Annotated in this window: 57 protein-coding genes, 2 tRNA genes, 2 rRNA genes and 1 other annotated feature (2 of these 62 running past the window's edge); of the genes, 45 read left to right on the forward strand and 16 right to left on the reverse strand. The window is 46.3% G+C overall.

All coding sequences use genetic code 11. From position 1 onward, the window contains the following. The 9 genes from MKX80_RS03270 to tsaD form a co-directional block, all read left to right on the forward strand. Window positions 1-14, forward strand: a 23S ribosomal RNA gene (locus MKX80_RS03270) (it extends 2916 nt beyond the left edge of the window). A gap of 196 nt (window positions 15-210) precedes the next feature. Then, window positions 211-326 (forward strand): 5S ribosomal RNA (gene rrf / locus MKX80_RS03275). 12 nt (window positions 327-338) lie between these two features. Continuing rightward, a tRNA-Met gene (locus tag MKX80_RS03280) sits at window positions 339-415 on the forward strand. Between the two features lie 31 nt (window positions 416-446). Then, window positions 447-523: transfer RNA gene (locus MKX80_RS03285), tRNA-Asp, on the forward strand. Window positions 524-760: 237 nt separating this feature from the next. Next, entirely contained in the window at window positions 761-1744 is a 984-nt protein-coding gene (thiL, locus tag MKX80_RS03290) for a thiamine-phosphate kinase (protein WP_268299991.1), read from the forward strand. An 8-nt stretch (window positions 1745-1752) separates the two neighbouring features. Then, window positions 1753-2229, forward strand: coding sequence for a tRNA (adenosine(37)-N6)-threonylcarbamoyltransferase complex ATPase subunit type 1 TsaE (gene tsaE / locus MKX80_RS03295; protein WP_154996379.1), 477 nt, complete (start codon window positions 1753-1755; stop codon window positions 2227-2229). Then, a complete protein-coding gene (gene tsaB, locus MKX80_RS03300) occupies window positions 2210-2899 on the forward strand; it encodes a tRNA (adenosine(37)-N6)-threonylcarbamoyltransferase complex dimerization subunit type 1 TsaB (protein ID WP_154996377.1) in 690 nt (229 codons plus the stop codon). The genes tsaE and tsaB overlap by 20 nt, the downstream gene beginning before the upstream one ends. Before the next feature lie 12 nt (window positions 2900-2911). Then, entirely contained in the window at window positions 2912-3370 is a 459-nt protein-coding gene (gene rimI / locus MKX80_RS03305) for a ribosomal protein S18-alanine N-acetyltransferase (protein ID WP_003179229.1), read from the forward strand. Continuing rightward, window positions 3360-4385 (forward strand): tRNA (adenosine(37)-N6)-threonylcarbamoyltransferase complex transferase subunit TsaD, encoded by a 1026-nt coding sequence (gene tsaD, locus MKX80_RS03310; protein WP_154996375.1) that lies wholly within the window; start codon window positions 3360-3362, stop codon window positions 4383-4385. Before rimI ends, tsaD begins: the two co-directional genes overlap by 11 nt. A 240-nt stretch (window positions 4386-4625) precedes the next feature. On the opposite strand, the gene MKX80_RS03315 is transcribed toward tsaD, so the two are convergent. After that, window positions 4626-6551: an ABC-F family ATP-binding cassette domain-containing protein gene (locus MKX80_RS03315; protein ID WP_234112670.1), complete on the reverse strand. Its 1926-nt coding sequence runs from the start codon at window positions 6549-6551 to the stop codon at window positions 4626-4628. Between the two features lie 146 nt (window positions 6552-6697). Here MKX80_RS03315 and moaC point away from each other — a divergent pair, with 146 nt between their 5' ends. The 4 genes from moaC to tatC are packed head-to-tail and all read left to right on the forward strand — an operon-like array spanning window position 6698 to window position 8847. Then, on the forward strand, window positions 6698-7204 hold the full coding sequence (gene moaC, locus MKX80_RS03320; RefSeq protein WP_268333079.1) for a cyclic pyranopterin monophosphate synthase MoaC: 507 nt from the start codon (window positions 6698-6700) through the stop codon (window positions 7202-7204). Between the two features lie 3 nt (window positions 7205-7207). Beyond that, the gene (locus MKX80_RS03325; protein WP_154996369.1) at window positions 7208-7852 is read left to right on the forward strand and encodes a redox-sensing transcriptional repressor Rex; all 645 of its coding nucleotides are present in this window, start codon (window positions 7208-7210) and stop codon (window positions 7850-7852) included. A 38-nt stretch (window positions 7853-7890) separates the two neighbouring features. Next, window positions 7891-8064, forward strand: a complete 174-nt coding sequence (locus MKX80_RS03330; protein ID WP_020450330.1) for a twin-arginine translocase TatA/TatE family subunit — start codon at window positions 7891-7893, stop codon at window positions 8062-8064. Between the two features lie 6 nt (window positions 8065-8070). Then, complete coding sequence (gene tatC / locus MKX80_RS03335) at window positions 8071-8847, forward strand: twin-arginine translocase subunit TatC (RefSeq protein WP_268333078.1); 777 nt, start codon at window positions 8071-8073, stop codon at window positions 8845-8847. 45 nt (window positions 8848-8892) lie between these two features. Here the strand turns inward: tatC and MKX80_RS03340 are convergent, their stop codons facing one another. Both MKX80_RS03340 and MKX80_RS03345 read right to left on the reverse strand, forming a co-directional pair. Then, on the reverse strand, window positions 8893-9084 hold the full coding sequence (locus tag MKX80_RS03340; RefSeq protein ID WP_234113148.1) for a YdiK family protein: 192 nt from the start codon (window positions 9082-9084) through the stop codon (window positions 8893-8895). Further along, window positions 9084-9818 carry a CPBP family intramembrane glutamic endopeptidase gene (locus MKX80_RS03345; protein WP_154996363.1) on the reverse strand — a complete coding sequence of 245 codons (735 nt, stop codon included), beginning with the start codon at window positions 9816-9818 and terminating at the stop codon, window positions 9084-9086. The genes MKX80_RS03340 and MKX80_RS03345 overlap by 1 nt, the downstream gene beginning before the upstream one ends. Window positions 9819-10043: 225 nt before the next feature. Here MKX80_RS03345 and groES point away from each other — a divergent pair, with 225 nt between their 5' ends. From groES to MKX80_RS03370, 5 genes are all read left to right on the forward strand, one after another. After that, window positions 10044-10328: a co-chaperone GroES gene (gene groES / locus MKX80_RS03350; RefSeq protein ID WP_003179248.1), complete on the forward strand. Its 285-nt coding sequence runs from the start codon at window positions 10044-10046 to the stop codon at window positions 10326-10328. A 44-nt stretch (window positions 10329-10372) separates the two neighbouring features. Further along, window positions 10373-12007: a chaperonin GroEL gene (groL, locus tag MKX80_RS03355; RefSeq protein WP_020450334.1), complete on the forward strand. Its 1635-nt coding sequence runs from the start codon at window positions 10373-10375 to the stop codon at window positions 12005-12007. Between the two features lie 513 nt (window positions 12008-12520). Beyond that, window positions 12521-12730, forward strand: coding sequence for a hypothetical protein (locus MKX80_RS03360; RefSeq protein WP_268342583.1), 210 nt, complete (start codon window positions 12521-12523; stop codon window positions 12728-12730). A gap of 123 nt (window positions 12731-12853) precedes the next feature. Further along, window positions 12854-13771 carry a VanW family protein gene (locus MKX80_RS03365; protein ID WP_154996359.1) on the forward strand — a complete coding sequence of 306 codons (918 nt, stop codon included), beginning with the start codon at window positions 12854-12856 and terminating at the stop codon, window positions 13769-13771. A gap of 138 nt (window positions 13772-13909) precedes the next feature. Further along, complete coding sequence (locus MKX80_RS03370; RefSeq protein WP_268293245.1) at window positions 13910-14359, forward strand: YfmQ family protein; 450 nt, start codon at window positions 13910-13912, stop codon at window positions 14357-14359. Window positions 14360-14385: 26 nt separating this feature from the next. Here MKX80_RS03370 and MKX80_RS03375 read toward each other — a convergent pair whose 3' ends face one another. After that, window positions 14386-14655 carry a hypothetical protein gene (locus MKX80_RS03375; RefSeq protein ID WP_154996355.1) on the reverse strand — a complete coding sequence of 90 codons (270 nt, stop codon included), beginning with the start codon at window positions 14653-14655 and terminating at the stop codon, window positions 14386-14388. Window positions 14656-14760: 105 nt separating this feature from the next. Between MKX80_RS03375 and MKX80_RS03380 the strand changes: the two genes are divergently transcribed. Continuing rightward, the gene (locus MKX80_RS03380) at window positions 14761-15222 is read left to right on the forward strand and encodes a GNAT family N-acetyltransferase (protein ID WP_182069176.1); all 462 of its coding nucleotides are present in this window, start codon (window positions 14761-14763) and stop codon (window positions 15220-15222) included. Between the two features lie 65 nt (window positions 15223-15287). On the opposite strand, the gene MKX80_RS03385 is transcribed toward MKX80_RS03380, so the two are convergent. Both MKX80_RS03385 and MKX80_RS03390 read right to left on the reverse strand, forming a co-directional pair. Further along, window positions 15288-15968: an SOS response-associated peptidase gene (locus MKX80_RS03385; protein WP_182069174.1), complete on the reverse strand. Its 681-nt coding sequence runs from the start codon at window positions 15966-15968 to the stop codon at window positions 15288-15290. Window positions 15969-16007: 39 nt separating this feature from the next. Then, window positions 16008-16238, reverse strand: a complete 231-nt coding sequence (locus MKX80_RS03390; protein WP_020450373.1) for a hypothetical protein — start codon at window positions 16236-16238, stop codon at window positions 16008-16010. A 160-nt stretch (window positions 16239-16398) separates the two neighbouring features. Between MKX80_RS03390 and MKX80_RS03395 the strand changes: the two genes are divergently transcribed. Together MKX80_RS03395 and ppsA are read left to right on the forward strand one after the other, a co-directional pair. Next, window positions 16399-17013, forward strand: coding sequence for a TetR/AcrR family transcriptional regulator (locus MKX80_RS03395; protein WP_268342584.1), 615 nt, complete (start codon window positions 16399-16401; stop codon window positions 17011-17013). A 16-nt stretch (window positions 17014-17029) separates the two neighbouring features. Continuing rightward, a complete protein-coding gene (ppsA, locus tag MKX80_RS03400; protein WP_268342585.1) occupies window positions 17030-19651 on the forward strand; it encodes a phosphoenolpyruvate synthase in 2622 nt (873 codons plus the stop codon). A gap of 23 nt (window positions 19652-19674) precedes the next feature. Here ppsA and MKX80_RS03405 read toward each other — a convergent pair whose 3' ends face one another. From MKX80_RS03405 to MKX80_RS03415, 3 genes are all read right to left on the reverse strand, one after another. After that, window positions 19675-19959 carry a DNA-binding protein gene (locus MKX80_RS03405; protein WP_216931114.1) on the reverse strand — a complete coding sequence of 95 codons (285 nt, stop codon included), beginning with the start codon at window positions 19957-19959 and terminating at the stop codon, window positions 19675-19677. 66 nt (window positions 19960-20025) lie between these two features. Continuing rightward, window positions 20026-20388 carry a DUF488 family protein gene (locus MKX80_RS03410; RefSeq protein WP_154996343.1) on the reverse strand — a complete coding sequence of 121 codons (363 nt, stop codon included), beginning with the start codon at window positions 20386-20388 and terminating at the stop codon, window positions 20026-20028. Window positions 20389-20471: 83 nt separating this feature from the next. Beyond that, window positions 20472-21236: an SDR family NAD(P)-dependent oxidoreductase gene (locus tag MKX80_RS03415; RefSeq protein ID WP_154996341.1), complete on the reverse strand. Its 765-nt coding sequence runs from the start codon at window positions 21234-21236 to the stop codon at window positions 20472-20474. 152 nt (window positions 21237-21388) lie between these two features. On the opposite strand from MKX80_RS03415, the gene MKX80_RS03420 reads away from it, so the two are divergent. Further along, window positions 21389-22861, forward strand: a complete 1473-nt coding sequence (locus MKX80_RS03420) for a carboxylesterase/lipase family protein (protein WP_268342587.1) — start codon at window positions 21389-21391, stop codon at window positions 22859-22861. Window positions 22862-22881: 20 nt separating this feature from the next. Here the strand turns inward: MKX80_RS03420 and MKX80_RS03425 are convergent, their stop codons facing one another. Next, window positions 22882-24159 (reverse strand): MFS transporter, encoded by a 1278-nt coding sequence (locus MKX80_RS03425; RefSeq protein WP_268333074.1) that lies wholly within the window; start codon window positions 24157-24159, stop codon window positions 22882-22884. A gap of 371 nt (window positions 24160-24530) precedes the next feature. On the opposite strand from MKX80_RS03425, the gene MKX80_RS03430 reads away from it, so the two are divergent. The 5 genes from MKX80_RS03430 to MKX80_RS03450 all read left to right on the forward strand — a co-directional run bounded on the left by MKX80_RS03430 (window position 24531) and on the right by MKX80_RS03450 (window position 29365). After that, entirely contained in the window at window positions 24531-25211 is a 681-nt protein-coding gene (locus tag MKX80_RS03430) for a PspA/IM30 family protein (RefSeq protein WP_154996335.1), read from the forward strand. Window positions 25212-25246: 35 nt separating this feature from the next. Next, window positions 25247-26272 (forward strand): TFIIB-type zinc ribbon-containing protein, encoded by a 1026-nt coding sequence (locus tag MKX80_RS03435; RefSeq protein ID WP_154996333.1) that lies wholly within the window; start codon window positions 25247-25249, stop codon window positions 26270-26272. Further along, on the forward strand, window positions 26272-27039 hold the full coding sequence (locus MKX80_RS03440; RefSeq protein ID WP_234112677.1) for a TPM domain-containing protein: 768 nt from the start codon (window positions 26272-26274) through the stop codon (window positions 27037-27039). The genes MKX80_RS03435 and MKX80_RS03440 overlap by 1 nt, the downstream gene beginning before the upstream one ends. A 21-nt stretch (window positions 27040-27060) precedes the next feature. Next, window positions 27061-28035 (forward strand): SPFH domain-containing protein, encoded by a 975-nt coding sequence (locus MKX80_RS03445; protein ID WP_234112678.1) that lies wholly within the window; start codon window positions 27061-27063, stop codon window positions 28033-28035. Window positions 28036-28309: 274 nt separating this feature from the next. Further along, on the forward strand, window positions 28310-29365 hold the full coding sequence (locus MKX80_RS03450) for an LLM class flavin-dependent oxidoreductase (RefSeq protein ID WP_154996327.1): 1056 nt from the start codon (window positions 28310-28312) through the stop codon (window positions 29363-29365). Between the two features lie 31 nt (window positions 29366-29396). On the opposite strand, the gene MKX80_RS03455 is transcribed toward MKX80_RS03450, so the two are convergent. Beyond that, window positions 29397-30224, reverse strand: a complete 828-nt coding sequence (locus tag MKX80_RS03455; RefSeq protein ID WP_154996326.1) for a TrmB family transcriptional regulator — start codon at window positions 30222-30224, stop codon at window positions 29397-29399. A 147-nt stretch (window positions 30225-30371) separates the two neighbouring features. Between MKX80_RS03455 and MKX80_RS03460 the strand changes: the two genes are divergently transcribed. The 4 genes from MKX80_RS03460 to ftsW all read left to right on the forward strand — a co-directional run bounded on the left by MKX80_RS03460 (window position 30372) and on the right by ftsW (window position 34160). Beyond that, the gene (locus MKX80_RS03460) at window positions 30372-31004 is read left to right on the forward strand and encodes a homoserine/threonine efflux transporter (protein ID WP_154996324.1); all 633 of its coding nucleotides are present in this window, start codon (window positions 30372-30374) and stop codon (window positions 31002-31004) included. A gap of 193 nt (window positions 31005-31197) precedes the next feature. After that, window positions 31198-31842, forward strand: a complete 645-nt coding sequence (locus tag MKX80_RS03465) for a helix-turn-helix domain-containing protein (protein ID WP_154996322.1) — start codon at window positions 31198-31200, stop codon at window positions 31840-31842. A 15-nt stretch (window positions 31843-31857) separates the two neighbouring features. Further along, a complete protein-coding gene (gene rodA, locus MKX80_RS03470) occupies window positions 31858-33015 on the forward strand; it encodes a rod shape-determining protein RodA (RefSeq protein WP_234112681.1) in 1158 nt (385 codons plus the stop codon). Further along, the gene (ftsW, locus tag MKX80_RS03475) at window positions 33012-34160 is read left to right on the forward strand and encodes a putative lipid II flippase FtsW (protein ID WP_268315600.1); all 1149 of its coding nucleotides are present in this window, start codon (window positions 33012-33014) and stop codon (window positions 34158-34160) included. Before rodA ends, ftsW begins: the two co-directional genes overlap by 4 nt. Window positions 34161-34918: 758 nt before the next feature. Here ftsW and MKX80_RS03480 read toward each other — a convergent pair. Then, entirely contained in the window at window positions 34919-35344 is a 426-nt protein-coding gene (locus MKX80_RS03480; protein WP_154996316.1) for a VOC family protein, read from the reverse strand. Window positions 35345-35438: 94 nt separating this feature from the next. Here MKX80_RS03480 and MKX80_RS03485 point away from each other — a divergent pair, with 94 nt between their 5' ends. The 13 genes from MKX80_RS03485 (at window position 35439) to pgmB (ending at window position 52773) form a co-directional block, all read left to right on the forward strand. Continuing rightward, entirely contained in the window at window positions 35439-36386 is a 948-nt protein-coding gene (locus MKX80_RS03485; protein WP_182069158.1) for a YafY family protein, read from the forward strand. Window positions 36387-36907: 521 nt separating this feature from the next. After that, entirely contained in the window at window positions 36908-37585 is a 678-nt protein-coding gene (locus MKX80_RS03490) for a DUF3298 and DUF4163 domain-containing protein (protein WP_154996312.1), read from the forward strand. A gap of 70 nt (window positions 37586-37655) precedes the next feature. Continuing rightward, a complete protein-coding gene (locus MKX80_RS03495) occupies window positions 37656-39035 on the forward strand; it encodes a polysaccharide deacetylase family protein (RefSeq protein ID WP_268342588.1) in 1380 nt (459 codons plus the stop codon). Window positions 39036-39163: 128 nt separating this feature from the next. Then, window positions 39164-40702 carry an alpha-amylase gene (gene amyS, locus MKX80_RS03500; RefSeq protein ID WP_154996308.1) on the forward strand — a complete coding sequence of 513 codons (1539 nt, stop codon included), beginning with the start codon at window positions 39164-39166 and terminating at the stop codon, window positions 40700-40702. A gap of 166 nt (window positions 40703-40868) precedes the next feature. Beyond that, window positions 40869-41819 (forward strand): LacI family DNA-binding transcriptional regulator, encoded by a 951-nt coding sequence (locus tag MKX80_RS03505; RefSeq protein WP_154996306.1) that lies wholly within the window; start codon window positions 40869-40871, stop codon window positions 41817-41819. A 116-nt stretch (window positions 41820-41935) separates the two neighbouring features. Beyond that, window positions 41936-43699 (forward strand): glycoside hydrolase family 13 protein, encoded by a 1764-nt coding sequence (locus MKX80_RS03510; RefSeq protein ID WP_268342589.1) that lies wholly within the window; start codon window positions 41936-41938, stop codon window positions 43697-43699. Between the two features lie 94 nt (window positions 43700-43793). Next, window positions 43794-45047 (forward strand): extracellular solute-binding protein, encoded by a 1254-nt coding sequence (locus MKX80_RS03515; protein ID WP_154996302.1) that lies wholly within the window; start codon window positions 43794-43796, stop codon window positions 45045-45047. Window positions 45048-45088: 41 nt separating this feature from the next. Beyond that, complete coding sequence (locus tag MKX80_RS03520) at window positions 45089-46396, forward strand: sugar ABC transporter permease (RefSeq protein WP_154996300.1); 1308 nt, start codon at window positions 45089-45091, stop codon at window positions 46394-46396. After that, window positions 46397-47248, forward strand: a complete 852-nt coding sequence (locus MKX80_RS03525) for a sugar ABC transporter permease (RefSeq protein WP_154996298.1) — start codon at window positions 46397-46399, stop codon at window positions 47246-47248. Between the two features lie 4 nt (window positions 47249-47252). Then, on the forward strand, window positions 47253-48134 hold the full coding sequence (locus MKX80_RS03530; protein WP_216931091.1) for a DUF1189 family protein: 882 nt from the start codon (window positions 47253-47255) through the stop codon (window positions 48132-48134). Beyond that, window positions 48112-50448 (forward strand): glycoside hydrolase family 65 protein, encoded by a 2337-nt coding sequence (locus MKX80_RS03535; RefSeq protein WP_268293232.1) that lies wholly within the window; start codon window positions 48112-48114, stop codon window positions 50446-50448. Before MKX80_RS03530 ends, MKX80_RS03535 begins: the two co-directional genes overlap by 23 nt. Next, on the forward strand, window positions 50390-52096 hold the full coding sequence (locus MKX80_RS03540) for an alpha-glucosidase (protein WP_268311025.1): 1707 nt from the start codon (window positions 50390-50392) through the stop codon (window positions 52094-52096). Before MKX80_RS03535 ends, MKX80_RS03540 begins: the two co-directional genes overlap by 59 nt. Further along, a complete protein-coding gene (gene pgmB / locus MKX80_RS03545; protein WP_154996290.1) occupies window positions 52093-52773 on the forward strand; it encodes a beta-phosphoglucomutase in 681 nt (226 codons plus the stop codon). Before MKX80_RS03540 ends, pgmB begins: the two co-directional genes overlap by 4 nt. Window positions 52774-53054: 281 nt before the next feature. Here pgmB and tyrS read toward each other — a convergent pair whose 3' ends face one another. From tyrS to MKX80_RS03565, 4 genes are all read right to left on the reverse strand, one after another. Continuing rightward, complete coding sequence (gene tyrS, locus MKX80_RS03550; RefSeq protein ID WP_268293228.1) at window positions 53055-54308, reverse strand: tyrosine--tRNA ligase; 1254 nt, start codon at window positions 54306-54308, stop codon at window positions 53055-53057. 44 nt (window positions 54309-54352) lie between these two features. Continuing rightward, window positions 54353-54570 (reverse strand) — a binding site (T-box leader). Beyond that, window positions 54565-55092 carry a MarR family transcriptional regulator gene (locus MKX80_RS03555; RefSeq protein ID WP_268342590.1) on the reverse strand — a complete coding sequence of 176 codons (528 nt, stop codon included), beginning with the start codon at window positions 55090-55092 and terminating at the stop codon, window positions 54565-54567. Its footprint overlaps the feature before it by 6 nt. 115 nt (window positions 55093-55207) lie before the next feature. Beyond that, window positions 55208-55774: a hypothetical protein gene (locus tag MKX80_RS03560; protein WP_268326497.1), complete on the reverse strand. Its 567-nt coding sequence runs from the start codon at window positions 55772-55774 to the stop codon at window positions 55208-55210. Then, window positions 55771-56172 (reverse strand): hypothetical protein, encoded by a 402-nt coding sequence (locus MKX80_RS03565; protein ID WP_234113150.1) that lies wholly within the window; start codon window positions 56170-56172, stop codon window positions 55771-55773. The genes MKX80_RS03560 and MKX80_RS03565 overlap by 4 nt, the downstream gene beginning before the upstream one ends. A 192-nt stretch (window positions 56173-56364) precedes the next feature. On the opposite strand from MKX80_RS03565, the gene MKX80_RS03570 reads away from it, so the two are divergent. Next, window positions 56365-56688, forward strand: partial view of an RlpA-like double-psi beta-barrel domain-containing protein gene (locus MKX80_RS03570; RefSeq protein WP_339227961.1) — the 5' portion only. 57 nt of this gene lie beyond the right edge of the window; 324 of the gene's 381 nt are visible here — the first part of the coding sequence; it begins with the start codon at window positions 56365-56367; its stop codon lies beyond the right edge, outside the window.

Here is a 56688-nt window from a genome sequence, read left to right on the forward strand (position 1 = left end):
GAGGACTTAACCTAATAAAATAAGTGAACGCTGGCTAAATACGCCACATCGTGTGGCAACGCCTGCATGACCCACATCCTGTGGGCCCTTGTCTACCCGTTATCTAGTTTTGAGAGAACACCTCTCAGAAAGCCAAAGGCAAGGAAACTCGGCTAAAGGCCCTCACATCCTGTGAGGAACGCCCAGTACCTTCGTCCTGAAGGCACATAGTTTGGTGGCGATAGCGAAGAGGTCACACCCGTTCCCATGCCGAACACGGAAGTTAAGCTCTTCAGCGCCGATGGTAGTTGGGGGCTTCCCCCTGTGAGAGTAGGACGCCGCCAAGCTGTTTATATTATCGCGGGGTGGAGCAGTTCGGTAGCTCGTCGGGCTCATAACCCGAAGGTCGCAGGTTCAAATCCTGCCCCCGCAACCAAATATAATTTGCATACAATCCAATAAAAAATGGTCCGGTAGTTCAGTTGGTTAGAATGCCTGCCTGTCACGCAGGAGGTCGCGGGTTCGAGTCCCGTCCGGACCGCCATGTTGCACACAAACGAAATCTTCGAGGTTTTCGTTTTTTTTTATGTCTTTTTTCAGGTCAATGCTGAAAGCTTGGCTTCAGCCGAGCTTTCGTTGCTTACAGGAAGAGAAAGCACTCGGCTTTCCTCCTGACAGGATGTGAGGCCGAGTTTCTTTATTCCTTGGATAATTGGTGAGAATTCGATAAACTAATGATAGTGTTTTGATTGGTTGCAACAGCAAAGGAGCAAATGATCTTATGGACGAATTTGAATTGATTCAAAGGATTACGCCCCGTTCGCTTTCTCACCAGGAAATAGAAATCGGTATTGGAGACGATGCCGCTGTTTATCATACGAAGAACGGTTATCAGGAAATCGTGGCAGTCGATACGATGGTCGACGGTATTCATTTTTTATCATCCCATTCATCGCCTGCCGATATCGGATATAAAGCATTAGCTGTGAATATTAGCGATATTGCCGCAATGGGAGGCCGACCCAAGTATTATCTTGTGTCAATCGCCGTTCCTTCCGGCTGGCGCGCGACGGATATTGAAGCCATGTATGAAGAAATGAATAAACTGGCGACACTATATCAAATGGATTTAATCGGCGGTGACACTGTATCTGCCAACGGACCGCTCGTTTTGACCGTAACAGCAATCGGTGAGATTGAAAAGGGCAGATCTTGTTTAAGGAGCCATGGCGAGCCCGGGGATGTCGTTTTTGTGACGGGAGAACTTGGCTCATCTGCTGCTGGTCTGTCTTTTATATTGGGCCAAGCACAGGTGAAAGACGATATGCAGTCTCAATATTATATTGAGCGGCACAAGAGGCCTGAGCCGAGGGTGGAAGCAGGTTTGATCTGTTCCCGCTATCATCATGTGGCACTTAATGATATCAGCGACGGGCTTGCCAGCGAATTAAATGAAATTGCCGAAGCGAGTCGTGTTTCCATTGACATATATAAAGAGATGATTCCGGTCCATTCGGATTTACATACATTGAACACAAAATGGGAAGAGTGGGTCCTTTTCGGCGGCGAGGATTTTGAACTCGTCGGTACGATTTCTAATGATCAATGGGAACGTTTTAGTCAGGAATGCTCCGAGCATGATGTGCCGGTTTATCAAATCGGCCGCGTCACAAAACAAGGACAGGCGGAAGTGTTTTATCATGACGGACAGGACCGCGTTCTTCTCGAGAAAAAAGGATATAACCATTTTAAACAAGACAGGTGACAAGTAAAGTGAAAACGTTAGAGTGGAAAACGACAGAGCCTGAAGAGACAAAAAACATTGCCAGACTGGCAGCAAAGTATGTTCAGCCCGGTGATGTCATCACATTGGAGGGCGATCTAGGAGCAGGCAAAACGACTTTTACGAAAGGGTTTGCCGAAGGGCTCGGCATCAAGCGGGTTGTCAGCAGCCCGACTTTTACCATCATCAAAGAATACCGTGACGGCTCTCTTCCGCTGTTTCATATGGATGTGTACAGGATGGAAGATGAGACGGAAGATCTCGGATTAGATGAATATTTTGAGGGAGACGGGGTCTGCCTTGTGGAATGGGCGCATTTGATTGAAGAGCAGCTTCCGCAAGAACGCCTTGAGGTGGTCATTAAGCGGCTTGGTGATGACGAGCGAAAGCTGACATTTACCCCTAAAGGAAGCCGCTACGAAAATCTTTGCGAGGAGATCAGCAAACATGACGATACTTGCGATTGATACATCCAATTTAACGCTCGGAGTGGCATTAATCAAAGACGGAAAAATGATAGCCGAGCATATATCCCACTTAAAGAAAAACCATTCGGTCAGAGCCATGCCGGCAATCGACGAACTCCTTAAAGAGTGCGGTTTAGAGCCTAATGATCTGACCCAAATTGCAGTTGCCAAAGGCCCGGGTTCATATACAGGCGTGCGGATCGGCGTGACGATTGCCAAAACGCTTGCATGGTCATTAAATATTCCGATTAAAACCGTTTCAAGCCTTGAAGTGCTGGCGGCAAACGGCCGTTTTTTCCAAGGCTTGATTTGTCCGCTGTTTGATGCCAGGCGCGGTCAGGTTTATACGGGACTGTACCAGTATAGGGACGGCAAACTGCATGAATTGGAAGAGGACCAAAACATTCTGCTTGAAGATTGGCTTAAAAAGCTGAAAGCCATGGATCAGCAAGTCCTTTTCATAGGAAGTGACACAGAGATTCACCAGGAAATGATCGAACAGATTCTCGGTGAACAAGCGGTTATTGCAGGCCCTGCCCTGCAGCTTCCAAGACCTTCAGAATTGGCTTTAATCGGAGAACTTAAAGAGGACGAGCCAGTGCACAGCATTGTTCCAAACTATATTCGTCTGGCCGAAGCCGAGGCCGTCTGGCTTGAAAAACAAAAGTGAACGGGTGAAGCCATGAACACGCAAATGGTCATACGCGATATGAATCCAAAGGATTTGGACCAGGTTTTTGAAATTGAAAAAAGCTCTTTTTCTTCTCCGTGGAAAAAAGAATCTTTTCATCATGAGCTTTTTCACAATATGTATGCACATTACCTCGTTCTCGAAGTTGAGGAGCAAGTCGTCGGCTACTGCGGGATTTGGATCGTGATGGATGACGCCCAGATCACCAACATTGCCGTTTCACCTGCATACCGGGGCCGCCGTTTCGGAGAAGCTCTTTTGAAAGCCGCCATGAAGCTTTGCCGGATGAAAAGAGCGGTTCAGCTTTCTTTAGAGGTGAGGGTATCGAATCATATTGCACAGAGCTTATACAAAAAGCTTGGTTTTGAGCCGGGAGGAATTCGCAAAAATTACTATACCGATAATGGGGAAGATGCATTATTAATGTGGGTGAGACTAAATGAATCATAAAAAAGATCTGTATATATTAGGAATCGAAACAAGCTGTGATGAGACTGCCGCCGCGATTGTCAAAAACGGGACGGACATCGTCTCAAATGTCGTAGCGTCGCAAATCGAGAGTCATAAACGGTTTGGGGGCGTCGTTCCCGAGATCGCATCAAGGCATCACGTGGAACAGATCACGATCGTGCTTGAGGAAGCCTTTGCACAAGCGGACATGACGTTTGATGACATTGATGCCATTGCAGTAACGGAAGGACCGGGGCTTGTCGGCGCTTTATTGATCGGCGTGAATGCTGCGAAAGCGCTCAGTTTTGCCCGGGGCATACCGCTCGTAGGCGTGCATCACATTGCCGGTCATATCTATGCCAACAGGCTTGTTCAGGACATTCAATTTCCGGCGATTGCCCTTGTCGTCTCAGGCGGTCACACCGAACTCGTGTATATGAAAGAGCACGGCTCATTTGAAGTAATCGGAGAGACGCTCGACGATGCTGCAGGCGAAGCCTATGACAAAGTGGCGAGAACGATGGGACTCCCTTATCCGGGAGGACCTCACATTGACAAACTTGCGCAAAAAGGCGAAGCAAATGTGCCGCTGCCGCGCGCATGGCTTGAGGAAGGCTCTTATCATTTCAGCTTCAGCGGATTGAAGTCAGCAGTCATCAACACGCTTCACAACGCTTCACAAAAAGGGGAAACGATAGCTCCGGAGGATTTGTCAGCCAGCTTTCAGGAAAGCGTCATTGATGTCCTCGTGACAAAAACGGAACGCGCTGCGAAAGCTTATGGCGTCAAACAGGTGCTGCTCGCCGGAGGAGTTGCTGCAAACAAAGGGCTGAGAGCGGCGCTCGAAAAAACGTTCAGCAGCCATCCGGAAATCGAGCTTTTGATCCCGCCGCTCTCGCTATGTACGGACAATGCCGCCATGATTGCCGCCGCAGGTACAGTTGCTTTTGAAAAAGGAATCAGGGGAAAATACGATATGAACGGTCAGCCTGGCTTAGATTTGACGTCTTATTGAAACCTCACGTTTTGTGAGGTTTTTTTGCCCCCGGAAAAGTTATTAACAGGTTATTAACATATATCCACAGCCTTGTGCATAATGTCAAAAACCTTAATTTACAGAGCCTTTTTACCTGTTAATAATGTGCATAAATATTATGTTTTTTGTGGATATTGTGGGTAAATCGCTTTCTTTCTTTTAAATAAAGGATTTTATTTGTGGACAAAAAAACCGCTCCGGCTTGGAGCGGTTCATCCTTTATTCATTTGTAGAAAGTGTTTCCCATTCGGATAACAGTTGTTCGAGCTCCTCATTCAGCCGTTCATTTTCAGAATGGATTTCCTGGACCTTCTCGTGGTCTTGGAAGACGTCGGGTTCACACAGGAGCTCTTCATTCTTTTCGATCTGTTCTTCAATGGCCGTAATTCTAGTTTCGATTTCTTCAATCCTGCGCTGCCGCTGGCGTTCTTTTCTTTTCAGCTCTTTTTCTTCTTCATAGCTCTTTTTTGTGCCCGGTTTTTCGGAAGCGTTTTTCTGGCGCTCTTCCGTCTGTTTTTCTAGTTCTTTCAGTTCAAGCTGCTCCGCTTTTTTTTCTGTGTAATAATCGTAGTCGCCTAAATATTCTTCTGCTTTATCCCGGGAAAGCTCCAGTACTTTTGTCGCGATCCGGTTGATAAAATAGCGGTCATGGGACACAAATAATATCGTTCCCGGGTAATCGATTAAAGCGTTCTCCAAGACTTCCTTACTGTCCAGGTCGAGATGGTTTGTCGGCTCATCAAGGATAAGGAAGTTCGCTTTTTGCAGCATCAGCTTTGCGAGGGCAAGCCTGGCTTTTTCGCCTCCGCTTAACGCGTGTACAGGTTTTAATACATCTTCTCCCGAGAACAAGAAGTTGCCGAGGCAGGTCCGGATATCCTTTTCATTCATCTCCGGATATTCGTCCCAAAGCTCGTCAAGCACGCGTTTTGACGACGTCAATTCAGCCTGCTCCTGGTCATAGTATCCGATTGAGACATGGGAGCCCGTCGCGATTGTTCCCGACACCGGCTTTAGCTTTTGAATCAATGCTTTCAAAAGGGTTGACTTGCCGATTCCGTTCGGCCCGACTAGCGCAACGCTTTCCCCGCGGGTAATGCGAAAATCCAATGAACGGAGAAGCGGGGGCTGCTCCTGATAGCTTACCGTCAGGTCTTCCACTCGCAGTACATCGTTTCCGCTTTGCCTAGTAATTTCAAAGCGGAATGACGCCGATTTTTCATCTCCAAGCGGTTTGTCCATGATCTCCATCCGTTCAAGCTGCTTTCGTCTGCTCTGCGCCCGTTTCGTCGTCGAAGCTCTTGCCAGGTTCCGGTCGACGAACTCCTGCAGTTTGGCGATTTCGTCCTGCTGCTTTTCGTAAAGCTTTGTTTCCCTTTCCAGCTGCTCGGCTTTTAATTGGAGATAAGAGCTGTAGTTCCCGATATATTTTTTGCTTTGTGCCCGGGTAATCTCGTAAACTTGGGTAACCACTTTGTCAAGAAAGTACCTGTCATGGGAAACGATTAAAATCGCTCCGCTGTAGTTTTGCAAATATTGTTCAAGCCATGTCAGGGTATCGATATCCAAGTGGTTTGTCGGTTCGTCCAAGATGAGGAGGTCCGGTTTTGTCAAAAGCATTTTTCCGAGGGCAAGCCTTGTTTTTTGACCTCCGCTTAAGTCCTGAACGCGGACGGAGTCATCAAATCCCGCAAAGCCGAGCCCGTGCATAACGGATCTGACTTCTGCTTCATATTGGTAGCCGCCTTTGTCCTTGAACTCCTGCTGAAGCCTGTCATACGTCTTCATCAATGATTCAAGCTTGTCCGGTTCGGCTTGCGCCATCTTTTCCTCGATCGCGCGCATTTCTTTTTCCATTTTTTTTAGAAAATCAAATACCGACAGCAATTCCTCTTTAAGCGTCAGCTTGGAATCGAGGCCGGAATGCTGGTCAAGGTAGCCCATCGTCAAATCCTTCGGCTTGATGATGTCCCCCTTTTCATATGAAAGCTTTCCTGCGATAATCTTTAGAAGAGTCGATTTTCCGGCGCCGTTGCGTCCGACGATCGCAATCCGGTCCCGAGATCTGACTTCGAGTTTTATATGCGTTAAAATCGTATCGGCTCCAAACGATTTTGAAAGCTGGTTCACTTGTAAAATCATCATGATCTTTCACCTCTTGTCTGCTATTTTAAGTGTAGCCTATCACCGCGCAGTCAGCAAACAATTAAGTGAAGTCTGGAAGATTTTAGCCAAAGAAAAAGACAGAACGAAAAAAATAGTGTATGATCGTTATAAGGAGAGTTAAGAACATGAATGAGTTTACACATTTTAATGAACAAGGCAGAGCCAAGATGGTTGATATAAGCGAAAAGGAAGCTTCAGTGCGCACAGCTGCGGCTGTTTCAAGCGTGTCCATGAATCGAAAAGTACATGAAAAAATCAAAAACCGGGAAATCGGAAAAGGCGATGTATTGGCGGTGGCGCAAGTGGCCGGAATCATGGCCGCAAAACAGACATCCGCCATCATCCCGATGTGCCATCCGATCGCTCTGAAAGGAGTCGACATCGCCTTTCACTGGGAGGAGAAAGAACAGAAGAGCATCCTGCATATTCAATCTAAAGTCAAGACCAAAGGGAGCACAGGTGTGGAAATGGAAGCGTTAACTTCCGCCTCCGTATGTGCGCTGACCGTATATGACATGTGCAAAGCGGCGGATAAGGGAATGGTGATAGGACCGACCTTTCTTCTCGAAAAGACAGGCGGGAAAAACGGTGACTATAAAAGGGAAAAAGCTGATGTAGACATGGAGGATTAGTTTATGAACATGGATCATTCAAAAATTCCGCAAGCGACAGCGAAACGGCTGCCATTATACTATCGTTTTTTAAAAAACCTTCATGCATCCGGAAAACAGCGTGTATCTTCTGCTGAGCTGAGCGATGCCGTCAAAGTCGATTCCGCGACCATCCGCAGGGATTTCTCGTACTTCGGCGCGCTCGGAAAAAAAGGATACGGCTACAATGTCAATTATTTGCTGTCCTTTTTCAGAAAGACGCTTGATCAGGATGAAATGACGAACGTAACGCTCATTGGCGTGGGGAATTTGGGGACAGCCTTTCTCCATTACAATTTTATCAAAAACAATAATACAAAAATCGCCATGGCGTTTGACATCAATGAGGAAAAAATCGGAACCGAGGTCGGCGGCGTTCCCGTCTATGACCTGAATAGGCTTGAAGAGCATATGACGGATGATATCCCCGTCGCCATTTTGACGGTTCCAGCTCAAGCCGCACAGTCGATTACAGACAGGCTGGTGGCGCTTGGCATTAAAGGCATTCTTAATTTTACGCCGGCCCGCTTGAATGTGCCGGAACACATTCGCATTCATCATATAGATTTGGCGGTTGAACTTCAGTCGCTGGTGTATTTTCTGAAACATTATTCAATGCAGGAAAAGTAAAACGGAAAGCGAAAAATAAAGGAAAGGGGGCAGGCTTTATGCCAATCGGTCCTGGAAGCTTTATTTTAATCGTCGTGGTGGCGCTATTGATATTCGGCCCGAAGAAACTTCCCGAGCTGGGAAGAGCGGCTGGAAACACGCTGCGGGAGTTTAAAAATGCGACAAAAGGTTTGGCTGACGACGATTCCGATAAAAAGAAAGAAGATCAGTAGGATAGGATGACATTTATGAAGGGAAAAGAAATGTCGCTGATAGAACATATTACAGAACTACGCAGACGGCTTGTGATCACTTTTTTCTTTTTTGTTTTATTTGTTGCGGCAGGCTTTTTTTTGGCAAAGCCGCTGATTATCTATCTGCAGCAGACGGATGAAGCGAAGCTGCTGACGCTTAACGCGTTTAAGCTGACCGATCCTTTATTTGTGTACGTGCAGTTTGCGTTCATCATCGGTGCCGTCTTGACTTCGCCGCTTGTTTTATACCAGATGTGGGCTTTCATTAGCCCGGGGCTGTATGAAAAAGAACGAAAAGTGACGCTTAGCTATATTCCGGTATCGATCATTCTTTTTTTAGGCGGCATTGCCTTTTCTTACTTTATTTTATTTCCGTTTGTCGTGGACTTTATGACGAGAGTCTCAGATGATCTGAATGTCAACCAGGTCATCGGAATTCACGAATATTTTCAGTTTCTGCTTCAGTTGACGCTTCCTTTTGGCTTATTGTTTCAGATGCCTGTGGTCATCATGTTTATTACAAGGCTCGGGCTCGTGACGCCGATGTTTTTGGCGAAAATCAGAAAATACGCATATTTTGTGTTGTTCGTTATCGCGGCGCTCATTACACCGCCTGAGCTTTTGTCGCATTTAATGGTCTCTGTGCCATTGCTCATTCTTTATGAAATCAGTATCGTGATTTCAAGAATATCCTACAGGCAGGCGCAAAAAACAATGATTCAAGAGGAAAATCAAGCGTTTTTGAACGACCATACAAAATAAGAGCCATTCTTTTTTCAGAATGGCTCTTTTCCTTCACATAAAAGGCTATTGATCTTTTCGCTTCATCCTGCCGGCCATGGCGAACATTTTAAAGGAAATGCTGATATTATAGGCTGCGAAAAGCATCAGCAGGATCGTATAAAAAGACCACATGTTTCCGGGCGAGGTTGCCGCCAGATACGTAAACAGCACACCCGTTAAAAAATAAATCACTCCCCAGAATTTAGGGCTTCTCATCATAGAAATCCTCCAATAATCATTTGCATTTTCTCGACGTGTTCCAAATATTTTTCAATAGGCTCCCGGAATGTCTGCAGCAAGACGACGAAAGTATTCATGGCGACATGGGCGAAAATGGGCACGATAATCCGGTTGGTTCTGACATATAAAAAAGCGAATGTGAATCCCATTGCTGTATAAATGAGCAGATGGCTGAAATCCAAATGGACGACCGAGAAGAGAACCGAACTGAACAAAGCGGCAATGAAAAAATTCGTTTTCTCATAGATTGCACCGAAAATGATCTTTCTGAAAATGATTTCTTCAAGAATCGGACCGAATACAGAAGAGACAAACACCATCAGCGGCAATGCGGTGATGATTTCCATGATTCGCTGCGTATTTTCGGATTCCGGGTTGACCCCGAACAAGTACATTTCGATCGAAGCGGCAATTGACTGCGAAAACAAAGCGAGAAAAACGCCGGCTACCGCCCATCCGATTGACGCTCCAACCGATGCTTTTGGACGGTTGCGAAGCGTCGTCTTCGGCACCGTCCGCAAAATCAGCAGCACGATGACGAGACAGAGGGTAAACGCGATAACAGACCAGACGCCCGTCAATGTAAGCTGGGCTTCAGCTTTGGGCTGTCCTTTGCCCACTCCCAAAAAGTAGAGAAGAGGCAAGCCGACAGCGGCCGACAATTGCATGAGAACGTATGCCAATATAATAAACCAGTATTGTTTTCTCAAGCTTTATGTACTCCTTTTCTAAAAATCTAAATCAAACTACGTTTATTGTAACACACTCTTTTTAAATTATAGGATGATAAGGACATGCGGAGAAATGTAAGCGCAAAAAAATTTGACCTTATCACTTGAAATTGCCTGGGAGATTCTTTATTATAAGAATTGTGTTAGCACTCACCGAGTGCGAGTGCTAAAATTACATATGAAAATATTGAGGAGGTTGTTTCATTGTTAAAGCCATTAGGTGATCGCGTTGTCATTGAGCTCGTTGAGTCTGAAGAAAAAACTGCTAGCGGAATCGTACTTCCTGACTCCGCAAAAGAAAAACCACAAGAGGGTAAAGTGGTTGCAGCCGGTTCAGGCCGTGTGTTAGAGAGCGGAGAGCGCGTTGCATTAGAAGTTAAAACAGGCGACCGCATCATCTTCTCAAAATATGCAGGTACCGAAGTGAAATATGAAGGTACTGACTACTTAATCTTGCGTGAAAGCGACATTTTAGCTGTTATCGGCTAAGTCATAAATAAAAACGAGACAATTATATAGGAGGTTCGAATAACATGGCAAAAGATATTAAGTTTAGCGAAGAAGCCCGCCGTTCAATGCTGCGCGGTGTAGATGCATTGGCGGATGCTGTAAAGGTAACTTTGGGACCTAAAGGACGCAACGTCGTTCTTGAGAAAAAATTCGGTTCTCCATTAATCACAAACGACGGTGTAACCATCGCGAAAGAAATCGAGCTTGAAGACGCGTTCGAAAACATGGGCGCAAAGCTTGTTGCTGAAGTTGCGAGCAAAACAAACGATGTTGCCGGTGACGGTACAACAACAGCGACAGTTCTAGCTCAAGCGATGATTCGCGAAGGTCTTAAAAACGTAACTGCCGGCGCTAACCCTGTAGGCGTGCGCAAAGGTATCGAGCAGGCTGTGGCTGTAGCTGTTGAAAGCCTGAAAGAAATCTCTAAACCAATCGAAGGCAAAGAATCAATCGCACAAGTTGCTTCAATCTCCGCTGCTGACGAAGAAGTCGGAAGCCTGATCGCTGAAGCAATGGAGCGCGTCGGCAACGACGGCGTCATCACAATTGAAGAATCCAAGGGATTCACAACAGAGCTTGAAGTGGTTGAAGGTATGCAGTTCGACCGCGGATATGCGTCTCCTTACATGGTGACAGATTCCGATAAGATGGAAGCGGTTCTTGAGAACCCGTACATCTTAGTAACAGACAAAAAAATCACAAACATTCAAGAAATCCTGCCGGTGCTTGAGCAAGTCGTTCAGCAAGGCAAGCCATTGCTTCTGATTGCTGAAGACGTTGAAGGTGAAGCTCTTGCAACATTGGTTGTCAACAAGCTTCGCGGAACATTCAACGCAGTGGCTGTTAAAGCGCCTGGATTCGGCGACCGACGCAAAGCGATGCTCGAAGACATCTCTATCCTGACAGGTGCCGAAGTGATCACAGAAGATTTAGGTCTTGACCTTAAATCAACTCAAATCAACCAATTGGGACGCGCTTCTAAAGTTGTTGTTACAAAAGAAAACACAACAATCGTTGAAGGTGCGGGAGATACAGAGCAAATCGCGGCACGCGTCAACCAAATCCGCGCTCAAGTTGAAGAAACAACTTCTGAGTTCGATAAAGAAAAATTACAAGAGCGCCTTGCTAAGCTTGCAGGCGGTGTAGCTGTCATCAAAGTCGGCGCTGCGACTGAAACAGAATTGAAAGAACGCAAGCTTCGCATTGAAGACGCCCTGAACTCTACTCGCGCTGCGGTAGAAGAAGGAATCGTATCCGGCGGTGGTACAGCTCTTGTCAATGTTTACAATAAAGTAGCTGCCCTTGAAGCTGAAGGCGACGAACTGACTGGTATCAACATCGTTCTTCGCGCTCTTGAAGAACCAATCCGTCAAATCGCACACAACGCGGGTCTTGAAGGATCTGTCATCGTTGAGCGCTTGAAAGGCGAAGCCATTGGTGTAGGCTACAACGCTGCAACAGGCGAATGGGTGAACATGATCGACAAAGGTATCGTTGACCCTACAAAAGTAACACGCTCAGCTCTGCAAAACGCAGCATCTGTAGCGGCTATGTTCCTGACAACTGAAGCAGTTGTTGCCGACAAACCGGAAGAAAACAAAGGCGGCGCAGGAATGCCTGACATGGGCGGAATGGGTGGCATGGGCGGCATGATGTAAGCCCAGCGTCCAAAACGCTGATATATCAAGGAAAAGAGGCTCTTTTGAGAGCCTCTTTTGTTATTTTAACTTGCGATCACATATGCTTACCGTTTTATTCATGAAATTATTTCTTGTTTTGAGTAGTATAGTATAATTGGATTCTGGATTTTTAACAGAAAGGTTAAAACAACTGATGTCGCACAACAAACTAATGTTTTTGCTTTTATCATTTTCATCTATTATTCACCTGCTCGGTACAATTTTTGACCCTGCGGCTAGCTGGAAGTCCTGGTTGGTGAACATTGCTTTCATTTTATTGGCCCTTCTATTTTTAAATCTCACTTTAAAAGAAAATCAACAGAACAAGTAATTGTATGCCCTTCTCAAAGAGAAGGGCATATACTTTATATTACTAGAAGAATGAACTCTGATAAGAGTAGCCTTAATAAATGTCCCTCTAATTCTGCATCTGATATTGGGGCAAATGTGCAAATGGCATTAAAATCGCAAGACCATGGGGGTTTTATAAAAATGGTCAAAAAAATTGTAAATCGATTGAATTCATTTTCCCTGCTGGGGACAATCTTTTTTATCGGCAGTTATTTTACGTATAAATTTAATGGCGTAGAGCTGATTGGGTTCCTGTACTCAGGCATCATTTTTTTGACAGTCCTGATCGCAACCACCGTAATGTTATTCAGGCAAAAAAGAAAAGGAATCAATGAAAATAAACAGGTTTAATGCATGCTTTATCCTTATTTTAACCTTTATAACCTATAATATAGATCGTCATTAAAGCATCATACGTCCAGTACATCAAATGTCATCTCCTGTTCATACTAATAACGGGAGGTACACCGACTTATGTTGAAAATTTGGATGACTGGACTTTTACTATTAGCACAGCCCGCGGGGCATTCTGACAGCTTAACGATCACCCAGCAAGGGAAGAAAGTGGCCGTTGTGAACCGCGAAGATTTTACAATGCCGCTTCCCGGGACACCGATGATTGATGACAAAAAATACGGCGAGTTCGTTGACAGGCTTGAGCGGAAAGTACACAAGGATCCCGTCAACGCCGTGATCAATGACCAGGGAAGGATCGTTCCCGGCAAGGTTGGCTACAGCCTTTCCCGGAAGGGGTTTAGGGAGCAGTTTTACGCGTATTTTTATGGGGATGGCCCGTCCACAATAGAAGTGCCTGAATTGAACGTTTACCCGAAAGTTGACAGCGAACTGCTTTCCCATATCCGGACACAGCGGATCGGCCAGTATGTGACGTATTTTAATTCCGGGAATAAAAGCAGGACGCACAACATTTCACTCGCGGCAAAAGCGATCGACAATCATGTAGTGTTTCCTAATGAGACGTTTTCATTTAACAAAGTTGTCGGAATGAGGACGCCGGACAAGGGGTATATGAAGGCTCCCGTGATCGTGAGAGGCGAATTGTCTGAAGGGGTTGGCGGAGGCATTTGCCAGGTTTCATCGACATTGTTTAATGCGGTTGATCGGGCAGGACTCGAAATCGTCCAGCGCTATTCCCACAGCCGGCGTGTCCCTTATGTTCCGCCAGGGCGCGACGCAACGGTCAGCTGGGGCGGACCTGATTTGCGCTTTCAAAACAAATATAACCAGCCGGTCTTGATCCGGGCAAAACGGCATGGAGGAACGATGGTTGTTACGCTTTATTCTTCTGATGTGGTCAATCACCAGCTGCGAAAAGTTCCAAAGGCTCCGTCTGAAATTCCGAAAGAAGAGCATCAGAGCGGGGATCATTAAAGGCGGAATGTTCCGCCTTCTCCATTCAGTTCATCTAGCGCTGCACTTGTTCACATAATGTACAATAAAATCCTTTTGCCTGTATGATAGGATGAATCAAGGACATCATTTAAAATGCAGACAAGAGGAGATGATCGAGTGACATGGCTTTTTGTAACCTTTTTGGTGATCTTCAGTCTTTTTAAAATATTGGTCACTTGCCTTCCGAGCGGTGTCGTAGAGTGGCTGACCGGCAAATTTCAAGTTCATGTGAAGCTTGAGGAAGCGAATGTTAAAGTGACGTTCGGCGGAGAACATTTAGAGGGATCTGACAAGAGTCAATTTATTCAAAACTTTAATGAAGCCGTATTTATGGAGCGGTACTACATATACCCGGGAGATGAGCCGCTGTATGTAAATCCGAAAAACGCCGGGACACCATTTGTGATCGAAACAAAAAGAGGAAAAAACGCTGTGAAGCTGTTGGTTTACCGATACGATGATCATATAGACGTCGTTAAACAATATAAGAAAAAGACGGCCGCCTATTGTCTGCGTTCCGACAGTTTGCAAACATGCAGGGGGCTGAAAACGGCGGATTTGATTTAAAAAGCAGGAAAAACCTGCTTTTTTTATTATGATATGAAATAGAGCCTGACAGCGCCGTAACCGATCAAAAATAAACAAACAGCGATCGTAAAGATAAATTCTCCTTTTTTATTCTCCTTCAAAAGAACGAAGAATGAACGCACACCGATGTTCAGTCCAAACAGGATGAAGCCCACATTCAAATAAACGGGATTGAAACCGGATGGAATGATGAGGAGAAATATTCCGGCAAGCGTGATATAATGGAACGCTTTTACAAGCGGCGGTTCTTTTTCCCATGTTGTACGGCTGTCCATTTCACCATCGCCTTTCTTCTTTCTTTTAGCAATAAAATCCTTGTATTGCATATTATTCTAAATTAAAATGAGGTTGATGAAAAGTCTTGCACAGGGAGAAACGCCATGACCATACATATTCAACAGCTTGAAGCCCCTCTGAATCGTGAGTTTGTTGATGAACTGATCAATTTGTGGAATGATAATACATTGGAAACGGCTGATTGTACGTTAGATGATCAAGATAGAGAAATGATACATCAGCAATTGAAACAATATGTTCAGTCGGCATACGGAGCGGTTTTTGCCGTCGTGAATGAGAAGCAAGAAGCGGTCGGATACGGGCTGGCCTCTATTAAGAAAGATTTGGTCAGCGGTTGTCTGTGCGGGCAAATCGATGAAGTGTACATAGCCCCGGGCTATCGAAGAAATAAGCTGGGGAAGCTTGTTGCAGATCGTATGATGGATTGGTTTGAACGGCATCAAGTGTCTCACGTTCAAGTATCGGTTGATATCGATAATCAATCGGCGCTGCATTTTTGGGAAGGCATCGGCTTCAGCAGTGAATTTTACCTTCTGACACATTAGTTTTTTGAATCAAGTTGGCGCGGCCCTCGCCGTCATGACAGCTGCCTCGCTAAAAAGCCCCTTTTTCATTGCAAAGGGGCTTTTTTGATGAGCTCAGGAGAATTATGATGCGGTGAATTGACGAGAGGCGGGACTTCATAAGCTTCCATCTCTTTTGACGCATATGGTTTTAAAAGGCTTTCTAAATACGCTCGGTCTTGATTTTTCGGATTCAGCCATTCTTTTTCATTCTGGCGATCAAGAATGACGGGCATGCGGTCATGAATGTCTTTCATTAAATCGTTGGGCATTGTCGTAATAATTGTGCATGTATAGACGGGCTTGCCGCCTGCAGGCTGCCACTTCTCCCAAAGCCCCGCAAACGAAAACAGTCCATTTGTTTTGAGCTTGATCCTCATCGGCCGCTTTGTCTTTGCATCGGTGCGCTTCCACTCATAAAAACTGTCTGCCGGAATGAGGCACCTTTGTCTGATCAGCGGCTTTCGAAAGCTCGGCTTCTCAGCCAAAGTCTCAGCGCGCGCATTGATCATTTTATAACCGATTTTCTCATCCTTTGACCACGGCGGAATCAATCCCCACCGCAGCCGCCCCAGCCGGTTATGCGAACCGTCGTTGATGACGGCGAGAATGGACTGGGAAGGCGCGATGTTATAACTGGGGCTGTAATCTTCAATCGTCATTTGATCAATCTCGAAACGGTCAATAATCTCATCAAATTCAGAAAAAAGCGTAAACCTGCCGCACATCTTAGATCACCTTTTTTGTTTATTGAAAGTTTGAGGCTTTTATATATAAATGGCCAACAAGGCCGCTGAAACAGCCATGACAAAGCAGTCATCGCCTGTCATGGCCACGCCGTTTTTGATGAATACGCTGCAGGTCCAGTTGAGCGCCGATCCTTCCGCGGTCCGGTCAATCAATTTTTTACCCGCTGTGTAAACACATGCTTTAAATAAAGAAAACGAAATGGAACATAAAATAAAGAGCAAAATAAACTTTACCACCAACATCAGCATTGGCTTTTCACCCCGGAATATTTTGTAAGCTCCACCTTTATTTTACCAATAAATTCATATGTTAAAACATTATTCTGGTTTTATTATATTGACCAAATGGTCAGCAAGCGCTACGATCTATACTAACCGACTGGTCAATAATGAAAAGGAATGATGATCATTGCCTTTACAGCTTTATGAAAAAGAACAAATACTTGATGCCTGTTTGGAGGTTTTTGCCCGGCACGGCTATGCAAAAACTTCTACCGGAATGCTGGCGGAAGCGGCTGGCATTTCAAAGGCGCTGATTTTTCATCACTTTAAAAGCAAAAAAGATCTGTACTTAACTGTGCTCGATTATTGTATTGAAAAGGTAAAGTCGCGCCTTTCCCTTGATGACCTGTCGTCTTATCATGATTTCTTTGAAGCGAAAAAAAAAATAAGCTTGGCAAAGCTTGAGTTTTTCGCGGATTATCCAAACGTATACAAGCTCACGAAAGATGCCTTTTATTCACCGCCTTCCGAATTAAAAAAAGAAATTGCTGCAAAGTATGGGGAGCAATTTGCCGTTAGAAATCGTATTCTAAAACAGCTTTTTGCGAAAGTTCCGTTGAGGGAAGGAGTCGATCGTGAAGAGGCGTTCGAACTCATCATGGTCATGATGGGGCATTTTGAACAAAAGTTTCTAGCGGAAGTAACGGCTGAGGACGATTTTGATCCAGCCTGCAGCAGACGTCTTCTTGAAGAACGAAAACGGTTTTTGGATATGATTCGTTTCGGTATTGAAGGCGAATAAAAAGGGGGGGTTCCTGATGGGACACTATGTATTGGGTTTTCATGAGGTCGATCGAACCGATTTGCCGCTTGTCGGCGGGAAAGGGATGAACTTGGGCGAATTGTCGAAAATGGACGGCATCCAAGTGCCTCCCGGCTTTTGTGTAACTACAAAGGCATATGAAAGGATGATCGGCGAAAACGGCAGAGTCAGTGAACTGATTGATCAGCTGTCTCTTTTAAAAGTGAAGGATAGAGAGCAGATTAACGAACTCGCCCTCCAGATCCGCAATGGTATTGAAAGGGCCGAAATCGCCGAAGAGATCAAAGAAGCGGTTAAAAGCGCCCACTCAAATGCTGGCGGCGGTGCATATGCGGTCCGATCAAGCGCTACGGCGGAAGATTTGCCTCATGCCTCTTTCGCCGGGCAGCAAGACACGTATTTAAATATAAAAGGAATAGAGGCGATCTTAAAGCATATCAGCAAATGCTGGGCTTCACTGTTTACAGAGCGGGCTGTGATCTACCGGATTCAAAACGGTTTTGACCACCGCAAAGTTCAATTATCGGTTGTCATCCAGCAAATGGTGTTTTCGGAAGCGTCCGGCATTTTGTTTACGGCAGATCCCATTACATCGAACCGGAAGGTCACCTCGATTGATGCGAGCTTTGCTTTGGGGGAGGCCCTCGTATCTGGTACGGTTTCGGCAGACAACTACAAGGTTCGTGAAGGTGCGATCGTTCAAAAAACGATTTCCGACAAAAAGACGGCAGTTTATTCTTTGGAAAGCGGCGGCACTGAGGCGCGCGAAGTCGAAGCAGGCTGCCGGAAAAAACAAACATTATCCGATGAGCAAATCATACAGCTCGAAAAACTGGGAAGGAGAATCGAAGCCCATTTCGGTTTTCCGCAAGATATTGAATGGTGTCTGGCTGATGGCGAATTTTTCTTTGTCCAGAGCCGGCCTGTAACGACATTGTTTCCTCTTCCGAAACAGAGCGATGGCAAGCTGCGCGTCTATATGTCTGTCGGGCATCAGCAAATGATGACAGAGCCGATCAATCCGCTTGGGATATCGTTTTTCGGGTTGATTTCGGATTATGAGCTGACCATCGCCGGAGGCAGGCTCTTTATTGATTTAACACATGATTTGGCATCTGCCATTGGACGGAAAATCGTCCTTGGGACGATGGGCAAAAATGATCCGTTGATGTACAGCGCGATATCTAAATTTCTAAAAAGAAAAGAGGTCATCAAAAGACTACCTAAAGGAAAAAGGATGTTTGCATTAGGATCAGAAGGGCTGTCATGGTCTCTTCCGGCAGAAGTGCTCAAGATATACCGGAAAAACGACATCGGGATCGTCAGACAGCTGATGTCTAAAGCTGAAGCGTCTGTAAAAGAAGCTGAACAGCGGCTGCAAAAAGTCTCCGGTGAAGCGTTGTTTGAAGCAATTGCGCAAGATCAAAAAATGCTGAAAAGGGTTCTTTATGACACGCAGAGCATGGCCGTTATCATGGTTGGTTTATACGCATCATACTGGCTCAACAGCAAAATGAAAAAATGGCTGGGGGAAAAGAGTGCGGCCGATATTCTTTCCCAGTCAGTATTGCACAATGTCACATCTGAAATGGGATTGGCGCTTTTGGATGTTTCCGATGCTGCCAGAGGATACCCCGAGGTTCAGAAATATTTAGCGCATGCCAATGATGAAACCTTTTTCGAAGATCTCAAACAGCTTGACGGCGGTCCCGCCTTTATCAGCGCACTGCGGGCATTCCTTGAGAAATACGGCATGCGTTGTACCGGTGAGATCGATATGACCAAGATCCGCTGGAGTGAACGTCCTTCCATTCTTGCTCCAATCATTTTGAGCAACATCAAGAATTTTGAGCCCGGTGCGCGGATGGTCAAGTTTGAACAGGGACGATTGGAAGCGGAGCAAAAGGAGAAGGATTTGTTAAGTCGTCTGCAACAATTAAAGGGAGGCAGACAAAAGGCAAAAAAGACAAAGAAGATGGTCAGCGTGCTGCGGAATTTTATCGGCTATCGGGAATATCCCAAATATGCTCTGATCAAACGATATTTTATATATAAGGAAGCATTGATGAAGGAAGCCGCTGTTTTGCAGCGAAAGAAGCTGATTCAAGCGAAGGAGGATATTTGTTATCTGTCTTTTGATGAATTGAGAGAGGCTGTTTGCACAAATCGTCTCAATGTGAAGAAGATCGAAGAAAGAAAAGCAGAATATCAGCATTATGAAAAATTGACGCCTCCGCGAATGATGACTTCAGAAGGCGAGGTCATCACCGGAGAAACCCTGGGTGATCACATTCCGGCAGGAGCGTTGGCGGGCGTTCCTGTTTCATCGGGAGTCATCGAAGGAAGGGCAAGAGTGATTCTGAAATTGGAGGAAGCTGATATTGAAGAGGGGGATATCCTTGTCACACCTTTTACAGATCCAAGCTGGACACCGCTGTTTGTCTCAATCAAAGGTTTGGTGACGGAAGTGGGCGGCCTCATGACACATGGCGCCGTCATTGCGCGGGAATACGGGCTTCCGGCGGTGGTGGGGGTTGAGCATGCGACGAAAGAAATTAAAGACGGACAGAAGATCAGGATTAACGGATCGGAAGGATATGTTGAAATACTCGAATGATAAAAAGCGCAGCTAGCTGCGCTTTAATTTTTATAAAGGTCGGCGGACAACATCCAATCCATCAAGTGCTGATACGGATAATAGGTCGTGCCTTTTAATTCAATTTTAGGGATTTCAGGATAATTGCGCAGCATTTCTTTCGTTTCTTCTTTACTTAAGCCTAAATAATAATGTAAATCGCTTTCTTTAATTAAATAAGGATAGCCTGAATAACTCCCTTTTGGGTTTTTAAAGTTTTTCAAACCGTCTCCGATAAAATAGCCTAAAGCCGCTAAACCAAGTCCAATCCAAAACAGGTTCATCTCCATGTTTACCATCCTTTTCGCATGATGCTTTTATCTGTCATACGAAAAGCGTTGAAAAAAGTTTCAAGGTCATAGGCTTTGCCGGTTCAGCATCTCATAAAGAACGACGGCATGGTTATGGCGCTCATCCTTTGCTCCGTAAAGCAGAATAACGGTTTCGTCCGCCGCCATTTCTTTTAATTCCTTGAAGCTTCTCTGTTTTTCAGGGTGTTGTTTGATTTCGTTTTGATAGGCTTCTTTAAACGATTCGAATTTTTTTGGATCATGACCGAACCATTTTCTTAAATCAGGACTTGGAGCGATTTCTTTCATCCAGCAGTCAAGGTTCGCTTTTTCTTTTGATATGCCGCGCGGCCACACACGATCGATTAAAATGCGGCGCCCTTCTGCTTGCTGGTTTTCTTGATAAACGCGCTGGAGAATAAACGGCATTTGGATCACTCCTCCTCATTTTATGATAAACCGGCCGGCTGGAAGGAACAACCTCTATTGAAAAGACAATGCCAACATTCCTTTTATTCGATGGAATGTTTTAAAGAACTGTACATTTGGCTGACGCTTTCATCAATTTCATCTCTTGACATCCGCAAGGCTTTTTCCGATCTGGCATAGCCGATTTCTAATCGGCCTTCTTCCAGTCCTTTAAAGATCGCGTCGGCAAATTCATCCAAAGGAGCTCCGAAATCATGCAGTCCGACACCGCCCAGATCCGTATTGACCGCAGGAGGAGCGACCTCTATTACCTCAACGCCGGTCTCGGAAAGCTGGTGTCTTAAACTCATCGTAAAAGAATGGAGAGCGGCTTTTGTCGATGAGTAGATCGGTGCGATCGCCATCGGTGTAAACGCCAGACCTGATGTCACATTGATGATCGCTGTTTTCTCGGGTTTTTCGGCAAAGTATTGGCTAAAGAGCATGGCCAGGTGGATCGGCGCCTCCATGTTGACGGTGATTTCTTTATTGTAGTCAGCCCAATTGTCTATCACATCGGCTTTTAAAATATGGTAGCGCTGCTGTATGCCCGCATTATTCACAAGTACGTTTACGCCGGGGTGACGTTCTTTGACCCATTCAAATAATGCCAGTCGTTCCGTTTCATCGGTTACATCGCATACACGCGTGATCAGCTCCGGATATTTTTCCTTTGCTTCTTTAAGCTTGCTTTCCCTTCTCCCGCAGACGATGACCGTATTTCCCGATTTCATAAATCGTTCGGCGAAAGCAAAGCCGATTCCTGATGCGCCGCCTGTGATCAGCACTGTGTGTCCCGACAGTTTCATTGAAATCCCTCTTTTCCGTCAAGTTTTTAAACAATAGGTTGAACATCTCTTCTGATTCTATAATGACCCTTTATTTTCCAAAGCGCAAGTATTCTGATTAGACGGTATGTTCCGATTCCATTATCATTGAAAAGTGAAAGGGGTGGAATAAAATGTATGAAACGACTGTCGAAACATGCTTCGGAAAGCTGAAAGGCAGAGCAGAAAACGGAGTCCGTATCTTTAAAGGCGTTCCTTTCGCAAAACCTCCCGTCGGTGAGTTAAGGTTTCGGGAACCGCAGCGAATGGAGGCCTGGGAAGGTGAGCGGGAGGCTTTTCAATTTGGGCCGGTTTGTCCGCAGCCTGACGGGGTATTGCCCCAATCAGAGGGGGTTCAAAAATCTGAGGATTGCCTTTATTTAAATGTGTACGCACCTGAAGAGGCGGATGGGGATCTGCCTGTTATGGTGTGGATTCATGGGGGCGCTTTTTATCTCGGCGCCGGCAGTGAACCGTTCTATGACGGGACTCAGCTTGCAAGACAGGGAAAGGTGATCGTGGTCACCATCAATTATCGCCTCGGTCCGTTCGGTTTTTTGCATCTTTCTTCAATTGATGATTCCTACAGCAGCAACCTTGGCCTGCTGGATCAAATCGCGGCTCTCGAGTGGGTGAAAGAAAATATCGCTTTCTTTGGCGGAGACCGTCATCATATTACCGTATTTGGAGAATCAGCGGGATCGATAAGCATCGCTTCACTTTTGGCGATGCCGAAAGCAAAGGGGCTTTTTCAACAGGCCATTATGGAAAGCGGAGCATCTGCAACAATGTCCGAAAAGCTTGCGAAAGCTGCAGCAGAAAGATTCTTAAGGCTTCTCGATATTGATCATCATCACCTGGAGCGCCTTCGCGATGTATCTGATCAAGAGCTTCTTCAAGCCGCCGATCAGTTGCGTACTTTAATGGGAGAAAATATTTTTGAATTGATATTTCAGCCTGCACTTGACGAAAAAACCTTGCCGATGAAGCCGGAGGCCGCCGTCGCAAAAGGCGCGGCAAAAGAGATCAATCTATTAATCGGAACAAACCGCGATGAAGGCGCCTTGTTTTTTACGTCTGATTCGGATCTTTTGCCGCAGAGCAAGATCAATGAGATTTTAGAAGAATACGTGGGAAAAGAGGCCGCTGAAACCGCGGCGTCTCTGTATCCGAGATCATTGGAAGGCCATGTTGATATGATGACAGATCTGATCTTTTGGCATCCGTCTGTTGTGTTCGCTTCGGCTCAATCGCGACATGCATCTGTCTTTATGTACCGGTTTGACTGGCATACCGATTCAGAGTATCCGCCGTTCAACAAAGCGGCGCACGGCTTAGAGATTCCGTTTGTTTTTGGAAATATGGAAAGTTTGGAACAGCTGACAGGCACTAAGGCTAGTGAGGAAGCGCAGCTGCTTGCTAAACAGATCCAAGCTGCCTGGGTGTCTTTTGCCCGTTCCGGAAATCCAAGCACTCATCATGTCAGCTGGCCTGATTATGATGAAGATTCACGGAAAACGCTCATTTTTGATCAAGAAATTGCGATTGAAAGCGACCCGTATTCAGAGAAGAGAAAGATGTTGACAGCCTCGAACCAGCAGGTTTAGAACAAGCGGCTGACCTGTGGTCAGCCGCTTTGGTGATAGCGTTCGCTTTGAATAGCTTCAAGCGATTTGCCGCGCGTTTCCGGCGCCATACGGAGCCCGATGATCATATGAATGACGAGAAATGCAATCATGACGGCGCCGGCTGTTTTAAAGCCCAATCCCGTAATCATCGCAGGAACGACCAATGAGATGAGTCCGACGCCGATGCGGACGATGAAGAACATGAAGCCTTGGGCGAGCGCCCTGTATTTCGTATGAAAAAGCTCTGCCGCCCACAGCCCGTAAAACGCCTGCGCTCCAAAACCCGCAGAAATGCCCCACAGGCATACGAATAATAAAAGCTCTGTGATATTCATCGTGCCGAAGGTGAGGATGACCCATGCGGCGGTTGCCATGGCTGCTCCGATGCCAAAAAGCGTTTTCCGATTGACTTTATCGCCGAGACGGATAAAGACGAAGTATGTGGACGCCACTGTCAAAATCCATAAAAATGCCTGCAGCAGGTTGGCTTGCGCCGCTGTCAAACCGCCGACCGTCTCATAGATATACGGCATGAAATATCCCATCGTTCCGGCAACAAGGTTCCAAAACGCGTAAATTCCGATAAGGAGAATCATAGCGTGGAGGTTCGCTTTGTTGGTCAACAGCTCTTTGATCGACGCCTTTTCTTCAACTCCTTTTGCTTTGTCTTCGGCTTCTTTTCGCTTTTGCTCCTCCCAGATGGACGATTCGTGAATCTGCTGCTGCAAAATCCAGGTGATGACCGCGACGACGAATAATTGGGCAAAGATCAACCGGCTTCCCATTAAACCGAGCGGCGCCAAGGCAACCGATAACAGCAGCGTAAGCGCGGGTCCGACCGACCATGCCAACTGCCCCCAGCCGACGCGTCCGGCCCGCTCATGATCAGGCGCCTCCTCGGCAATGTAAGTCCATGCAGCCGGAATCGCTGCGCCCACCGCAATTCCCGTCACGATGTATCCGGTTAAAAGCATGGGAAAATTGAATGACACGGCGATCAGTAAAACGCCAAGCATATAGATTAATAGATCGTATTTGTATATGAATTTTCTCCCGTAACGGTCGACTAAAAAACCGCCGAGAAAAGCGCCGATCGCCGCGCCGAAACCATTTGCGCTTAAAGCGCCGAGAAGTCCGACCCGGGCGTCGTCCAACCCTAAATATTCAACCCATAACGAAAGCCCGCCGGCCCCCGCGACGATTGATCCCGCCTCCAAATAGTTGGACATGGCAACCGTGATCGTCGACTTCAAACTCCCTTTTTTTCTCCCTGGCATGATTCGTTCCCCTTTCAAATCAGAATTCTTTTCTGACAGAAGCCGGATTGATGCATCGAATGCTCGATTTTTCCTTAGTGAGTCATGCAAAATTGTAAGCGTTATCATTTTATAGTGGTACCGACCCTGCATCCGTTTCAGCCTGCACGCTGTTCCGAATGTTTTGCTTATAGTATTACTTTATTCGTAAAACAAAAATAAATCAACATATAAATCAGAATATTTCGTCTGTATATTTTTGTTTTTGTTTGAAAGTTTTTTCTCGAAAAACTGCCATTATATCAATTTTTTTATTAAAAAACCGAAACTTTTCCTCTGGAAAATAGTATATTTAAACTAAGTATATTTTACTATGAGGAGGAATTTTTTAGATGAGTATATTAAGCAGGTTCAAAGACATTATGGCCAGCAATATTAACGCTTTGCTGGATAAAGCGGAGAACCCGGAAAAAATGGTGGATCAGTACGTCAGGAACTTAAACAGCGACTTAAACAAAGTAAAGGCGGAAACGGCGTCCGTCATGGCGGCCGAGCAAAGGGCAAAAAGAGAACTGGCGGATTGCCGGGCAGAAATCGACAAGCTCGAGCGCTATGCAATGAAGGCTTTGGAAGCCGGCAGTGAGGCGGATGCCCGATCATTTTTAGAAAAGAAAGCGGTTCTGGAAACGAAGGCGTCCGAATTAGAAACTGCATTTCAAACGGCGTCATCCAATGCGCTTCAAATGAAAAAAATGCACGATAAGCTCGTTTCCGATATCGGGGAGCTTGAAGCGCGCCGCGCCGCGATCAAAGCGAAATGGACAGCGGCGAAAACACAGGAAAGAATGAATAAACTCGGTGCATCTGCAGCGAATGCCAACCATTCAATGTCCGCTTTCGGCAGAATGGAAGAAAAGGCTAACCGGGCGCTTGATGAAGCGAATGCGATGGCTGAACTGAACGCCGCTCCTCAAGATGACATAGAAGACCTGAAGGCTAAATATGACAGCCCTTCTGATGTGGATGATGCGCTTGCCGCATTGAAAGCAAAAATGGCGGGTCAAAAGTCATAACAATTTGAAACGAATAAAGTGAGAGGTTAAGAGACATGGTAATTTCTTATAAATGTCCGGGCTGCGGAGATGACATGGCCTTTGACGCTGAATCGGGCACGCTGGCCTGCCGGAGCTGCGGGAGACAGGACAAGATTGAAAACATTCCGGAAGAATTGAAAACAGCGAGATTTACGGAAGATGAAGCAACAGAATATCATTGCCAAAATTGCGGCGCCATTTTGATCACTGAAAAAGAAACGACGGCTACATCCTGCAGCTTTTGCGGGGGAGCGGCAGTGATCGCCGACCGCCTGTCCGGAAACCTTGCCCCGGCAAAAGTTATTCCTTTTACAATCAGCAAAGAGGAAGCGGCAGACGCGTTTCGCAAGTGGTGCAGAAAAGGGCTGTTAACACCAAAAGGCTTCATGTCGGCTGACCGGATTAAAAGCATCACAGGCATGTACGTCCCTTTCTGGATGTACGATTTAAACAGCAAAGTGCAGGTCAGCGCCCGCTGCACAAAGGTACATAGGTATACACAGGGCGACTACATCTACACGAAGACCGAACATTATGATGCGTTTCGTGATATCAATCTCGACTACATCAAAGTCCCGGTGGATGCATCAGAAAAGATGAACGATGAATTGATGGACAAATTGGAGCCTTATCCGTATGATCAGCTGAAAGATTTTAAAACGGCCTATTTGGCAGGCTACATCGCTGAAAAATATAATTACGATGATGAAGAGCTTTTTCCGCGGGCGAAAAGCAAAATCAGCGGCTACATCGAGTCATATATCGATTCCACCCTATCCGGCTACAGCTCAGTCGATGTGAAAACGAAACACGTCGATACGCAAAAAATGAAAAGCTTTTATGTGCTTTTGCCCGTCTGGATGGTCAATTACAATTACAAACAGAAGGATTACATTTTTGCCATGAACGGACAAACGGGAAAAGTCGTCGGCAAGCCGCCGATCAGTTCATTTAAAGAAAAGCTGTGGTTCAGCGGACTGGCTGTTTCCATATTTGCGGTATGGAAAATTATTGCTGCTGTGATGGGAGGCGGGGCGTGATGAGAAGTTTATTGAGAAGTGCAATGATCTTATGTATGATTTTCCTTGTCTTCATCCCTATAGCCTCCGGTGCGGCAGCCTCCGAACAGAAGCGGTATATTTATGATGAAGCCGGGCTTCTGACCAAACAGGAAATCGACAAGCTGGAGACGCTGGCAGCCAAATTGGGCGCCGAACGGGAAACCGACTTTATCATTGTGACGGCCAATGATACAAACGGCCGCGATGTGAAGAAATTCACACAGGACTTCTATGACGAAAAAGCGCCCGGCTATCAGAAGAAGCACGGAAATGCAGCCGTATTGACGGTTGATATGGAGCATAGAGAAGTCTATCTTGCCGGCTTTAAAAAGGCTGAAGAATATTTGAATGACGCCAGGCTGGACAAAATTAGAGAAAAAATCACGCCGGATATATCTGACAACCATTATGAGGCTGCATTCGAAATGTTTATGAAGGCGGCGTATGATGATATGGAGAAGAAACCGTGGGCGGATAGCATCTTTTTTAAGACGTGGTTTCAATTGCTTGTGTCAGCAGTCATCGCAGGAATTGCCGTCGCCATTATGAAATACAATTCAGGCGGCAAAGTGACCGTCAGTGCAAGCACTTATATGAACGGTGATACATCCGGAGTGATCAGAAAGAATGACGAGTACATCAGAACGACCGTCACAAAACAGAGAAAACCGTCCAATAATAAAAGCTCAGGCGGCGGAACGACGAGCGGAGGACATTCGCACAGCGGCAGCCGGGGAAGCTTTTAGAAAGGGAAAGGAAGAGCTCAAATGGTGTTTTTTAAAAATCAATTTGCAAATGTAGTAGAGTGGGATGAATTTCGCGATGATATGATTTTCTATAAATGGAACAACCGCGAAATCAAAAAAGGGAGCCGGCTGATCATTCGCCCCGGTCAGGATGCCGTCTTTTTAAACAACGGAAAAATTGAAGGCATTTTCCAAGATGAAGGCGACTATGACATCGAATCCGAAATCATTCCTTTTTTATCTACTTTAAAAGGTTTTAAATTTGGCTTTAACAGCGGGATGCGCGCCGAAGTCCTGTTTGTCAATACGAAGGAGTTTACCGTCAAGTGGGGGACGAAGAATGCCATCAATATCCCGGCTGCAGGACTTCCGGGCGGCATGCCGATCAGGGCGAACGGCACATTTAACTTTAAGGTGAATGATTATGTCGCATTAATCGATAAAATTGCCGGTGTGAAAGATCATTATGTTGTGGAAGATATCAAAATACGGATCACATCCATTCTTGATCAGCTTCTGATGAAATGGATCACAAAAGAAGGAAAAGATATGTTTAACCTTCAAGCCAACGCCTTTGATATCGCAAAAGGGATCAAGGAAGACCTTGATATGGAGATTATCAGCGACGGCATAACGATAACAGGCTTTAACATCATGAGTTTCAATTATCCGAAAGAAGTCCAGGACATGATCACGAAAAACGCTTCCCACGGCATGGTCGGTGATCTGAACAGATATCAGCAGATCTCCATGACAGACGGCATGGCGTCAGGGAAGATGACAGGCGGCGGTGCCGCATCCGATATGGCCGGCATGATGATGGGGATGAACGTAGCGAACCAAATGATGAATCAGATGAACCAAAATCAGCAGGCGCAAACACAGACGCCCCCAAGCACGCCGCAGGCAGCGGCAAAGCCGAACTTCTGTCCAAACTGCGGAACGAAAACAGGCGAGGCCAACTTCTGTCCGAACTGCGGGCAGAAACTTGTGTAAGCCGGGGGATCGATATAAGAAAGAAGATACCAGCAAAGTTGGTATCTTCTTTGTGAATTCATAAATAACAGACCGGCACGATCGTCGGCAGACCAAGCTGGAAAACAGATGGAGCAGAAGCTGACCCTGATGCGCAAGTCGGATCAATTGCATGATCAGAGCGCCCGCCGTATTCTATATATAACAATGTGAATGTCGGATGAAAAGAATACGGCATACATCAATTAAGGATGTACAGAATAATTAAAGGAAACAATGTGGAGGAAAAAGCGACATGGAATTAGGCATCAGCACCTTTGTAGAAACGACCCCTGATATCAAAACCGGAAAAGTCATCAGCCATGCAGAGCGGCTGCGCGAAGTAGTGGAGGAGATCGTCCTTGCCGATCAGGTGGGCTTGGATGTATTCGGAGTTGGAGAGCATCATCGTGAAGATTACGCAGCTTCTTCTCCTGCCGTCGTCCTGGCCGCAGCAGCTTCACAGACGAAGCGCATTAGATTAACGAGCGCGGTCACCGTGCTGTCGTCGGCTGATCCCGTCCGTGTTTTTCAGGATTTTGCGACGCTCGACGGGATTTCAAACGGCAGGGCGGAAATCATGGCGGGCCGGGGGTCTTTCATCGAATCCTTTCCGCTGTTTGGATATGATTTAGACGATTATGATGAGCTCTTTGAAGAAAAGCTTGATTTGCTGCTCGAGCTGCAAAAGTCGGAAAGGGTCACATGGAGCGGCAAGCATCGTCCGGCTATTCAAAATACAGGCGTATACCCGCGCCCTGTGCAGAATCCGCTGCCTGTATGGATTGGAAGCGGCGGAAACCAGGAATCCGTCGTTCGCGCCGGCCTGCTCGGCCTGCCGCTGGTTCTCGCTATCATCGGCGGGAGTCCGCAGCACTTTGCCCCGCTTGTTGAGCTTTATTATAAAGCAGCGGAACATGCAGGGCATGATGCCTCAAAGCTGACTGTCGCTTCCCATTCCCACGGCTTTATTGCAGAGGATACCGAGACGGCCGCGGATCGGTTTTTCCCTTCCACCCAGCAGGCCATGAATACGCTCGCAAGGGAGCGGGGCTGGGGGCCGTACAGCCGGTCGAGCTTCGATGCAGCCAGAAGCTTTGAAGGGGCGCTCTATGTAGGCGATCCTGAGACGGTGGCGGAAAAAATTATTCATCTGCGCAAGAATGTCGGGATCACCCGATTTATGCTTCACGTTCCGGTCGGTTCGATGCCGCACGAAGATGTCATGAAGGCGATTGAACTTTTTGGAACTAAAACGGCGCCGCTCGTCAGGGAAGAAGTATCCCGCTGGGAGGCATCCGAAAGGTCCTAACATGAAAGGCCCGCGCTTTAGCGCGAGCCTTTTATTTCATATAATGCTTTTTGAAATCCGGATGAATCGAGAATTTGCGGCGCAAATGGATCAGGTTTTCGCCGAAACTTTCCTCCAATACCTCTCTGTGCTTCTCCATGATTTCCATCAGGTACAAATCATGAATCATCACTTCGGTAATCGGCATCACCAAGCCTACATGCATCGTCCAGGCCGCGCGGCTGTCTTTCCCATGCGAGACAATGCCGGCCACAACTTCTGAATCGTCGACGCTGAATACGAGCCAGCGTCCGTCATACTCTTCTGTAATTTGCCTGCTGCTGTCATGTAGATAGACATTGGCGAAATCCGCTTCAATGTCGCCGTACGCAATAATGGTCACGATGACGCCTTTTTTTGCGGCCCGCTTGAGCTCAGGCTCCAATTCAGGAAAATCCTCTTTCCAAATTTCGAGGAGAATCCTTTTTCCGGCCGATGATATACACGCTTTTACTTTATCGAGAATTTCGCTTCGCCCGGTGATGTTCCAAATATTTTCCCGGTCATTTGCAGTGCGCTCAAACTTCTCGAAATATTTTTCTGCCTGTTCAAAAGTCTCTTCCGCTTTCATCCGCCGGTTTTTAATCAGGTCCTTGGCGGGGACGGGAATGTACTGCGGTGTGTTGCCGTAGCTGACAAAAATATCGCCGCGGATCACGAGGCTCTCCAGCACTTCGTATATTTTCGATCGGGGAACACCCGATTTTTTTGCTACCGCATAGCCTGTCAGCGGTGATTCTTCCAAGAGCGCCAAGTATGCTTTCGATTCATACTCGGTGAAATTCAGGTTTTTCAGTACGTCTAATATGGTTTCCTTCATAAGCCCTCCAGCTTCAACAAGAGTCGCTACCTTTGTCACTCATATTTTGCTGGATGTATTGATTTATTTCAAGTCCGCTGATACACTTTTTATAAGTGGTTACTCAAGTAGTCACTATATAAAAACCAGTATGGGGGGAGACACCTGATGGATAGCCTGCTGTCATACATATCGATTGCCGCCATGATGGTGGTGATACCCGGAGCTGATACGATGCTTGTGGTGAAAAACACGCTTCGATACGGTCCGAACGCCGGGCGCTGCAATGTTCTCGGCTTGGCGACGGGGCTTTCTTTCTGGACGCTGATTGCCGTTCTCGGCTTAGCGGTGGTGATTGCGAAATCGGTGATTCTGTTCAATACGATCAAATACTTGGGGGCGGCCTATTTAATATATTTAGGCATTAAAAGCTTTTTCGCGAAAAAAATGTTTTCTTTGGAGGACATACAAGCCGAGAAGAACAAAACCGAAAACTCATCAAGCCGGCATTATAAGGATTCGTTTATGCAAGGATTGTTCAGCAACGTTCTGAATCCGAAAACTGTTTTGGTCTATATCACGATTATGCCTCAATTTATCAACTTAAGAGAAAGTGTTAACCAGCAGTTGATCATCCTCGCTTTAATCCTTACCTTTCTTGCTGTGTTTTGGTTCCTCATCCTTGTATATTTGATTGATTTCGCAAAAAAATGGCTGAGAAGCGTGAAATTCCAGAAGATCTTTCAAAAAGCTGCGGGTCTGGTGCTTGTCGGGTTTGGTGTTAAAACGGGTTTGGATTGATATCGGAGAAGGAGTGAGCGTTTCGGCTCACTTTTTTTGCTTATTTGTCAACGATTATGGGATGGAAAATGCCAGATGGAACAAAGGTCTATGGTTATTCGTTGACATTTTGACAACGATTCTATATATTTATACCGATTTGGTCTTTTGGCTGATAGATTGATACATTTTTAGTGTGAGAGGAGAAAAGCTCGTGGATGAACAAAAGAAAAATCAGCTGGGAGCGCTGCTGAAAGAGCATTTGCGAAAAAGATCATTCTCTTTAAGAGAATTGAGCGAACGCACTCAAATCGATAAAGCAACCATCTCAAGAATCATTAATGGCAAAAGAAAAGCAAACTTGAACCATTTGCAAAGATTTTCAGAAAGTCTCGGCGTTTCTTTTGATGAGCTGATGAAAGCGGCCGGCTATGCGATGGAGAAGGCGCGGGAAAGCGAACGTCCGGATATTCACTCGTCAGTTGCCGAAATTGAAGATGTTTTGCAAACCTCAAATGTCTATGATCGGTCCTTTACCATGGAAGAACTGAAAAACAAATTGAATGAGTACGAACAATATTCTCAGACGGAGGAAGGAAAGCATACCATTCTGGCTGAGTTTGAATCTAAAGTCGAGAAAGTCGCCGGCATTGGTCCTTTTCTGACCCGTTTGCACGACATGTACAGCAGATTTACTTCGGGGCGGGGGACGCCGCGTGAATTGCTGCTGATGGGCGGCGCTTTGCTGTATTTCATCGTTTCTGTTGATGTCATACCGGATTATATTTTTCCGATCGGCTATATTGATGATGCTGCAGCGGTTCATTTCGTTTTCAACCAGCTGTCACATAAATCATAATGGAGCATGTTAAAGATGAAAAGAAAGCATATCAACATTGACATCAGTCTGCTGCTTATTCTATTTTGTTTGTTTATCATCAGTCTGCTGGCCGTTTACAGCGGGTCGGGCCAGTATGAAACACAGGACCCTTTTTATTTTGCTAAACGGCAGGTCTTTTGGTATCTTGTCGGGTTTGGCGTCATGGCGGGAACGGCCTACATCGACTACGAGCTGCTTGAACGATTGGCGCTTCGTTTATTTGCGGGAGCCGTTTTTCTTCTGATTCTCGTTCATTTTTTTGGAACTTATAAAAACGGTTCGCAAAGATGGATAAGCTTCGGGGTCATCGAAATCCAGCCTTCAGAATTTATGAAGATCATTTTGATTCTTCTGTTGGCTTCGATACTCAATCAATATCAGCATAAAAGGTTCTCCTTCACCGAGAGCATCATTCCGACGGGGAAAATCATGATGTACACGGTGATTCCGTTTTTCTTCATATTGGTTCAGCCTGACTTAGGGTCCGCATTGGTGATTCTGTCGATCGCATTCACGTTGATGCTGGTCTCGGGGATTTCGGGCAGCATGATCATGTCCCTGTCACTTGGATTCATGGCATTGGTCGCCTTTTTGACGTATTTGCACAATCATTACTTTGAGATTTTTTCAAAGATTATTAAGCCTCACCAGCTTGACCGGATATACGGCTGGCTCAGTCCTCATGAACATGCCTCTACATATGGATACCAGCTGACGCAGGCGTTATTGGGGATCGGATCGGGCCAGATGTCAGGAAGCGGCTTTACGCACGGAATCCAGGTTCAGGGAGGGAAAATTCCGGAGGCTCATACCGATTTTATTTTCGCCGTGATTGGTGAAGAATTCGGTTTTTTGGGTGCCGTAACATTAGTCTGTCTGTATTTTCTGATGATCTACAGAATCATTAGGATTGCGATCTCGTCCAACAGTCTGTTCGGTCTTTATATATGTGCGGGGGTTGCGGGGTTGATTGTATTCCAAGTGTTCCAAAATATCGGGATGACGATCGGGTTAATGCCGATCACGGGGCTCGCTCTTCCGTTTATCAGCTATGGCGGCAGCGCGCTGCTGACCAACATGATCGCTTTAGGTCTCGTTTTCAGTGTGAATATCAGATCTAAACATTATATGTTTGGGAATGATTGGAGATGAAGGTGTACAACATGATTCTTTCCCATCTAAAAAAACTGGATTATGTTTTGATTGCCTCGGTTCTGTTTTTATCTACTTTTGGCTTGCTGATGGTATACAGCGCCGGCTACCCCCTCGGATATATGAAGTATCATGATGGCAGCTATTTTTTTATGAAGCAGCTGCAGTGGCTGCTCATCGGTTTGACCTTTTTTTCGGCTGCCGTCTTTTTCCCTTACAAAGCTTACAGCAAACTCATCCGGTTTTTGGTGAAGCTTTCTTTTTTGCTGCTGATTCTTGTTTTGCTGCCGGGAATCGGGATGGAGAAAAACAATTCCCAAAGGTGGATTCAACTCGGTTCGCTCATTATTCAGCCGTCTGAAGCTGTGAAGCTTGTGATGGTTATTTATTTCGCCTATGTGTATGCAAAAAAGCAGAGATACATCGCCGATTTCAGAAAGGGCGTCATGCCGCCGCTGCTCATTTTGGCCGCTGTGTTTTTTTTGATTTTAAAACAGCCCGACTTGGGCACTGCTGTTTCGATCCTGTTAAGCTGCGGAGCGGTTCTGTTGTGCGCAGGCCTCAGAATACGGCACTTGCTGCTTCTCGGAACAATGGCAGGGACGGGCATCGCATATTTTGCTATGACGGCGCCGTACCGGTTAAAAAGGCTGACATCGTTCAGCGATCCTTTTCAAAATGAAAACGGAGACGGCTACCAGTTGATCAATTCGTACCTTGCCATTGATTCGGGCGGGTTATGGGGGAATGGATTGGGGAACAGCGTTCAAAAGCTGGGATTTCTTCCTGAAGCCCATACGGACTTTATCATGGCGGTCATCAGCGAAGAACTCGGCGGTATCGGGCTGGCGATGATCATCGGGGCCTACCTGTTGATCATGTTCAGAGGGGTTCGGATCGCTGTGCAAATCGATGATCCGTTTGGAAAGCTGCTGGCGGTCGGTCTTACTTTCCAGATCATGATTCAAGCGTTATTTAACCTGGGCGCTGTTTTCGGCCTTCTTCCCATTACCGGAATTCCTCTTCCGTTTGTCAGCTACGGAGGTTCTTCATTAATGTTCATGCTGATGTCAGCCGGGATATTGGTCAACCTCTCCTCACATGTTAAGCGGGGAGTTAAAAAAGATGGGGCCTTTCTGTTATAGAAAGGCCTTTTCCCAATTTTGAAGTGGAGAAATCGAAACTTTGGCTCAAAGTTTCGATTGACCAGACGATCCTGTCATCAGGAATTTATCTTCTCATATCGTATTTGACCGTGACGCGTTTTTATCCATATAAACGCAATCATATTGATAAATAAAGGAAATCGTGATATATTCAAGGTGTGAAACAGAATAATCTTTAAATGAATGCGTAAACTGAAAAAAGACCGGAAGATGCGGCAACATCTCCCGGAAGCAACAGAGGGGCTCCATAAAAAGGAGTCGGCTCTATTTTTAGATCCCAATTAAAAAGTAAGATCGTCTTGGTGTGGGAATCAAGGGCGATCTTACTTTTTTTTGTCGTTAGATGACAGAATTGCCACTACAAGAATGCCGAAAGACACCATGAGTTGCAAGGCCTCTGATACTGTCACATGCTCACCCCCTTTCTCTCCAAGAGATGGAGGGTGAGCCGACCGCCCTTATATAGAACCGAACTGTTGCTAAACCTTATTATACCAAAAAGCAGAGGCGTTTCCACAAATGCCCTTTGACGAGTGAATTTGAAAAACCGCAGTTTTTTAAAAACTTTCTGCGGTCAAACGGAGTAAATGCTATTTTTTCTTTAACAACTGAACAAACTGACTGCAGCTTGGATTTTGATTCAATCATTTAGCCGGAACCCTGCTAATTCTTCAGCTGATCTAGTGCAAAAAAGGCCGGTTCGTTAAACCCGGCCTTTTTTAAAATGTCTTATTCATTTATGCGGGACGCGCGGCAAAAATTTGAAAGGTAACGCCGAACGGATCGGTGACAATGCCGTATGCGGGACTGAAATAAGTTTCCTTCAGCTCAAGTTTGACCTCGCCCCGCTCGCTCAGCTTGCCGAACAGCCGCTTTGCCGAAGAAACATCTGCTGCCGTTACGCAAATGGACAATTGGTTTCCGCTTTGGAAAGGCAGTTCAGGAATGATGTCGGCGATCATCAGGACGGCGTCGCCGATTGTCAAAACGGCGTGTGCGATGAAATCTAATTCGTCTTCTTTAAAATTCGCCGCCTCATCTGCGGGGCCTTCACCAATCGTCTGACTGAACTTTACTTCAGCATCGAGTACATCACGGTAATAATCAATCGCTTCCTTTGCTCTTCCATTCATCAGGATATAAGGTGTGAATTGCGTTTTCATAGGGGGAACATCTCCTTTTTTTGTTGATCTAAGGAGATTGTATATTATAATGGTGACAGCTTATGTCATGGTTAAAAAATGATTGGAGGTTTTCATGTCTAAAGCGAAACGATTGAATGAAATGATCATGATGGTAAACCGGAAAAAACGATTTACGGTCGGGGAGCTGGCGCAGGAATTCGGAGTATCCAAGAGAACGGTTTTAAGGGATTTGCAAGAGCTCAGCGAAATGGGGGTGCCCCTCTATTCTGAAACCGGCCCCCACGGAGGATATCAGGTGTTAAATGAAAGGATACTTCCTCCCATCGCCTTCAGCGAGAACGAAGCGATCGCCATCTTCTTTGCGATCGATGCACTGAAGCATTATATATCCCTGCCGTTTGACGCCCAGTACGAGTCCATCAAAAAGAAATTTTATTTAAATCTTTCAGGAGACATCCGGGATGCGATTGACAGTATGAAGGACCGCGTTGCTTTTTATACGCCTTATGAGCAAAAAGACGACATTCCGGTTTTAAAGGCGCTGCTTGAGGCGGCAGTTCAACAAAAGGTATTGATCATCGAATATGAAGCAAATGGCGCAGCAAGCAAGAGGAACATTCAACCAATCGGAATCTATGCCAATCAAGGGAAGTGGTATTGCCCGGCTTACTGTTTTTTAAGAAAGGATTACCGCATCTTCAGGTGCGACCGGATCAAGCGGGCTGAGCTTGATGAACATGTGGCTCCAATTGATTTGTCCGGTCTTAATTTAAAGAACCGTTTTTCGGCTTTGTCCAGGCCAAGGGAGACATTGGAATTATCCGCGAAGCTGACAAAAAAGGGAGTAGAGCGGCACGGTTCACTCAAATGGCCGCACATTGAACTGCATGTAAGAGAAGACGGGTCCGGTGTGCTGAAAGGCGAAATTGCGCCGAAGGATATTGATTTTTTTGCGGATTATTTCATTTCATTCGGTCGGGAAGCGGTTATTCAGAAGCCTTCTGAATTAATCGAAAGGATGAGGCGGACATTATCCGATATGCTGAAACAATACGGCTAAAATGAAGACTTCGGCCAGATTGATGATGAAGAACGCAGCCTGGATCTTCTGCATATAAAGCCCCGGTAAAAAAACGCGTGAAGACGCACGTCTTCTGCATCATCCCGTTAAAGACACTCTCAGGAGTCGAGAGTGTCTCAGCGTGTCGACAAACCCTCGCATTCGTTGTCAGGTCTGCGCGTCGGTGCACACGAATAGAGGAGAGGAAGGATCGGCGGCTAACCGCCCAGGCGTCTTGCCCGAACGCCGCCGTCATCACATCCTGTGAAAGTCCGCTCCGATGCTCGGCCTTCCTAGACTGCAAGGATTTTCAATCACGCTGAAAGGATGACAAAATCTGCGACACTCTCAGGAATTGAGAGTGTCTTATTTTTGCCGTCAGAAGAAATTTTTACCCAAAAAAGTTGACGGCAGATTTAAAAGTGAGTATCATTACAAATATGAAATAAATATTACATTTGTGTTACAAAAGAAAATGATATGTTACGAGTTTAAAAGAAGATTGACAAAGGAGCATGCTTATGAAAAAAGCGATGGCTATTTTAGGATTCCTTGTACTCACAGCATCGCTGCTATTTATCATCAATAAAGGAACATCTCAAATAAACGCTTCACAAAATAGAAAAGCCGCGGTTCACACGGAATATTACAAAGACATCAGTTCGCTTTCTTTTCCGGTATTCAGCGATTTGAAGGAAGAAGATGTCCAGCTGGCCAACGATGCGGTAAAACTTCATTTAAAAAACTCCTATAAAGAATTTCAAAAAATCGTTAAAGATGCCGAAAAGAAGGATAAGGATGAGGAAAACGTTTATGAAACGTCCTACAAAGTCAAATACAACGAGGAAGGCAAACTGAGCTTTTTAATCTATGACTATCAGTTCTCCGGTGGTGCGCACGGCATGTATGCCGTTACATCCTACAACTTTGACTTTGACAAGCATAAACAAGTCGTGCTGACTGACGTATTAAACAATCAGGCGAAAATCGAAAAGGCAAAAAACTATATTTTCAGCTATATCAACGAACATCCGGAACAGTTTTATTCTGATCTTAAAAAGAGCGATATCCGCTTGGATGAACATACGGCTTTCTATTATACAAGCAGCGGAATTTCAATCGTATTTCAGCAGTATGATATCGCCCCGTATGCGGCCGGAAACCAGGAAATAAAGCTTCCGTCGACGCTTTTATATTAGCCCGGTATTAGATCCAATATTCGTAATAGAAACAGAGAGAGCAAGTCATGAAACAGGAGAGTGAGCAGCAATGTCTGGCAAACCATCATTTCGCTGGGTTAAAATGTTGATTTTTTTAACGATATTAATAGGTTTAGCGGGGTACTCTTACAATAAGGTGTCAAGCAACAGTCAAGAGCCGCCTCAATCAAAAAAAGACGGCGGACAATCCGGTCTCGGCGTCGAATCCATGGTCAGCGACAGCAAACAAGAGAGGTATGCCATCCACTATCCGGTGTTTCACATAAAAGAAATCGATGAACAAATAAAAGATTATGTGAATCAAGAATTGGCCAATTTTAAAGAGGATAACGCAAAGGCCCAGGCTCAGGATGAAGACGGGCCTTTTGAACTGAACATCAAATATAAGGTTGTCTATTACACAAAAGATACGGCCAGTGTGGTGCTGAATCAATACATAGAGGCCGGCGGCGTTTCGGGTACAACGTCTGTCAAGACGTTTAACGCTGATTTAAAACAGAAAAAGCTGCTGTCCCTTCAAGACCTGTTTGAAGAGAATTCAGATTTTCTGAACAGGATTTCAAGCATTGCCTATCAGGAATTGAAAAATCGGAATCCATCTGCTGACATGGCTTTATTAAAAGAAGGGACAAGCCCTCAGGAAGAACATTTCAGCCGCTTCGCGCTCCTTGAAAACGAAGTGGAATTTTATTTTGAGAAAAAACAAACCGGTCTTGAGCAGTCTGTAAAAATAAAAAAAGAGTGGGTAAAAGATATTTTAAAAGACCGATATCAGGATATGAAAAAGAATCGTCTTCAGTCAAAACCTGAGCAGGAGCCTGTTCCGCTTCCGAAACAAGCGAAAATGAATCCTGATGAAAAAGTGATTGCTCTCACATTTGATGACGGCCCGAACCCCGCTACAACCAATAAAATATTAAACGCTTTACAGAAGCATGAAGGGCATGCAACCTTCTTCGTGCTTGGAAGCAGAGCTCAATATTATCCCGAAACGATAAAACGGATGCTGAAGGAAGGAAACGAAGTCGGCAACCATTCCTGGGACCATCCGTTATTGACAAGGCTGTCAAACGAAAAAGCGTATCAGGAGATTAACGACACGCAAGAAATGATCGAAAAAATCAGCGGACACCTGCCTGTACACTTGCGCCCTCCATACGGGGGGATCAATGACTCCGTCCGCTCGCTTTCCAATCTGAAGGTCTCGTTGTGGGATGTTGATCCGGAAGATTGGAAGTACAGAAATAAACAAAAGATTGTCAATCATGTCATGAGCCATGTGGGGGACGGAAAAATTGTCTTAATGCACGATATTTATGCAACGTCCGCAGAAGCGGCTGAAGAGATTATCAAAAAGCTGAAAGCAAAAGGCTATCAATTGGTAACTGTATCTCAGCTTGAAGAAGTGAAGAAACAGAGAGGATATTGAATAAATGAGAGGAAAGCGCCATATCGGCGCTTTTCTTTTGCAAGAAAATATAGGGAAAATGGTATTTGTTAAAAATTCCAAATATTTATACAATAGCATGTGTTTCACATTGAAAGGGGAGGAGAATCATGAAACAACACAAACGGCTTTATACCCGATTGCTGCCGCTGTTATTTGCGCTCATCTTCTTGCTGCCTCAATCTGCAGCAGCGGCGGCAAATCTTAATGGGACGCTGATGCAGTATTTTGAGTGGTACTTGCCAAATGACGGCCAACATTGGAAACGCTTACAAAACGACTCGTCATATTTGGCTGAACACGGTATTACTGCCGTCTGGATTCCCCCGGCATATAAGGGAACGAGCCAAGATGATGTGGGCTACGGTGCTTATGATCTGTATGATTTAGGGGAGTTTCATCAAAAAGGGACGGTTCGGACAAAATACGGCACAAAAGGAGAGCTGCAATCTGCGATCAACAGTCTTCATTCCCGGGACATCAACGTTTACGGCGATGTGGTCATCAACCACAAAGGCGGCGCTGATGCGACCGAAGATGTAACCGCTGTTGAAGTCGATCCCGCCGACCGCAACCGCGTAATTTCAGGAGAACAGCGAATCAAAGCGTGGACACATTTTCATTTCCCGGGGCGCGGCAGCACATACAGCGATTTCAAATGGCATTGGTACCATTTTGACGGAACCGATTGGGACGAGTCCCGAAAGCTGAACCGCATCTATAAGTTTCAAGGAAAGGCATGGGATTGGGAAGTTTCCAATGAAAACGGCAACTATGATTACTTGATGTATGCCGACATCGATTATGATCATCCTGATGTCGCGGCAGAAATAAAGAGATGGGGAACGTGGTATGCCAATGAGCTGCAATTGGACGGATTCCGCCTTGATGCCGTCAAACACATTAAATTTTCTTTTTTGCGGGATTGGGTCAATCATGTCAGGGAAAAAACGGGGAAGGAAATGTTTACGGTAGCCGAATATTGGCAGAATGACTTGGGCGCGCTGGAAAACTATTTGAACAAAACAAACTTTAATCATTCAGTGTTTGATGTGCCGCTTCATTATCAGTTCCATGCTGCATCGACACAGGGAGGCGGCTATGATATGAGGAAATTGCTGAACGGAACGGTCGTTTCCAAGCATCCTTTGAAAGCGGTTACGTTTGTCGATAACCATGATACACAGCCGGGGCAATCGCTTGAGTCGACTGTCCAAACATGGTTTAAGCCGCTCGCTTACGCTTTTATTTTGACAAGAGAATCAGGCTACCCCCAGGTTTTCTACGGGGATATGTACGGGACGAAAGGAGCCTCGCAGCGCGAAATTCCTGCCCTGAAACACAAAATCGAACCGATTTTAAAAGCGCGAAAACAATATGCGTACGGAGCACAGCATGATTATTTCGACCATCACGACATTGTCGGGTGGACGAGGGAAGGCGACAGCTCGGTTGCAAATTCCGGTTTGGCGGCTTTAATAACAGACGGACCCGGCGGGGCAAAGCGAATGTATGTCGGCCGGCAAAACGCCGGTGAGACATGGCATGACATCACCGGAAACCGTTCGGAGCCGGTTGTCATCAATTCGGAAGGCTGGGGAGAGTTTCACGTAAACGGCGGGTCGGTTTCGATTTATGTTCAAAGATAGAAGAATAGAGTGATAGACGGATTTCCTAAAGGAAATCCGTTCTTTTATTTTCTCCTTCTTATAAAATTTCTTTGATTACATCTTATAATTAATTTTAACAAGGTGTCATCAGACCTAAAAAGGACTTGCTGACAGTTTGAATCGCAAAAGGTAAGGCGGGGATGAAATGGCAACGTTATCTGATGTAGCAAAGAAAGCAAATGTGTCGAAAATGACGGTATCGCGGGTGATCAATCATCCTGAGACTGTGACGGATGAATTGAAAAAGCTTGTTCATTCCGCAATGAAGGAGCTCAATTATATACCGAACTATGCAGCTAGAGCGCTCGTTCAAAACAGAACACAGGTCGTCAAGCTGCTCATATTGGAAGAAATGGATACGACAGAACCTTATTATATGAACCTGTTAACGGGGATCAGCCGCGAGCTGGACCGTCATCATTATGCTTTGCAGCTTGTCACAAGGAAATCTCTCAATATCGGCCAGTGCGACGGCATTATTGCGACGGGGTTGAGAAAAGCCGATTTTGAAGGGCTGATTAAAGTATTTGAAAAGCCTGTCGTTGTATTCGGCCAAAATGAAATGGGCTACGATTTTATTGATGTTAACAATGAAAAAGGAACCTATATGGCAACGCGTCACGTCATTGGGCTGGGTGTCCGCAATGTCGTCTTTTTTGGAATCGATTTGGATGAGCCTTTTGAACGGTCAAGGGAAAAAGGCTACCTTCAGGCGATGGAAGGCAGTCTGAAAAAAGCGGCGATTTTCCGGATGGAAAACAGTTCAAAAAAAAGTGAAACACGCGCGCGGGAAGTGCTGGCATCCCTTGATGCACCGGCAGCGGTGGTTTGCGCTTCCGACCGCATCGCGCTCGGTGTCATCCGCGCGGTGCAATCGCTCGGCAAAAGAATTCCGGAAGATGTCGCGGTCACCGGCTATGACGGGGTGTTTCTCGACCGGATCGCTTCGCCTCGCCTGACAACGATCAGACAGCCTGTTGTTGAAATGGGAGAGGCTTGCGCGAGAATCCTGCTGAAAAAAATCAATGAAGACGGAGCGCCGCAAGGCAATCAATTTTTTGAGCCGGAGCTTATTGTCCGGGAATCGACTTTGTAAGGCGTCTCATTCTGTTACCGTTAACAAGCTGAAAATGATTGTTCCTGCTATGCCGTCATGATAATTTCAGAATAAAAGCCGGTTCATCACAGCCGGACAACCAAAAAGGGGGAAACATGATGGAATATGCAGCGATACATCATCAGCCTTTCAGCTCTGATGCCTATTCTTACGATGGACGGACATTGCACATCAAAATCCGTACAAAAAAGGATGATGCCGATTACGTCCGCTTAATTTGGGGTGATCCTTACGAATACACCGGCGGCACATGGAAAGCGAACGAGCTTGCGATGGCGAAAATTGCCGCAACAAGCACGCATGATTACTGGTTTGCCGAAGTGGTGCCTCCGTTCAGGCGTCTGCAATATGGGTTTATCCTTACAGACGCTGATGGTCAAGACACTTTTTACGGAAGCAATGGTGCATGTCCGTTTGCAGGGAAAATGGCGGATACGGGCAAGCACTGCTTTAAATTTCCGTTTGTTCATGAGGCTGATACGTTTGATGCACCTGACTGGGTCAAATCAACCGTCTGGTATCAAATTTTTCCGGAGCGCTTTGCCAGCGGGCGAGAAGATTTGTCTCCGGAAAACGCTTTGCCATGGGGAAGCAAGGATCCCGAGGTGCACGATTTTTTCGGTGGGGATTTGCAGGGGATCATGGACAAGCTGGACTATTTGGAAGACTTAGGGATAGGCGGCATCTATTTGACACCGATCTTTGCCGCGCCTTCCAACCATAAATACGATACATTGGACTATTGCTCGATCGATCCGCATTTTGGCGATGAGGAACTCTTTCGCACGCTGATCAGCCGGCTTCACGAGCGGGGAATGAAGATCATGCTTGACGCTGTTTTTAACCACATTGGCAGCGCTTCGCGAGAGTGGCAGGATGTCGTCAAAAACGGTGAAAAGTCCCGCTATAAAGACTGGTTCCATATTCATTCTTTCCCTGTTAAAGAAGGCGGCTATGATACATTTGCGTTTACTCCCGAGATGCCGAAGCTTAATACGGCCAACCCGGAAGTTCAGGCTTATTTGCTTGATATCGCGCTGTACTGGATCCGCGAATTTGATATTGACGGCTGGCGTTTGGATGTAGCGAATGAAGTCGATCATGCGTTTTGGAAGAAGTTCCGGCAAGCCGTCACAACAGAAAAGCCCGACATTTTTATATTGGGCGAAATCTGGCATCAGTCTGATCCGTGGCTTAGAGGAGACGAATTTCATTCCGTCATGAACTACCCGTTCACAGAACCGATGATTGACTATTTTGCAGACGGATCAATTTCAGCTTCGCAAATGGTCAGCCGCATCAATTCGCATTTAATGAGCGGGATGAAGCAGGTCAATGAGGTGATGTTTAATTTGCTAGACAGCCATGATACGAAACGGATTTTGACAAGATGCGGAGGAGATGAGAAAAAGGTGCGCTCTCTTTTGGCATTTATGTTTGCTCAGACAGGCTCGCCGTGCATTTATTACGGAACTGAAATCGGGCTTGACGGCGGGGATGATCCATTGTGCCGGAAGTGCATGGTTTGGGAAGAAGAGAAACAGAATCAAGAGATGCTCACATTTATGAAACGGTTGATCGCTTTGCGCAAACAAGAGAATGATGTATTGACTTATGGAGCGCTTGAGTGGAGGCTGGTTGACGATCAAAACAATTTTGTCAGTTTTTCCCGAACGCATGAAGGAAAAGAGCTGATCTACTTCTTCCACCAGGGCAGCGAAATGCGCCGTGTCAGATTGCGGGATTTGAAGATTGCAAGCGACAAAAGAATATACGATGCGTGGAAGGAAGAAGCGCTTCATCATGATGATGTGATCAACATTCAGCCAGGCGGATTTTTCATTTTGGGGGCGGTTTAAATTCTGTTACCGGTAACAGGTTTAAAACTATTGTAACCGCTTTCTATCGAGGATTACAATTGTCTCAGATTCTAAGATAGAAGGGGGAAAAAAGATGCAACATTTAAAAAAAGGATTTGTAGTCCTGCTGGCGTCAGTTCTGCTGTTCGGTCTTGCCGCCTGTTCAAGTTCAAAGGAAACAGGAGGCAGCGGCGGGAAAAAAGTGCTCACCGTGTCTGTGGAAGAGGTCTATAAACCTTACGTCGAAAGCATAAAGGAAGGTTTTGAAAAAGAGAATGATGTGACAGTCAAAATCGTTGAAAAGCCGATGTTCGATCAGCTTGAAGCGCTTCCTCTTGACGGCCCGGCAGGCAATGCGCCCGATGTCATGCTTGCGGCATACGACCGTATCGGCGGCTTAGGTCAGCAAGGGCATTTGCTGGAAGTCAAGCCGTCTGATACAAAAAGCTTCGGCGACAAAGAAATGCAGCAGGTGACGGTTGACGGAAAAGTCTACGGAACCCCGCTTGTTATTGAAACTCTCGTACTCTATTACAACAAAGACCTGTTAAAAGCGCCGCCAAAAACCTTTAACGAACTCGAGGATTTAACAAAAGACAAAAGATTCGCTTTTTCTTCGGAAAAAGGAAAATCGACCGCTTTTCTCGCAAAATGGACGGACTTTTACATGTCATACGGTTTAATGGCCGGATACGGCGGATATGTATTCGGAGCTGACGGCACGGATTCAGGAGACATCGGTCTGAACAACAAGGGAGCCGTGGAGGCGGTGGAATACGCCGAGAAATGGTTCAGCGAATATTGGCCGAAAGGCATGCAGGACAATACGAGCGCTGACGATTTCATCCAGCAGACCTTTATGGATGGAAAAGCAGCGGCTGTTATCGGAGGTCCTTGGTCGGCTTCCAATTATAAAGAAGCCGGTTTGAACTACGGCGCAACGAAAATCCCGACATTGCCGAACGGAAAAGAGTATGCCCCGTTTGCAGGCGGAAAAGGCTGGGTCGCCTCAAAATATACGAAAGAGCCGGAGCTTGCTGAAAAATGGCTTCAATATGCCGCAAATGACGAAAACGCTTATCGTTTCTATGAAGATACGAACGAAGTTCCGGCCAACCTCGCTGCACGAAAGAAAGCAGGGGAACAAAAAAGCGAGCTGACATCGGCGGTCATCACGCAATACGAAACGGCGACTCCGACTCCGAATATTCCGGAAATGGCTGAAGTGTGGACAGGTGCAGAAAGCTTGATATTTGACGCGGCAGCAGGAAAAAAATCGGCTCAGCAATCAGCGGATGATGCCGTCCGTGTGATCAAAGAAAACATTAAAGAAAAGTATGTGAAATAAAACGGCGGTTTTAGCGTCCGGAAGAATAGAGGGCGAAAAAAATGAACAAAGACCAAACGCTTGCAAAACGGAGCCGGAAGGCAGCGCTGTTATCGATTATTCCCGGTGCTGGCCAGATTGCAAACCGGCAGTTTTCAAAGGGGATCCTTTTTCTAGTCATCACAGGCTTGTTTATTTGTGAGTTAGCGCTTTTCGGTTATCAGGCGCTGATCGGTCTCGTGACGCTGGGGACTGTCCCGGGGGAAGACCACTCGCTGTTTCTCTTGATAGAGGGCACGCTGCAATTGATTTTGACGCTCGTTTTTCTGATGTTTTACATCTTTAATCTGTATGATGCCCGGAAGACCGCCGCGATGAAAGCGGCGGGTTTGAAAATCAGCGAGACGGCTGGGGACATGATCAGAAATGCAGGTGACAAAGGGTTTCCGTATTTATTTACGCTGCCGGCATACCTCATGATGGTGTTTGTGATTATTTTTCCGGTGCTGGTGACTCTGTTTATCGCGTTTACAAACTACGATTTTTATCATATTCCGCCTAACAGTCTTATCGACTGGGTCGGCTTTAAAAATTTCATGAATATCTTTTTCCTTGGCTCGTATCGGCAAACATTCGCCGATGTATTGGGCTGGACGATCATCTGGACGATCTGTGCGACGACGCTGCAAATTGTTCTCGGCATCGTGACGGCGCTGATCGTCAATCAGAACTTTATTAAAGGCAAGCGGATGTTCCGGATCATCTTCCTGCTTCCTTGGGCCGTTCCGGCATTTATTACGATTATGAGTTTCGCCAACATTTTCAACGACTCGGCGGGCGCGATGAACGTCCAGGTGATCCCGCTTTTGAACCAGCTTCCGTTCGTCGACATCCCGGCTGTCGCATGGAAGACCGATCCGTTCTGGACGAAGACGGCTTTGATTATGATCCAGACGTGGCTCGGTTTTCCCTACATTTATGTCATGGTGACGGGGGTGCTTCAGGCGATTCCCGGAGAGCTTTATGAAGCGGCAAAGATTGACGGTGCGACATTTATTCAGCGCTTTAAACACATTACGCTACCGATGATTTTATTTGCGACCGCACCGGTGATGATTACCCAGTATACGTTTAATTTCAATAACTTCTCGATCATCTATTTATTTAATGAGGGCGGTCCGGGGAGTGCGGGGGCTGGAGCCGGGTCAACCGACATCTTAATATCCTGGATCTATAAGCTGACGACAGGGACGTCGCCGCAGTATTCCGTGGCGGCTGCTGTCACACTGCTCATTTCTTTCATTGTCATCGGGGTTTCCCTGATTGCTTTTAAGAAGTCGAATGCCTTTGGCAATGAGGAGGTCATGTAGATGAGAGGGATTTTCAAAAATACGCGGTTCACCGGGATGCTGAACAAGGTTTTGACCTATATATTTTTGACGTTTTTAAGCATCGTGATTATTTATCCGCTTTTGATCACAGCATCATCCGCATTTCGGGTCGGGAATGTAGCGGCTTTTACACTCGATTTTTCGGGCGCATGGACATTGGACCACTTTAAGCGGCTGTTTGAAGAGACGCTTTACCTCAATTGGTACGGGAATACGCTTGTGATCGCGCTGTCTGTCATGGTGTTCCAGGTGACGATTGTGACGCTTGCCGGCTATACGTACAGCCGCTACCGGTTTGCGGGCCGAAAAAAGAGCCTCATTTTCTTTTTGATCATTCAAATGGTGCCGACGATGGCGGCGCTGACCGCTTTTTACGTCCTGGCCATGCTGATCGGAGCTTTGGACCAATATTGGTTTTTAACTGCAATCTATATCGGCGGCGGAATTCCGATGAACACATGGCTGATGAAGGGCTACTTTGATACAGTGCCGAGAGAAATCGATGAAGCGGCGCGGATTGACGGAGCGGGGCACCTGCGGATCTTTGCTTCGGTCGTTCTGCCGCTTGTTAAGCCGATGCTTGCAGTTCAGGCGCTGTGGGCGTTTATGGGGCCGTTCGGCGACTATTTGCTTGCAAAATTTCTGCTTCGGTCGCCGGAAAGCCTGACCATCGCCGTCGGTTTGCAGACATTCATCTCCAATCCGCAGCAGCAAAAAGTCGCGCTGTTTGCAGCCGGAGCGATTCTTGCAGCTCTGCCGATTTGCATCTTGTTCTTCTTTCTCCAAAAGAACTTTGTGTCCGGTTTGACATCCGGCGGAACGAAGGGATAAACCGATGAACGATATGCGAAACGAAAAGCTGATCGTCCGCTTTCTTAAAGCAGCGGCATCACCGGCGGGCGTCATGCGCTGCAAACATGCATTCAGCTGGCTCGAAATTTCTTTTCTGTTTATGTTTTTGACGGCTTGTTTAATGGCGCCCATGACGATTGCGTTTATGAAAATGGACCGCTTCAACGCCGGGTATCTGATGCCAAATGTTGTTCAAGAGGCTGACGCGGCATTCATCAAGCAATTAAAAGGCTACCAATTGACAAACGGGAGATTGACAGGTGCAGGGGGCCTGTACCTTGTGGAGAAAGGGAGAACCTTGCTGGCGGTCGATTTGAAGCATGAATTAATAACAAGTGGTGAAAACGGGCGGATAAGGGCGGAAGGCTATCAAAACGCGCTCATCTTTCAGTCAGATCATCTGATCATCAGCGATCAAAACGGAACGGGGTTTTCCGTTCGCTATCCGGCAAAGGCCGGGCTGAATGATCTGGACGCCGGCCATGTGGGGGATTTTATCGGTGCCATGTGGTTTGCCCAATATAAGCCGCTGATCATCATGCTGGCCTGTTCGGCGGTTTTCATCATCTCGCTTTTTTTGACGGCCGTTCTGGCGGGAGGCATCTGGATCTCCAAAAAATCCAACATGACCGGGATAAGGTCGTTTAAGGAAGCTGCCGCAGCGGCGGTGTGCGGATCAGCGCTTCCGGCAGCAGCCGCAATGGCTTTCGGTATGATCCGCTTTGACTTCATCATGATGCTGCTCATCCATTCATGCGGTAGTGCTTTGATGGTCTCTTTCATCTTCAGGCATATATTCAAAACCCGCCATCACAACGAAAATCTACAGTCAGGAGGAAATCATGGCAAATCAGCGGCTATTTGAGATCGACCAGTGGAAAATCAAAACAAACAAATTTGAAAAGGAACATAAACGGCTTCAGGAAAGTCTGACATCCTTGGCGAACGGCTATATGGGAATCAGGGGGAATTTTGAAGAAAGCTATTCAGGCGAAAGTCTTAAAGGCACATATATCGCAGGGGTTTGGTTCCCAGACAAAACGCGAGTCGGCTGGTGGAAAAACGGCTATCCTGAATATTTCGGGAAAGTGATCAATGCGATGAATTTCATCGGAATTGATGTATATGTAGACGACGAAAAAGTCGACCTCAATCAAAACGATATCGAATCGTTTGAATTGGAGCTCAATATGAAGGAAGGCACCCTGCGGAGAAGCGCTGTCGTTCGTGTGAATCAAAAGTCTGTCAAAATTTCGTCGGAGCGCTTTCTTAGCCTTGATGTCCCGCAGCTGTGCGCGATCCATTATGAAGCGGAGTGCCTGAGCGATGAGGCGGTCATCACGCTTGTTCCTTATCTTGATGGAAATGTCGCAAATGAGGATGCCAATTTCGAAGAGCGGTTTTGGCAGGAAGAAGCGAAAGGCGCCGAATCTCATCGCGGCCATCTTGTGACGAAAACGATTGAGAATCCGTTTGGAACCCCGCGTTTTACGGTGGCTGCTTCTATGTGCAACGTGACAGAAGGATATGTCAGCGAGCAATTTCAAACGGATGCAATGTACGCGGAAAACCGCTACTGTTATGAAGTGAAGCCGGGAACAAAGGCTTCTTTAAAGAAATTGATTATTGTCACAACGTCCCGAGACTTTGAAGAAGCAGAGCTTTTAGTAAAGGGCAGGGAGCTTTTGGCTGATGTTTTTCGGCAGGGATATGAAGAGGCGAAGCGAAGGCATACCGAACATTGGATGGAAAGGTGGACAAAAGCGGACATTGAAATTAAAGGGGATGATGAGCTTCAGCAGGGCATCCGGTACAACCTTTTTCAGCTCTTCTCGACATACTACGGAGCCGATTCGCGCTTAAACATCGGGCCGAAAGGATTCACCGGCGAGAAATACGGCGGAGCCGCCTATTGGGATACTGAGGCGTACGCCGTTCCGATGTATTTAGCGACGGCCGAGCCGGAGGTGACGAAGAACCTGCTTTTGTACCGCTATCATCATTTGGAGGCAGCTAAACGGAATGCCGCTAAACTGGGGCTGAAAGGGGCCCTTTATCCGATGGTGACCTTCACAGGCGATGAATGCCACAATGAATGGGAGATCACCTTTGAAGAAATACACCGCAACGGCGCGATCTGTTATGCGATCTACAATTATGTTAATTATACAGGCGACCGGGACTATATGAAAGAATACGGGATAGACGTTCTCGTCGAGATCAGCAGATTTTGGGCGGACCGCGTCCACTTCTCAAAACGAAACAATAAATATATGATCCACGGCGTCACAGGGCCGAATGAATATGAAAACAATGTCAACAACAACTGGTATACGAATTTGATTGCGTCGTGGACGCTTGAGTATACGCTCGAAAACCTCGCTATCCTCCCGGAGGAAAAATGCCGCCGGCTTGATGTACGGGAAGCCGAAATCGAGAGGTGGAAGGATATCATCGCGAGAATGTACTATCCATACAGTGAGGAATTAAATATTTTTATTCAGCATGATACATTCCTGGATAAAGAGCTTCAGGCAGCGGATGAGCTTGAACCGGATGACCGCCCGCTCTATCAGAATTGGTCATGGGACAAAATTCTCCGCTCCAGTTTTATTAAGCAGGCGGATGTTCTCCAAGGCATTTATTTCTTTAATCACCGATTTACGATGGAAGAAAAACGGCGCAACTTTGAATTTTATGAACCGATGACGGTTCATGAATCGAGCCTTTCGCCGTCTGTCCATGCGGTGCTGGCGGCCGAGCTCAAAATGGAAAAGAAAGCGCTCGAACTGTATAAGCGTACAGCGAGGCTTGACCTCGATAATTACAATCATGACACCGAGGAAGGGCTTCATATCACATCGATGACCGGAAGCTGGCTCGCGATCGTGCAAGGATTTGCCGGCATGCGGACCCAGGATGAGACGCTGTCGTTTGCTCCGTTTTTGCCGAAGGAATGGGACGGTTATTCGTTCAACATCAATTATCGGAACCGGCTAATCAATGTCCAGGTAGAGGAAAACAGCGTCGTCTTCAACCTTCTAAAAGGAGAACCGATTTCCATGACAGTTTATGGAGAGCAGATCGCACTGAACGGACGGTATGAAAGGAGGATGCCCGATGAGCCAATGGTGGAAAGAGGCAGTCGTGTATCAAATTTACCCGCGGAGTTTTTATGATTCCAACGGAGACGGATTCGGTGATTTGCAGGGCGTGATTCAAAAGCTCGATTACATCAAAAGCCTCGGAGCCGATGTTATCTGGCTGTGTCCTGTGTTTGATTCCCCGCAAGATGACAACGGCTACGACATCAGCGACTATAGAAGCATATACGAAAAGTTCGGGACGAACGACGATATGTTTCAATTGATCGATGAAGTGCATAAACGCGGAATGAAAATCATCATGGATCTTGTCGTGAACCACACGTCTGATGAACATGCCTGGTTTGCCGAAAGCCGCAAGTCAAAGGACAATCCTTACCGTGATTATTATTTTTGGAAAGATCCAAAGGCGGACGGTTCAGAACCGAACAATTGGGGATCGATCTTTTCAGGACCGGCATGGACGTTCGATGAGCGGACAGGGCAGTATTATCTTCACTACTTTTCGAAAAAGCAGCCTGACTTAAACTGGGAGAATGAAGCGGTTCGCCGGGAAGTATACGATTTGATGACATTTTGGATGGACAGAGGCGTGGACGGCTGGCGGATGGATGTGATCGGTTCCATTTCCAAATACGTCGACTTTCCCGATTATGAAACAGATGACAGCCGTCCTTATGTCGTCGGCCGCTATCATTCGAACGGCCCCCGTCTGCACGAATTTATACAAGAGATGAACCGGGAAGTGCTGTCCCGTTACGACTGCATGACGGTCGGCGAAGCCAACGGCTCAGATGTTGAAGAAGCGAAAAAATACACGGATCCAAGCAGACATGAGCTGAACATGATTTTTACATTTGAACATATGGATATTGATACAAAACAGCATTCGCCGAATGGGAAATGGGAGATGAAGCCGTTTGACCCGATCGCTTTAAAAAAGACGATGACGAGGTGGCAGACCGCTTTAATGAATGTCGGCTGGAATACGCTTTATTTCGAAAATCATGATCAGCCGAGGGTCATATCCCGATGGGGCAATGACCGCGAACTGCGCAAACAATGCGCCAAAGCATTTGCAACGGTCTTGCACGGCATGAAGGGAACCCCTTTCATTTATCAGGGAGAAGAGATCGGCATGACAAACAGCGAAATGCCGCTCGAGATGTATGATGATCTCGAAATTAAAAACGCATACCGCGAACTTGTCATCGAAAACAAAACGATGACAGAGGAAGACTTTCGAAAAGCCGTGGCGAAAAAAGGGCGGGATCACGCGAGAACGCCGATGCAATGGGATGACGGAAAACACGCGGGCTTCACAGATGGAGAGCCTTGGCTGGCGGTAAATCCCCGCTATCAAGAAATCAATGTGAAAGAGTCGCTCGCCGATGAAGATTCGATTTTCTATTATTATCAGAAGCTCATCGGGTTGCGCAAACAAAATAAAGTTATCGTATACGGAGACTACCGGCTGCTGCTAGAGGATGATCCGCGAATCTTTGCGTATACCCGCGAATATCAGGGCGAAAAGCTGTTAGTTGCCGTGAATTTGTCAGAAGAAAAGGCGCTGTTTCATGCCCCGCCGGAAATGCTTGAAGACAAGTGGGATATGCTGTTGTCCAATTACGCCCGCGAACGGCTTGATATGAGCGGCAGCATTGACATGGAGTCTTATGAAGCTTTCATGATGATCAGCCGGGCAAAGGATCCAACATCATGAAAGCGGTCATTTTTGACTTGGACGGCGTGATCACGGATACGGCCGAGCATCATTACCTCGCTTGGAAACATACTGCCGAACAAATCGGCATTGAGATTGACCGGAGCTTTAATGAACGGCTGAAAGGCATCGACAGAGAGCGATCGCTAGACACGATTTTGATTCACGGCGGTGCGGCCGGAAAGTATCAGGAGGCGGAGAAACAAGAGATCATGCGCCGGAAAAATCAATACTACAAACAGCTGATCCAAAACTTGACCCCGCATGACCTGCTGCCGGGAATCGCCGGGCTTTTTGCCGAATTGAAAAGGGAAAATGTAAGCATTGCGTTAGCTTCGTCAAGCCGAAATGCGCCCGCTATTTTGGAACGGCTCGGGGTCAAGGACGAATTTCAGGCTGTCGTTGATCCGGCAGGACTTGCTCACGGAAAGCCCGACCCCGAAATCTTTTTGACGGCCGCAGCGCTGCTCGGAGTGCCTCCGTCTGAATGTGCGGCAATCGAAGACGCTGAAGCCGGGATCGCTGCGATCAAATCCGCAGGGATGTTCGCGGTGGGAGTCGGTGATGATTCATCGATGCGCGGGGCCGATTTGATCGTGCACAACACAAACGAGCTGACATTTGAGCTGCTGAAGGAAGGATGGCAGCGCTGTTGTTGCATAAAAGAAGGGAATTAAAAAGCAACCCGAAAATCATAAAATGACAGGCCGCCGCTGGCGGCTTATTTGCAATCAGAGAGGGGAAGGCAAAATCAAGAACAAGATCAAGGCGTTTGGCTGGCCGGAGAGGAAGACCGTTCGGAAATGCGTTTTGCTGTTTATACACCGATCTTAGCAACGCGACGTCAAATCGAATCTATCAGGCGATTGGATACCGGCCTGTTGCCGATTCTATCGCCTACGCTTTTCATGAAAAACAGCCTAATCGATCCCTTTAAAAGGATGATTAGGCTGTTTGCTTATTGATGCATTTGCAATTTGACAAACTTGCGTTTGCCGACTTGGATGATCATGCCGTGTTCGAGTACAATGTCCGCATGAATCGATTCTGCTTTGACGCCGTTGATTTTAACGCCGCCGTTTTGGATCATTCGGCGGGCTTCGCTTTTGGAAGGAAGGAGTTCGAGCGTCACCAATAAATCGGTGACCGGCACCGTTTCGTCACCTTGCCAGTGTACGGCCGTTATATTGTCAGGCGCGCTGTTTTGCTGAAAAACTTGTTTAAACTGCTGTTCTGCCGCCTCGGCCGCCTTGCTTCCATGATACATGTTGACAATAGTTTTCCCGAGCAGCATTTTCACGTCTCTCGGATGAACGGCCCCGGTTTCCAAATCCTTGACAAGACGTTTTTTATCTTCCGCCTCCAAGTCGGTCGCAAGGTGGATATATTTTTTCATCAAACTGTCCGGGAGCGACATCGTTTTCCCGAACATTTCATGAGGGTCTTCATCGATGCCGATGTAATTGTTCTTTGATTTAGACATTTTTTCAACGCCGTCAAGCCCTTCAAGCAGCGGCATGAGAATGACGACCTGTTTTTCTTTTCCGTACTTTTCCTGAAAGTGTCTGCCCATGAGCACATTAAAATGCTGATCCGTTCCGCCCAGTTCGATATCGCTGTCCAGAACGACTGAATCATATCCCTGCATTAACGGGTAAAAGAACTCATGAAGCGAAATCGGCTTTTGCATGGCGATTCTTTCTTCAAAATCATCGCGTTCCATTAAACGGGCGACGGTAATTTTGCCGGCGAGTTCAATGACGTCTTCCAAGGTTAATCGTTTAAGCCATTTTGAGTTGTAGTGAAGCTCGACCTTGTTCTGATCAAGCACTTTTCCAAACTGTTGAAAGTATGTTTTGGCATTGCGGCGGACTTCTTCGTCCGTCAGCTGTTTTCTGGCGGCGGATTTTCCTGTCGGATCGCCGATCTTTCCTGTGAAATCCCCGATCAGGAGCTGGACGATATGTCCGTTTTCCTGAAATTGGCGCAGTTTATTCAAGACGACGGTGTGGCCCAAATGAACATCAGGCGCCGACGGATCGAGGCCAAGCTTAATTTTCAGCGGTTCGCCGCTCAAAATCGATTTGGCCAGCTTTGCCCGCAGTTCTTCCGGGGGAATGACCTCCTCCGCTCCGTCCATATATAAGTGAAGCTGCCTTTCGACTTCCCGCTTCTCGGCAGTTGTCAGTTGATCAAATTGTTGTTGCTGCATAATAACTCCTCCTTTTTTTGTATAAAAAAAAGAGCCTCATCCCGATAAGGGACGTGGCTCAAATGCACGCGGTACCACCCTGATTGAAGACCTTCATCTTCCGCTCAATTTCAGGTAACGGTTTCCCGTTCTTTGCTACTTGAAAGTTCACAAAGAAAGCTCAGGGAGGTAATTCACGTCTGTCTTTGTACCGGCTCGCACCAGCCGCCGGCTCTCTGGAACAGGGAGACAGTCCGCTACTTATTCCCGTCGTTGCTTATGGTTTATGAAGATTGTCGTTCACTTTTCGAAGGAGCTCGATCAATGTATTCTGCTCCTCTTTTGTCATGCCTTTGATCAGCATTGTTTCCCCTTTGTGGAACGCCGGATAGAGCTCTTCAATAGCGGCTTTTCCTTCGGATGTGATTTCGGCGAATACGTGTCTGCGGTCTCTCGGATCCGCGCTTTTTACGCATAAGTTCTTTTTTTCAAGCGTTTTCATGACATTGCTCGCAGTGGCTGTTGAAATGCCTGACAATTCGGCGAGCTTTTTCGTTTCAAGCCTGCCCCATACCCATAGATCGTAAAGAATCGAAAAAGCCGTCCAAGACAATTGATATGAGGAAAGGACCTCGGTCTCCATTTTGACGCGAAGCTTTTGCGCTGACCGGTAAAGGTTGGTGGCGACCGAAATGGCTTCAAGATTCAAGGATTCGATCGGCATGCGCTTCAGCTTGCTGAGTGTGTCGTATTCTTCCTGTCGAAGATGGGGGGATCTATTCAATCGTGACGCCTGCCTTTTCATTTTCAGAATCATTAGCTATGAAATGAATTTTAACAGATGGTTTTCGTTAATGCAAGCCCTTGTTTGACATGATGAGAAAAGCCGGCATCATGATGATGACCGGCACTTGTTTCAGCTATTTTTTGGTGATCTGTTTGCGGCGCACTTCAATCCGGTCCCCTTTTTGAATGCTGTCATACTGTTTTTTCGAGACGAGGACGGCATGTTCTTTTCCTTTTTGATCTTCAATCAACAGCCAATATCTTTTTTCTTTTCGTTCAGAGAGCGCTTTTTCTTTGATTCCTGCGGTGCGGAGGATGTTTTTTTGTTCTGCTGTATATCCGCCTCCGTGGAAGATCATCCAGTATGGAAAGTAGTAATTCAAAAAGGTTGATCCAGCAGGATTTTGATTGAGTGTCCGCTTGATGCTTCCTTTGTACAGGGCATTCGACGGCAAAGTCCGCTGGATAGCGTTGAACTGACTGCTCTTGTTTAAATATTGTCGGCTCGCAGACTGATTCATATAACTGCGCATTCTCTGGTTGACTGAACCCGGACGTGTTTTTAGAGAGCTGTTATTAGCCGAGGAACTCGAAGCATTGGCTCCGGATGTTCCATTGCTGCCTGTTGCCTCTGCTTGAGCAAAAGGCAGCAAGAGAGACAGCGCCATGATTAAAATAAGAGGAGCGCTTTTTTTCTTCATTGTTCATCACTGCTTTTTTGTTCCACTTTATCTTTGACGACGCCCTCAAGCGGCTCCTGGTCATATTTGATGTATGGGGGACGGTAGATGAAGGCTTCATGATCGCGGATTTTAATATAAGGCTGTTCGACATTTTCCACATTTTCCACATATTTTTTGAAAGTCTCCGTCTTTTCTTTCCCATTTTTCACGTATGATGCTTTCAGTAAAGGTGCTTTGTCGGATTCGCTGTCATTCACGTAATCAAACCATACGAGATCGTATTTTTGAATGGATTGGTCTTCTGCGACCTCCTGTGAACGGTCTGAAGCGGATGATGAACATCCTGATAAGGGAACGGCGAAAAGCATCGCAGCCGCGGATAACGAGATCAGTTTCGATTTTTTCACTGTGATCATCCTATTCATTTTGGTTTCTCTTTTATATACGAACGATCCGGGCAAAGGTGTCATCTATTCATAATAGTTTGGTAGAAAACCGGGCGTAATAATTGCATTTTAAACGTAAACAAACTGTAAAATACCATTTCTATGAAAAAAGGTATAATTTGAATGTCAGAAAAAAATCCCATTCACGGAGGATACTTTTATATGAAGAAGATACTTTTTTCTGTTTTTGTTTTGGCAGGCAGCTTGATATTGGCATTCAATTTTGCCGGTGAAGCGAGTGCTAAAACGAAAAAAGTCAGCGGCTACATCACTTGGTACAACGGCGTAGGCAAAGTCGGCGCTGACGGCAAAAGGCTCGGCCATTGGGACTGCGCCACAAAGATGGGCTTCGATGTTCCGAGAAAAGGCACAAAAATAAGAGCCTATTCTAAAGCAAAACCAAACAAAGTCATTACAGTCTATAAATATGATGTCGGCAGAATGCCGGGCGCTGTTTTGGATGTAAGCCCGAAAGCTTTTAGAGCT

The organism is Bacillus sp. FSL K6-0972 (genome assembly GCF_037976035.1).
GTDB classification, from domain to species: domain Bacteria; phylum Bacillota; class Bacilli; order Bacillales; family Bacillaceae; genus Bacillus; species Bacillus haynesii.

Coding starts and splice junctions, on each gene's coding strand:
- thiL (WP_268299991.1), top strand. CDS start 761: ATGGACGAATTTGAATTGATTCAAAGGATTACGCCCCGTTCGCTTTCT.
- tsaB (WP_154996377.1), top strand. CDS start 2,210: ATGACGATACTTGCGATTGATACATCCAATTTAACGCTCGGAGTGGCA.
- rimI (WP_003179229.1), top strand. CDS start 2,912: ATGAACACGCAAATGGTCATACGCGATATGAATCCAAAGGATTTGGAC.
- tsaD (WP_154996375.1), top strand. CDS start 3,360: ATGAATCATAAAAAAGATCTGTATATATTAGGAATCGAAACAAGCTGT.
- MKX80_RS03315 (WP_234112670.1), bottom strand. CDS start 6,551: ATGATGATTTTACAAGTGAACCAGCTTTCAAAATCGTTTGGAGCCGAT.
- moaC (WP_268333079.1), top strand. CDS start 6,698: ATGAATGAGTTTACACATTTTAATGAACAAGGCAGAGCCAAGATGGTT.
- MKX80_RS03325 (WP_154996369.1), top strand. CDS start 7,208: ATGAACATGGATCATTCAAAAATTCCGCAAGCGACAGCGAAACGGCTG.
- MKX80_RS03330 (WP_020450330.1), top strand. CDS start 7,891: ATGCCAATCGGTCCTGGAAGCTTTATTTTAATCGTCGTGGTGGCGCTA.
- tatC (WP_268333078.1), top strand. CDS start 8,071: ATGACATTTATGAAGGGAAAAGAAATGTCGCTGATAGAACATATTACA.
- MKX80_RS03340 (WP_234113148.1), bottom strand. CDS start 9,084: ATGAGAAGCCCTAAATTCTGGGGAGTGATTTATTTTTTAACGGGTGTG.
- groL (WP_020450334.1), top strand. CDS start 10,373: ATGGCAAAAGATATTAAGTTTAGCGAAGAAGCCCGCCGTTCAATGCTG.
- MKX80_RS03360 (WP_268342583.1), top strand. CDS start 12,521: ATGGTCAAAAAAATTGTAAATCGATTGAATTCATTTTCCCTGCTGGGG.
- MKX80_RS03365 (WP_154996359.1), top strand. CDS start 12,854: ATGTTGAAAATTTGGATGACTGGACTTTTACTATTAGCACAGCCCGCG.
- MKX80_RS03375 (WP_154996355.1), bottom strand. CDS start 14,655: ATGGACAGCCGTACAACATGGGAAAAAGAACCGCCGCTTGTAAAAGCG.
- MKX80_RS03380 (WP_182069176.1), top strand. CDS start 14,761: ATGACCATACATATTCAACAGCTTGAAGCCCCTCTGAATCGTGAGTTT.
- MKX80_RS03385 (WP_182069174.1), bottom strand. CDS start 15,968: ATGTGCGGCAGGTTTACGCTTTTTTCTGAATTTGATGAGATTATTGAC.
- MKX80_RS03390 (WP_020450373.1), bottom strand. CDS start 16,238: ATGCTGATGTTGGTGGTAAAGTTTATTTTGCTCTTTATTTTATGTTCC.
- ppsA (WP_268342585.1), top strand. CDS start 17,030: ATGGGACACTATGTATTGGGTTTTCATGAGGTCGATCGAACCGATTTG.
- MKX80_RS03405 (WP_216931114.1), bottom strand. CDS start 19,959: ATGGAGATGAACCTGTTTTGGATTGGACTTGGTTTAGCGGCTTTAGGC.
- MKX80_RS03410 (WP_154996343.1), bottom strand. CDS start 20,388: ATGCCGTTTATTCTCCAGCGCGTTTATCAAGAAAACCAGCAAGCAGAA.
- MKX80_RS03415 (WP_154996341.1), bottom strand. CDS start 21,236: ATGAAACTGTCGGGACACACAGTGCTGATCACAGGCGGCGCATCAGGA.
- MKX80_RS03420 (WP_268342587.1), top strand. CDS start 21,389: ATGTATGAAACGACTGTCGAAACATGCTTCGGAAAGCTGAAAGGCAGA.
- MKX80_RS03425 (WP_268333074.1), bottom strand. CDS start 24,159: ATGCCAGGGAGAAAAAAAGGGAGTTTGAAGTCGACGATCACGGTTGCC.
- MKX80_RS03430 (WP_154996335.1), top strand. CDS start 24,531: ATGAGTATATTAAGCAGGTTCAAAGACATTATGGCCAGCAATATTAAC.
- MKX80_RS03435 (WP_154996333.1), top strand. CDS start 25,247: ATGGTAATTTCTTATAAATGTCCGGGCTGCGGAGATGACATGGCCTTT.
- MKX80_RS03440 (WP_234112677.1), top strand. CDS start 26,272: ATGAGAAGTTTATTGAGAAGTGCAATGATCTTATGTATGATTTTCCTT.
- MKX80_RS03445 (WP_234112678.1), top strand. CDS start 27,061: ATGGTGTTTTTTAAAAATCAATTTGCAAATGTAGTAGAGTGGGATGAA.
- MKX80_RS03450 (WP_154996327.1), top strand. CDS start 28,310: ATGGAATTAGGCATCAGCACCTTTGTAGAAACGACCCCTGATATCAAA.
- MKX80_RS03455 (WP_154996326.1), bottom strand. CDS start 30,224: ATGAAGGAAACCATATTAGACGTACTGAAAAACCTGAATTTCACCGAG.
- MKX80_RS03460 (WP_154996324.1), top strand. CDS start 30,372: ATGGATAGCCTGCTGTCATACATATCGATTGCCGCCATGATGGTGGTG.
- rodA (WP_234112681.1), top strand. CDS start 31,858: ATGAAAAGAAAGCATATCAACATTGACATCAGTCTGCTGCTTATTCTA.
- ftsW (WP_268315600.1), top strand. CDS start 33,012: ATGAAGGTGTACAACATGATTCTTTCCCATCTAAAAAAACTGGATTAT.
- MKX80_RS03480 (WP_154996316.1), bottom strand. CDS start 35,344: ATGAAAACGCAATTCACACCTTATATCCTGATGAATGGAAGAGCAAAG.
- MKX80_RS03485 (WP_182069158.1), top strand. CDS start 35,439: ATGTCTAAAGCGAAACGATTGAATGAAATGATCATGATGGTAAACCGG.
- MKX80_RS03490 (WP_154996312.1), top strand. CDS start 36,908: ATGAAAAAAGCGATGGCTATTTTAGGATTCCTTGTACTCACAGCATCG.
- MKX80_RS03495 (WP_268342588.1), top strand. CDS start 37,656: ATGTCTGGCAAACCATCATTTCGCTGGGTTAAAATGTTGATTTTTTTA.
- amyS (WP_154996308.1), top strand. CDS start 39,164: ATGAAACAACACAAACGGCTTTATACCCGATTGCTGCCGCTGTTATTT.
- MKX80_RS03505 (WP_154996306.1), top strand. CDS start 40,869: ATGGCAACGTTATCTGATGTAGCAAAGAAAGCAAATGTGTCGAAAATG.
- MKX80_RS03510 (WP_268342589.1), top strand. CDS start 41,936: ATGATGGAATATGCAGCGATACATCATCAGCCTTTCAGCTCTGATGCC.
- MKX80_RS03515 (WP_154996302.1), top strand. CDS start 43,794: ATGCAACATTTAAAAAAAGGATTTGTAGTCCTGCTGGCGTCAGTTCTG.
- MKX80_RS03520 (WP_154996300.1), top strand. CDS start 45,089: ATGAACAAAGACCAAACGCTTGCAAAACGGAGCCGGAAGGCAGCGCTG.
- MKX80_RS03525 (WP_154996298.1), top strand. CDS start 46,397: ATGAGAGGGATTTTCAAAAATACGCGGTTCACCGGGATGCTGAACAAG.
- MKX80_RS03530 (WP_216931091.1), top strand. CDS start 47,253: ATGAACGATATGCGAAACGAAAAGCTGATCGTCCGCTTTCTTAAAGCA.
- MKX80_RS03535 (WP_268293232.1), top strand. CDS start 48,112: ATGGCAAATCAGCGGCTATTTGAGATCGACCAGTGGAAAATCAAAACA.
- MKX80_RS03540 (WP_268311025.1), top strand. CDS start 50,390: ATGAGCCAATGGTGGAAAGAGGCAGTCGTGTATCAAATTTACCCGCGG.
- pgmB (WP_154996290.1), top strand. CDS start 52,093: ATGAAAGCGGTCATTTTTGACTTGGACGGCGTGATCACGGATACGGCC.
- tyrS (WP_268293228.1), bottom strand. CDS start 54,308: ATGCAGCAACAACAATTTGATCAACTGACAACTGCCGAGAAGCGGGAA.
- MKX80_RS03555 (WP_268342590.1), bottom strand. CDS start 55,092: ATGAAAAGGCAGGCGTCACGATTGAATAGATCCCCCCATCTTCGACAG.
- MKX80_RS03560 (WP_268326497.1), bottom strand. CDS start 55,774: ATGAAGAAAAAAAGCGCTCCTCTTATTTTAATCATGGCGCTGTCTCTC.
- MKX80_RS03565 (WP_234113150.1), bottom strand. CDS start 56,172: ATGATCACAGTGAAAAAATCGAAACTGATCTCGTTATCCGCGGCTGCG.